General features: G+C 44.7%; 55 protein-coding genes and 1 pseudogene. 34 read left to right on the top strand and 22 right to left on the bottom strand.

Features of this window, described 5'->3' with window-relative positions:
- The first annotated feature begins 67 nt into the window (after positions 1-67).
- Genes KB235_RS15265 through KB235_RS15245 form a run of 5 tightly spaced genes read left to right on the top strand, consistent with a single transcriptional unit; the run spans position 68 to position 3,685 of the window.
- The gene (locus tag KB235_RS15265; protein ID WP_211781017.1) at positions 68-319 is read left to right on the top strand and encodes a hypothetical protein; all 252 of its coding nucleotides are present in this window, start codon (positions 68-70) and stop codon (positions 317-319) included.
- Between the two features lie 21 nt (positions 320-340).
- Entirely contained in the window at positions 341-1,465 is a 1,125-nt protein-coding gene (gene mobP2 / locus KB235_RS15260; RefSeq protein ID WP_211781040.1) for a MobP2 family relaxase, read from the top strand.
- A 9-nt stretch (positions 1,466-1,474) separates the two neighbouring features.
- Positions 1,475-1,924 (top strand): hypothetical protein, encoded by a 450-nt coding sequence (locus KB235_RS15255; protein WP_211781016.1) that lies wholly within the window; start codon positions 1,475-1,477, stop codon positions 1,922-1,924.
- A gap of 5 nt (positions 1,925-1,929) precedes the next feature.
- Complete coding sequence (locus tag KB235_RS15250) at positions 1,930-2,217, top strand: hypothetical protein (RefSeq protein ID WP_211781015.1); 288 nt, start codon at positions 1,930-1,932, stop codon at positions 2,215-2,217.
- Between the two features lie 4 nt (positions 2,218-2,221).
- Positions 2,222-3,685 carry an ImmA/IrrE family metallo-endopeptidase gene (locus KB235_RS15245; protein WP_211781014.1) on the top strand — a complete coding sequence of 488 codons (1,464 nt, stop codon included), beginning with the start codon at positions 2,222-2,224 and terminating at the stop codon, positions 3,683-3,685.
- A 59-nt stretch (positions 3,686-3,744) separates the two neighbouring features.
- Here the strand turns inward: KB235_RS15245 and KB235_RS15240 are convergent, their stop codons facing one another.
- On the bottom strand, positions 3,745-4,140 hold the full coding sequence (locus tag KB235_RS15240; protein WP_211781039.1) for an OsmC family protein: 396 nt from the start codon (positions 4,138-4,140) through the stop codon (positions 3,745-3,747).
- A 405-nt stretch (positions 4,141-4,545) separates the two neighbouring features.
- Here KB235_RS15240 and KB235_RS15235 point away from each other — a divergent pair, with 405 nt between their 5' ends.
- From KB235_RS15235 to KB235_RS15225, 3 genes are all read left to right on the top strand, one after another.
- On the top strand, positions 4,546-5,052 hold the full coding sequence (locus tag KB235_RS15235; protein WP_211781013.1) for a peroxiredoxin family protein: 507 nt from the start codon (positions 4,546-4,548) through the stop codon (positions 5,050-5,052).
- A 108-nt stretch (positions 5,053-5,160) separates the two neighbouring features.
- Positions 5,161-5,583 (top strand): hypothetical protein, encoded by a 423-nt coding sequence (locus KB235_RS15230; protein WP_211781012.1) that lies wholly within the window; start codon positions 5,161-5,163, stop codon positions 5,581-5,583.
- Entirely contained in the window at positions 5,546-5,917 is a 372-nt protein-coding gene (locus KB235_RS15225; RefSeq protein WP_211781038.1) for a thioredoxin family protein, read from the top strand. Before KB235_RS15230 ends, KB235_RS15225 begins: the two co-directional genes overlap by 38 nt.
- Positions 5,918-5,952: 35 nt before the next feature.
- On the opposite strand, the gene KB235_RS15220 is transcribed toward KB235_RS15225, so the two are convergent.
- The gene (locus tag KB235_RS15220) at positions 5,953-6,177 is read right to left on the bottom strand and encodes a glutaredoxin family protein (RefSeq protein ID WP_211781011.1); all 225 of its coding nucleotides are present in this window, start codon (positions 6,175-6,177) and stop codon (positions 5,953-5,955) included.
- 82 nt (positions 6,178-6,259) lie between these two features.
- Here KB235_RS15220 and KB235_RS15215 point away from each other — a divergent pair, with 82 nt between their 5' ends.
- Positions 6,260-6,940 carry a Crp/Fnr family transcriptional regulator gene (locus tag KB235_RS15215; protein WP_211781010.1) on the top strand — a complete coding sequence of 227 codons (681 nt, stop codon included), beginning with the start codon at positions 6,260-6,262 and terminating at the stop codon, positions 6,938-6,940.
- A gap of 10 nt (positions 6,941-6,950) precedes the next feature.
- A complete protein-coding gene (locus KB235_RS15210) occupies positions 6,951-7,616 on the top strand; it encodes a haloacid dehalogenase type II (protein WP_211781009.1) in 666 nt (221 codons plus the stop codon).
- 57 nt (positions 7,617-7,673) lie between these two features.
- Here the strand turns inward: KB235_RS15210 and KB235_RS15205 are convergent, their stop codons facing one another.
- From KB235_RS15205 to egtB, 3 genes are read right to left on the bottom strand one after another with little or no spacing between them, the layout of a single operon-like run.
- Positions 7,674-9,017: a dihydrolipoyl dehydrogenase family protein gene (locus KB235_RS15205; protein ID WP_211781008.1), complete on the bottom strand. Its 1,344-nt coding sequence runs from the start codon at positions 9,015-9,017 to the stop codon at positions 7,674-7,676.
- A 21-nt stretch (positions 9,018-9,038) separates the two neighbouring features.
- Positions 9,039-9,998 (bottom strand): L-histidine N(alpha)-methyltransferase, encoded by a 960-nt coding sequence (egtD, locus tag KB235_RS15200; protein ID WP_211781007.1) that lies wholly within the window; start codon positions 9,996-9,998, stop codon positions 9,039-9,041.
- Entirely contained in the window at positions 9,995-11,245 is a 1,251-nt protein-coding gene (gene egtB, locus KB235_RS15195; protein ID WP_211781006.1) for an ergothioneine biosynthesis protein EgtB, read from the bottom strand. The genes egtD and egtB overlap by 4 nt, the downstream gene beginning before the upstream one ends.
- A 351-nt stretch (positions 11,246-11,596) precedes the next feature.
- Here egtB and KB235_RS15190 point away from each other — a divergent pair, with 351 nt between their 5' ends.
- A complete protein-coding gene (locus KB235_RS15190) occupies positions 11,597-12,211 on the top strand; it encodes a flavodoxin family protein (RefSeq protein ID WP_211781005.1) in 615 nt (204 codons plus the stop codon).
- Between the two features lie 139 nt (positions 12,212-12,350).
- Here KB235_RS15190 and KB235_RS15185 read toward each other — a convergent pair whose 3' ends face one another.
- From KB235_RS15185 to KB235_RS15170, 4 genes are all read right to left on the bottom strand, one after another.
- Entirely contained in the window at positions 12,351-12,959 is a 609-nt protein-coding gene (locus KB235_RS15185; RefSeq protein ID WP_211781004.1) for a helix-turn-helix domain-containing protein, read from the bottom strand.
- A gap of 343 nt (positions 12,960-13,302) precedes the next feature.
- Positions 13,303-13,686 carry a hypothetical protein gene (locus KB235_RS15180; protein ID WP_211781003.1) on the bottom strand — a complete coding sequence of 128 codons (384 nt, stop codon included), beginning with the start codon at positions 13,684-13,686 and terminating at the stop codon, positions 13,303-13,305.
- Positions 13,687-13,822: 136 nt separating this feature from the next.
- The gene (locus tag KB235_RS15175) at positions 13,823-14,029 is read right to left on the bottom strand and encodes a hypothetical protein (RefSeq protein ID WP_029596469.1); all 207 of its coding nucleotides are present in this window, start codon (positions 14,027-14,029) and stop codon (positions 13,823-13,825) included.
- Between the two features lie 390 nt (positions 14,030-14,419).
- On the bottom strand, positions 14,420-14,875 hold the full coding sequence (locus KB235_RS15170) for a JAB domain-containing protein (RefSeq protein ID WP_034799670.1): 456 nt from the start codon (positions 14,873-14,875) through the stop codon (positions 14,420-14,422).
- A gap of 371 nt (positions 14,876-15,246) precedes the next feature.
- Between KB235_RS15170 and KB235_RS15165 the strand changes: the two genes are divergently transcribed.
- The 4 genes from KB235_RS15165 (at position 15,247) to KB235_RS15150 (ending at position 21,204) form a co-directional block, all read left to right on the top strand.
- Positions 15,247-15,588, top strand: a complete 342-nt coding sequence (locus tag KB235_RS15165) for a YolD-like family protein (RefSeq protein WP_246514453.1) — start codon at positions 15,247-15,249, stop codon at positions 15,586-15,588.
- Between the two features lie 218 nt (positions 15,589-15,806).
- Positions 15,807-17,783 carry a DNA methyltransferase gene (locus KB235_RS15160; RefSeq protein ID WP_211781002.1) on the top strand — a complete coding sequence of 659 codons (1,977 nt, stop codon included), beginning with the start codon at positions 15,807-15,809 and terminating at the stop codon, positions 17,781-17,783.
- Positions 17,770-20,475: a DEAD/DEAH box helicase family protein gene (locus KB235_RS15155; protein ID WP_211781001.1), complete on the top strand. Its 2,706-nt coding sequence runs from the start codon at positions 17,770-17,772 to the stop codon at positions 20,473-20,475. The genes KB235_RS15160 and KB235_RS15155 overlap by 14 nt, the downstream gene beginning before the upstream one ends.
- Before the next feature lie 180 nt (positions 20,476-20,655).
- Positions 20,656-21,204 carry a recombinase family protein gene (locus tag KB235_RS15150; RefSeq protein ID WP_211781000.1) on the top strand — a complete coding sequence of 183 codons (549 nt, stop codon included), beginning with the start codon at positions 20,656-20,658 and terminating at the stop codon, positions 21,202-21,204.
- Between the two features lie 104 nt (positions 21,205-21,308).
- Here the strand turns inward: KB235_RS15150 and lacD are convergent, their stop codons facing one another.
- The 5 genes from lacD to KB235_RS15125 all read right to left on the bottom strand — a co-directional run bounded on the left by lacD (position 21,309) and on the right by KB235_RS15125 (position 25,204).
- On the bottom strand, positions 21,309-22,298 hold the full coding sequence (gene lacD / locus KB235_RS15145) for a tagatose-bisphosphate aldolase (RefSeq protein WP_114166634.1): 990 nt from the start codon (positions 22,296-22,298) through the stop codon (positions 21,309-21,311).
- 17 nt (positions 22,299-22,315) lie between these two features.
- Entirely contained in the window at positions 22,316-23,251 is a 936-nt protein-coding gene (locus tag KB235_RS15140) for a hexose kinase (protein WP_211780999.1), read from the bottom strand.
- Between the two features lie 182 nt (positions 23,252-23,433).
- Entirely contained in the window at positions 23,434-23,952 is a 519-nt protein-coding gene (lacB, locus tag KB235_RS15135; protein WP_211780998.1) for a galactose-6-phosphate isomerase subunit LacB, read from the bottom strand.
- Between the two features lie 53 nt (positions 23,953-24,005).
- Positions 24,006-24,434: a galactose-6-phosphate isomerase subunit LacA gene (gene lacA, locus KB235_RS15130; protein WP_211780997.1), complete on the bottom strand. Its 429-nt coding sequence runs from the start codon at positions 24,432-24,434 to the stop codon at positions 24,006-24,008.
- Positions 24,435-24,451: 17 nt separating this feature from the next.
- Positions 24,452-25,204 (bottom strand): DeoR/GlpR family DNA-binding transcription regulator, encoded by a 753-nt coding sequence (locus tag KB235_RS15125; protein ID WP_211780996.1) that lies wholly within the window; start codon positions 25,202-25,204, stop codon positions 24,452-24,454.
- 257 nt (positions 25,205-25,461) lie between these two features.
- Here KB235_RS15125 and KB235_RS15120 point away from each other — a divergent pair, with 257 nt between their 5' ends.
- The 3 genes from KB235_RS15120 to KB235_RS15110 are packed head-to-tail and all read left to right on the top strand — an operon-like array spanning position 25,462 to position 28,950.
- Positions 25,462-25,773: a PTS sugar transporter subunit IIA gene (locus KB235_RS15120; RefSeq protein ID WP_211780995.1), complete on the top strand. Its 312-nt coding sequence runs from the start codon at positions 25,462-25,464 to the stop codon at positions 25,771-25,773.
- An 18-nt stretch (positions 25,774-25,791) separates the two neighbouring features.
- The gene (locus tag KB235_RS15115; RefSeq protein WP_211781036.1) at positions 25,792-27,456 is read left to right on the top strand and encodes a lactose-specific PTS transporter subunit EIIC; all 1,665 of its coding nucleotides are present in this window, start codon (positions 25,792-25,794) and stop codon (positions 27,454-27,456) included.
- A 15-nt stretch (positions 27,457-27,471) separates the two neighbouring features.
- Positions 27,472-28,950 carry a glycoside hydrolase family 1 protein gene (locus tag KB235_RS15110; RefSeq protein ID WP_114167513.1) on the top strand — a complete coding sequence of 493 codons (1,479 nt, stop codon included), beginning with the start codon at positions 27,472-27,474 and terminating at the stop codon, positions 28,948-28,950.
- 82 nt (positions 28,951-29,032) lie between these two features.
- Here the strand turns inward: KB235_RS15110 and KB235_RS15105 are convergent.
- From KB235_RS15105 to KB235_RS15080, 6 genes and pseudogenes are all read right to left on the bottom strand, one after another.
- Positions 29,033-30,522 (bottom strand): annotated as a pseudogene (locus KB235_RS15105) (IS3 family transposase).
- 47 nt (positions 30,523-30,569) lie between these two features.
- Positions 30,570-31,055: an AAA family ATPase gene (locus tag KB235_RS15100; RefSeq protein ID WP_211781035.1), complete on the bottom strand. Its 486-nt coding sequence runs from the start codon at positions 31,053-31,055 to the stop codon at positions 30,570-30,572.
- Between the two features lie 18 nt (positions 31,056-31,073).
- A complete protein-coding gene (locus KB235_RS15095) occupies positions 31,074-31,622 on the bottom strand; it encodes an AAA family ATPase (protein ID WP_211781034.1) in 549 nt (182 codons plus the stop codon).
- Positions 31,623-32,951 (bottom strand): primase C-terminal domain-containing protein, encoded by a 1,329-nt coding sequence (locus tag KB235_RS15090; protein WP_211781033.1) that lies wholly within the window; start codon positions 32,949-32,951, stop codon positions 31,623-31,625.
- 868 nt (positions 32,952-33,819) lie between these two features.
- Positions 33,820-34,185, bottom strand: coding sequence for a DUF5388 domain-containing protein (locus KB235_RS15085; RefSeq protein ID WP_211781032.1), 366 nt, complete (start codon positions 34,183-34,185; stop codon positions 33,820-33,822).
- Positions 34,186-34,190: 5 nt separating this feature from the next.
- Positions 34,191-35,039 (bottom strand): ParA family protein, encoded by an 849-nt coding sequence (locus KB235_RS15080; RefSeq protein ID WP_211781031.1) that lies wholly within the window; start codon positions 35,037-35,039, stop codon positions 34,191-34,193.
- A gap of 272 nt (positions 35,040-35,311) precedes the next feature.
- Between KB235_RS15080 and KB235_RS15075 the strand changes: the two genes are divergently transcribed.
- Together KB235_RS15075 and KB235_RS15070 are read left to right on the top strand one after the other, a co-directional pair.
- Positions 35,312-35,653, top strand: a complete 342-nt coding sequence (locus KB235_RS15075) for an AbrB/MazE/SpoVT family DNA-binding domain-containing protein (protein ID WP_211781030.1) — start codon at positions 35,312-35,314, stop codon at positions 35,651-35,653.
- Between the two features lie 10 nt (positions 35,654-35,663).
- The gene (locus KB235_RS15070; RefSeq protein ID WP_338032664.1) at positions 35,664-35,948 is read left to right on the top strand and encodes a type II toxin-antitoxin system RelE/ParE family toxin; all 285 of its coding nucleotides are present in this window, start codon (positions 35,664-35,666) and stop codon (positions 35,946-35,948) included.
- A 370-nt stretch (positions 35,949-36,318) separates the two neighbouring features.
- On the opposite strand, the gene KB235_RS15065 is transcribed toward KB235_RS15070, so the two are convergent.
- Positions 36,319-38,526 carry a hypothetical protein gene (locus KB235_RS15065; protein ID WP_211781029.1) on the bottom strand — a complete coding sequence of 736 codons (2,208 nt, stop codon included), beginning with the start codon at positions 38,524-38,526 and terminating at the stop codon, positions 36,319-36,321.
- Positions 38,527-38,576: 50 nt separating this feature from the next.
- Positions 38,577-38,768, bottom strand: a complete 192-nt coding sequence (locus KB235_RS15875; RefSeq protein ID WP_420842165.1) for a helix-turn-helix domain-containing protein — start codon at positions 38,766-38,768, stop codon at positions 38,577-38,579.
- 366 nt (positions 38,769-39,134) lie between these two features.
- On the opposite strand from KB235_RS15875, the gene KB235_RS15055 reads away from it, so the two are divergent.
- From KB235_RS15055 to KB235_RS14990, 14 genes are all read left to right on the top strand, one after another.
- Positions 39,135-39,629 (top strand): helix-turn-helix domain-containing protein, encoded by a 495-nt coding sequence (locus tag KB235_RS15055; RefSeq protein ID WP_211781027.1) that lies wholly within the window; start codon positions 39,135-39,137, stop codon positions 39,627-39,629.
- A 298-nt stretch (positions 39,630-39,927) separates the two neighbouring features.
- A complete protein-coding gene (locus tag KB235_RS15050; protein WP_021065836.1) occupies positions 39,928-40,110 on the top strand; it encodes a hypothetical protein in 183 nt (60 codons plus the stop codon).
- 12 nt (positions 40,111-40,122) lie between these two features.
- Complete coding sequence (locus KB235_RS15045) at positions 40,123-40,347, top strand: hypothetical protein (RefSeq protein ID WP_012390467.1); 225 nt, start codon at positions 40,123-40,125, stop codon at positions 40,345-40,347.
- Positions 40,348-40,413: 66 nt separating this feature from the next.
- Positions 40,414-41,514 carry a hypothetical protein gene (locus tag KB235_RS15040; protein ID WP_211781026.1) on the top strand — a complete coding sequence of 367 codons (1,101 nt, stop codon included), beginning with the start codon at positions 40,414-40,416 and terminating at the stop codon, positions 41,512-41,514.
- 143 nt (positions 41,515-41,657) lie between these two features.
- On the top strand, positions 41,658-43,892 hold the full coding sequence (locus tag KB235_RS15035) for a VirD4-like conjugal transfer protein, CD1115 family (RefSeq protein ID WP_211781025.1): 2,235 nt from the start codon (positions 41,658-41,660) through the stop codon (positions 43,890-43,892).
- A gap of 16 nt (positions 43,893-43,908) precedes the next feature.
- Positions 43,909-44,151 (top strand): hypothetical protein, encoded by a 243-nt coding sequence (locus KB235_RS15030; protein ID WP_024127790.1) that lies wholly within the window; start codon positions 43,909-43,911, stop codon positions 44,149-44,151.
- A 16-nt stretch (positions 44,152-44,167) separates the two neighbouring features.
- The gene (locus tag KB235_RS15025; RefSeq protein ID WP_211781024.1) at positions 44,168-44,575 is read left to right on the top strand and encodes a hypothetical protein; all 408 of its coding nucleotides are present in this window, start codon (positions 44,168-44,170) and stop codon (positions 44,573-44,575) included.
- A 20-nt stretch (positions 44,576-44,595) separates the two neighbouring features.
- Positions 44,596-46,557, top strand: coding sequence for a pLS20_p028 family conjugation system transmembrane protein (locus KB235_RS15020; RefSeq protein WP_211781023.1), 1,962 nt, complete (start codon positions 44,596-44,598; stop codon positions 46,555-46,557).
- Positions 46,558-46,563: 6 nt separating this feature from the next.
- Positions 46,564-46,863 (top strand): DUF5592 family protein, encoded by a 300-nt coding sequence (locus tag KB235_RS15015; protein ID WP_128124166.1) that lies wholly within the window; start codon positions 46,564-46,566, stop codon positions 46,861-46,863.
- Between the two features lies 1 nt (position 46,864).
- Entirely contained in the window at positions 46,865-47,380 is a 516-nt protein-coding gene (locus KB235_RS15010; protein WP_211781022.1) for a hypothetical protein, read from the top strand.
- Positions 47,381-47,503: 123 nt separating this feature from the next.
- Entirely contained in the window at positions 47,504-49,456 is a 1,953-nt protein-coding gene (locus KB235_RS15005) for a VirB4 family type IV secretion system protein (protein ID WP_211781021.1), read from the top strand.
- Positions 49,456-50,562 (top strand): lysozyme family protein, encoded by a 1,107-nt coding sequence (locus tag KB235_RS15000; RefSeq protein ID WP_211781020.1) that lies wholly within the window; start codon positions 49,456-49,458, stop codon positions 50,560-50,562. Before KB235_RS15005 ends, KB235_RS15000 begins: the two co-directional genes overlap by 1 nt.
- 30 nt (positions 50,563-50,592) lie before the next feature.
- The gene (locus KB235_RS14995; protein ID WP_211781019.1) at positions 50,593-51,171 is read left to right on the top strand and encodes a hypothetical protein; all 579 of its coding nucleotides are present in this window, start codon (positions 50,593-50,595) and stop codon (positions 51,169-51,171) included.
- Positions 51,172-52,011: a hypothetical protein gene (locus tag KB235_RS14990; protein ID WP_211781018.1), complete on the top strand. Its 840-nt coding sequence runs from the start codon at positions 51,172-51,174 to the stop codon at positions 52,009-52,011.
- Positions 52,012-52,136: the final 125 nt, after the last annotated feature.

Genomic DNA, 52,136 nt, shown 5'->3' with positions numbered 1-52,136 from the left:
CTTATGCTCTTTGAATGAACTTTTCGAACGTTGGCAATATGTATCCTCTAGAAAGGTGGTCAGGCAAATGGATCTGTTACTCCGCGACATCGACCCCGTCATTGTGAAGCAGATTGACGAATGGGCAAAGAAACATAACCGCTCCCGACAGCAATATCTGAAAGAACTACTCGCCGCTTGGTGCGCGAACGGCATCCAATCGACACAGGTCGAGCGGCTCGAACGACAGCTCGAAGCGAACACACTCCACCTGAAACGGAGCGCGGACGAGCTCGCCGAGGTGACCCGTTTGTTGAACGAGGTGATGCAGGATGCGTGAGACGCCGGGTGTCGTCATCAAATCGAAGTTCAAGGTGCCAAGTACAAAAAGAAGTCGCGTCGGTACACGACATACCTCGACTACATCAATCGTCCAGACGCGAAAGACAGCCGCGAACAGTTCGAGACGTATCACGACTATATGGAAGACGAGACGAAATCGAGTGGTCTGTTCACTCGCGAGGAGGACCGATTGGACGACGAAAAGCGCCGCGCCGTCCGCGACATCTTCAAGCAAGCGCAAGAGAACGGGAGTATCCTCTGGCAAGACGTCATCTCGTTCGACAACACCTGGCTACGCGAGACCGGTGTGCTCCACGACGACCTCGTCGACGCGAAACGGTTGATCCAGGCGACACGGAACGCGGTCGATTCGATGCTCCAAAAAGAACAGATGGTCCATGCCTACTGGACCGGTGCCGTGCATTATAACACCGACAATATCCACGTGCATGTCGCCATCGTCGAGACGAGCCACATGCGTGAGCGCGGTAAACGAAAACCGAAATCGATTGAGCTGATGAAGTCGAAGGTCATCCATTCCCTCGCCGACCGGACGAATGAACAGGAGAAACTGAACGCGTTCATAAGAGACGAACTGGTCGCCCATAAACGGAACCGGAAAATTCCAACGCTCCCGAACCGTGTCCTGCACCCCGACCTCGTCCGTCAATTCAAGGAGATCTATGAACGTTTGCCGGAAGACAAACGTCAATGGCGTTACAACATGAACGGGATGCAGCCGCTCCGTGAATCACTCGACCGTCTGACCGACCGCTACATCGCCATTCACTTCAAAGCAGAGTTTCTGGCCTTCAACGAACGGCTCGAACAGGAAGTGTCGTTCCATCGTCGCAGCTACGGCGACACGGAGAAGGCCGAGCGGTACCGGATGACAAAGCGACAGGACCTCTACACCCGGATGGGGAACGCCATCCTCTCAGAGATGCGCGACTTGTCAAAAGAACAGGTGATATTGGAGAAAAAAGGAGCCCCAAAACATCCGGTCCGACGCGCATTCAAACAACAAAAGCTATTCAACGAATCACTGTACCGGATCGGACGGCACATGAACGACGAGTTCGAACATTTGAAGAATCAACGTGCTTTCGAACAACTGGAACGGGACATCGAATATGGAAAGTGAGGGAGGACGATGGAAGAGTTGAGACAGATCCGCCTTCGGTTGAAGCCGGAGACGGTCGTGTATTTGGAGGAGTTCGCCGACGACAAACGCTTCGGTCATCTCGGCCAGGTCATCGACCATATCGCAGAAGAACATAAACAACTAGCCAATGAGAAGTGGGATATGCAGTTCCTCACCCGCTCGATCAGTACGCAGGTTTTGCATCGTATCGAGGAGATGATGAACGAGCAAGTATCGATAGAAATCGAGCGGATCCGGCTCGCCGCGAACCGCTCCGATCGCCAAGGGCAGATCCTGACAGAGCTCCTGCAGGCGCTCATGCAGACCGAGGGCATCGAGGACATCATGACGACGGATCAGTTCAAGCCGACGTTCCTCGCGACGGCGGAACGTGTCGTCCAGGAACGCATCGAGCATCAAAAACAGAAGAAGGACACTTTAACTTTTGGGAGAGGATGAACCTTATGCGACCACTTGACCGTCCCTTCACGATGGGACAACTGTTGACGCTTCAACCGAAAACCGTCACGGTCCTCATCTATGGAAAACAGTACGACATCCCGATATCAATATCTGAGCAGCAGCTTTTAACTGCCATTGCAAAAGACGAGATCGTCTTGCTTCCCGTCAATTTCGAACGGACACGGCTGTTACTCGATATCCCGGAAACGTCACCACAACTTGAACATGAACTGAACGAATTTGTGGATAGTGATGAATCTGTCACCGACTTGTTGAAGGAAGGAGTCTGACACGATGGCCAAGATGAAGACGAACGAAGAACGGAAAGCCGATCTCGAGGCCTTGACAGAACAGATGGGAAAACAGATTGACAGCTACTTCGAGAGTCCGGAGAAAATTCGGGAACATCTCCAGTTTCTCGGCAAGTTTCATCAGTACTCGATGCGAAACGCGATCTTGATCGAGTCCCAATTCCCCGGAGCAGTCGCGGTCGGCTCTTATCTGTTCTGGGAGAAGCAAGGCGCACAGGTTCAAAAAGGTGAACGTGGCATCAAAGTATTCGTCCCAAGTCCAGTGACGTACGCCCTGCATAAAGATGAGTGGGTGCCGCTCAGCAAGGCATCGAAGCCAATCAAGGACGGCGTGAAGCAAGGACGCATCCCGTCACGCAAGATGATGTACTTCAAAATCGGTCACGTGTTCGAGTACACGCAGACCGACGCGCGCGAAAAAGGAATCGAGGTCTCGGACATTTTCAAACGGTATCACCGGGACGGCGGGATTGAGAACGAACAAGACATCCGTGACGCCTTAACGACGCTCGCGGATGCCCGGAATGTGACGCTATTGGAGGAACCGCTCGATGAGATCGGGACTGCGAAGGGTTGTTACTATCCGGAGCTACATGCGATCGCCTTGAACCCGCGGAACACATCGATTGAGGACGTCAACGTCCTGATTCACGAACTCGCCCACGCAGAGCTACACAACCAAGAGCGGAACTTTGAGCGGAACAAACCACTCACGGCACCCGAGAAGGAGTTCCAAGCCGAGATGGTCGCCTATGTCGTCTCACATCAGCTCGGGTTCCCGACGGACGACTTCTCGCTCTCCTATCTGGCCGGTTGGACGAAAGACAAGGAACTCCTCGACAAGGAACAACTGTTGCAGGAAGTCCACCAGACATCCGCAGCTTTCCTCGATCACATCGAGTCTCATCTCGAGAAAGCTCACACCTTGGAGCAGGAGAAAGAACAGACGCCACTCGAATATCTTAAACAACTGGACCGACGCATGGGATGGAAAGACGTCGACCTCAGTCTCTATGAACGATTGCATGCATTACAAAACGTGTTTCCAGAAGAAGTAGAACCTTACTTGAACGCAAAAGCGGCCCTCGAGACGAACCTGAAGGTGGATCGTGTCGATGAGCCGCTCATGTATATTCATGATAAAGGGTTCGGGTTCCAGTCATTCGGTGTCGCCAACAATCATGACTTCAGTGAAGATGCACTCGTCGCCTATACTGTCGCACTACCCAACCAGCTGTTGATCAGCGGTCACTTCGATCCCGAGAGGACCGTTCACCCATTACATGACCTTGAAAAAAACAATCGATTAGAGAACCCAATTTTAAGGTCTCTTGAGGAGCGTTGGCATGATGTCCTGCTCGTTGAAGAAAAAAAAGTCGCTTTCAAAAACAATAAAATTCGTCACCGAACGACAATTGTAGACTATTCCAGACAATGTTCTCTATAAATAAAGATTGTTTTAAAAAAAGGGAGAGACTTCGTTCGAAGTCTCTCCCTGCTTGTTATTTAAGCCTTTGACCAGTTGGCGACCATTTCCACATCCGCTGCCACCATAGTGGTATAGATCGGACAACGAGCGTCTACTATCTTTTGAAGTTCTTGTACACGTGCTTCTGTTTCACTAGTGCTTACCTTGGCATCCACAGTGATTTTTTGGAAATACGGACGGATTCCTTCTTCCCCCATCATTCCTCTTGGATCAATGTCGCCTTTCACTTCGAACTCAATCCCTTGTAAGTCAAAATCGATTTCCTTCGCCACAAAGTTTGCAATCGCATTCTCACAACCTGTCAACGAAATCAAAAGTGTTGCCAACGGATTTGCACCTTGATCAGTACCTCCCATATTCTTTGGCTCATCAATAATTACTTCATGATTGTGAGAAATCCCTTCTGTGTACATCCCTTTAGATACTGCTCTGATTTGTTCGACCACGTTAAACCACTCCTAAACTTAAATTAAAATCAATACCACCATTTGATATTGACCGTACCTTATCATGTTGATAATTAGTACTTCAATTAGAAAGTTTATAAGTGTAATCTATCTTACATTATGAATTTGATTAGAAAGAGATTTAGCATATGAAAAAGGAAAAGTAGACCCTATGTAGTTACGAAAATAAACACTTAGGCACCACAAACAAACGATATAAAATTAGATTTACTATTTTTGTGCAACGCCTCGAGCCTCGAAAGATCCTTTCGAAGAGGTAAGAAGCATGTGTGATTCAGCTTACTTTTTTTATGTCAGTACATATGTTATATTTTTAAATGGATAATCTATTCAGTAAAGGGGTGCTTTATAATGGCAAGTTCACTTGAATTGTTAAACAAAACTCCAGAGATAACTCTCTCTCGAGTCACAGGGGGAGACTTCTCCTTGAAAGACTCGATGTCCCAAAGCACTGATTGGCATTTAATCATTTTCTTCCGTGGTTCTTGGTGTTCGGTCTGTGTCCAAGACTTAAAAGAGCTAGAAAGTCAACACGGGTACTTTCAGAAGAAAGGAATTCGACTCGTAACAATTTCGACTGATCGCATAGAAGATTTGAAAAAAATGGTGGAAGATAATGCGCTCAGTTTCCCTGTTCTCCATGATGATTCACTTCAATCGTTAAGCGATTACGGAGTGAAGTATCATGGCCCCGATGCTCCATATAACGACCACGGCGAGCATGGGGAACCGGCCTACTTCCTCATCGACGAGAACGGCCGCCTGTTGTATCAACAGATCCAGACGAGCCCATTCGGCCGTCCGACCGCGACCGAGCTCCGGAAAATCGTCCAGTACATCAAAAAGAATCTCAAATGACGAGATGGCGCCGATCCGGCGTCTTTTTTTACGATTGTAAGACCGGTTACAGAAATATGAAACAATTCGCTATACACTTATTATATTAAACCTAAAGGAGTGAGGAAAATGAAACGATATGTAATAAACGGCGTGATCGGTGGAGTGATCGGCGGAATTTTGTTCGGGCTATTCATGCAGATGATGGGCATGATTGGCATGATTGCGGGCATGGTCGGCAGTGAGAGCCTCGTCGTCGGTTGGATCGTCCATATGATGATCAGCGTCATCTTCGGGGTCACGTTCGGACTCGGGCATTTGGTCATCTCGAACCTTTGGACGCTCGCCGTCTTGTTCGGCATCGGTATCTGGATCGTTGGACCGCTCGTCGTCATGCCGCTCATGATGGGCATGGGGACGAACCTTGCGAACGCGTTCGCCCCGGATCAATTGATGAGCCTCGTCACGCATCTATTCTTCTCATTCGTCTTAGCCATCGTCTTCAAACTACGCACTGAAAAACAAGTCGCACCGAAAGCGGCAATACGCTAATGGGGGAACACAGATGAACATCACAACAGAACAACAATTCGAACAACTCGTCTCATCGAAGGACCATACGATCGTCAAATTCTACACGGACTGGTGCCCGGACTGCAGACGGCTCGACGCCTTCATGCCGGATGTCACCTCGACACTCGGTGATGTGCCGCTCCATACGCTCAATAAGGACGAGCTGCCCGCCCTCTCCGAACGTGAGCAAGTGATGGGTATCCCGAGCCTGCTCGTGTATAAGAACGGTGAAAAGATTGGACATCTTCATAGTGCGAATGCGAAGACGCCAGGGGAAGTCACCGAGTTCTTGGCCGCATTCGTCACATCATGACAAAAGGGAGCCCTGTCGCTCCCTTTTTGACCTGTTCATTTAATCAACTCCAGCTCGTCCCATAACGCTTGTCCGGTGAAGACGCGCGCCCCGTCGACGAGCGCCGGCGTCACGAACTCACCGTTTAGACGCAGCAGCTCCTCGACATAACGGGGCTCCTCGAATAGGTTCTTCTCAATGAACGGGATGGCCAATTCGTTCAGGCGTTGCTTGGCCCGATGGCAACGTGAACAGCCGTCGATCGTGTACAGTTGAAGCATGGGACTCCCCCCTTTTCTTCATTATATAGTTTACAATCTAAGGAGACGGTAAGACAGATTACTAAAAAGTGAGGTGACACCGATGGACAAATTAACATTGCTCTCGCACATCAGTTTGTTCGACGAGCTACCGATGCAAGAGTTGAAAGTGATTGACGCGATGAGCCAGATGCGCCCGGTCAAAAAAGGGAAGATCATCGTCTCACCAGATGCCCCGATCCCGGCGCTGTTCTTGTTGAAAGAAGGCCAGGTCCGACTCTACCGGATGAACCAACACGGCAAGCAGTTCACCGTCGATATTTTGACGAGCGGCAACATCTTCGGCGAGACGGCGACGCTCTCGTTGACCGATGACGACTTGTACGCCGAGGCGATGACCGACACGTACTTGTGTACGATCGGAGTCGATGAGTTCGAGCAGTTGATCGAGAAGAGTCCGAAAATCGCCTTGAAGCTGATCAATATCCTCTCTGAGCGGCTGAAAGACTTATACGCGCTCAGTGAAAAGATTGCCTTGACCGACGTGAAGTACCGAATCCTCTACCTTTTGCTCAAACTGAGCGAGAAGAGCGGGGTGCGAAAGAAAGACTGGCAGACAATCAACATCAAACTGACCCATGCCGATATCGCGGCCATGGTCGGGACGACACGCGAGACGACCAGCGTCATCATGTCTAACTTGAAGAAAGAAGGGTATATCAAAAAGGGACTGCGCCTATCGATTCACGCCGACAAAGTGAAGCAGGCGCTAGACGACCTTTAGGAGGGATTCGATGAAACCGACGATTCAAGCGTTCGTGTTCGATGTATACGGGACGCTGTTCGACGTCCATTCGGTCAAGGCGGCGTGTGACGAACAGTTCCCTGGAAAAGGTGACCAAATCAGTCAAATATGGCGGACGAAACAACTCGAATATTTCTTTATTCGTCAGATTTCGGGCCGTTATGAAGACTTCTCCGACGTCACGCGCGACGCGCTCCGGTACGCCTTGTCGGCGGCCGAAGTGACATGGACGACCGAGACCGAAGACGCGTTGATTGCCACCTATGCGGAGCTGTCTCCGTACGAAGAGGTCGAAGACGTGTTGAAACAACTGCAAGACAAACAGACGGTCGTGTTGTCGAACGGGACCGCTGATATGCTTGAGCAATTGATCGCGAACGCGTCGTTCACCGAGTTGTTCGACGAACTCGTCAGTATCGACGGGGTCAAACAATACAAGCCATCTCCGGCCGCCTACATGCATTGGTTCAAAACGACCGACTTGAAACGAGACGAGGTGCTGTTCATGTCCTCGAACGGGTGGGACATCATCGGTGCCAAAAACTTTGGCTTCCGGACAGCCTGGATCAATCGGGATGGCAAGCCGATTGAAGCGATGGATGTGCGACCAGATGCGATCTATGACGACTTGACCGGGATTTTGGAATCGATTTGACAGTCAAGATGACAGATAAAAAGAGAAAACGACCAACAAATTGGTTGTTTTCTCTTTTTATAGCATATAGGCGATGTCGGAAGATGAAGTAGGATACGCAAAAACCATTCGTTTGACTTCTTTAACCGATAGTTTGAATCGAATCGCCATCGCCAATACGTTGATTAGTTCATCCGCTCCACTACCGATGACATGCGCCCCAAGAATCACATCTTCTTCTTCGTCAATGATCACTTTGAACGCCGCCACTTTCTCATTCATTCGTTTATACGTATACCAGTCGGTCGTTTCTTTATAATTGATTGTCACATTTCTTCCCGAAGCTTTCGCTTCGAGTTCACTCATTCCTACTCTAGCGAGTTTGGGAATTGTAAAAACAATCGTCGGCGTAACGATTTCCTCTAATTTCTTGTGATTACCTTTTAATAAATTCGATGCTACAAGATGAGACTCCCTGCTCGCCATTGGAGTCAAAGGAAGAGACATTGTTGCTGCTACATCTCCTGCCGCATACACCCGTGGATTGGTGACGCTTTGAAGGTATTCGTTGACAATCACGCCCTCGCTTCCCCATCCTACGCTCCCTCTCTCAAGCTCCATATCAAGCGCTGGTTCTCGACCGGCACCGTGCACGATGAGATCAGTTGTCCATCTCTCTTCTTGGTCCGCACGAATCGTTCTAATATTGAATTCATTGTCACTTCGTTCAATTTCTGCCACTTTTGTATCCAAATGCACGTTCACGCCGATTTCTTCCGACGCCTTTACTAGCAAGTCGACCAAGTCTGAGTCGAACTGCCCGAGTGGAGATTCTCCTTTGTGAAAAATATGGACTTCTGAACCTGCTCTCGCAGCAATATGAGCGAACTCAAACGAGATATATCCACCTCCTACGAACGCAATCCGTTTTGGCAAGTCTTCAATTTCTAAGAAATGATCGCTATGAAGAAGTAACTCTTCTCCCTTAATGCCTAACTGCATCGGTTTAGCTCCTGTAGCCAGTAGGATGTGTTTCCCCTCAAGAATTACATCTCCGACCTGGATCATTGATTCGCTCACAAATGTAGCTTTTCCAAAGAACGTATCAATCCCTCGTCTCTTTAACCCTTGTTCCCGCTTTTCAGGCACAGGAATAGTAAAAGAACGCTTAAATTCCAATAAGGTAGCCCAGTCTATCGAGAAATCCCCACTGAAGCCATGTCCGTCCATACGTCGACTCCAATCAATCAACTCAGCCACCCCGACCAGTACTTTTTTTGGGTCGCATCCACGTAAGGCACACGTTCCTCCGTAAGGTAACTCATCGATAATCGCGACTTTCCAGCCTGCTTGTCTACATTTTGTAGCAGCGACAGAACCACCAGATCCGGTTCCAACCACAATCAAATCATACTGCTTCATAGCGCTCGCACCCCGCTTCTTCTATTGATGGACCACTTCCATTATACAAACACTGAAGTAGTTCAACTCGTCCGAGATAACACGTTTCAATTGAAGTCCACTTTTCACACTCATTGTTTCAATATCGTTCATATCGAATTTATATGAATTCTCTGTGTGAATCGTCTCCCCCTCTTCAAACGTGATTATTTCTCCAGCAAGTTCTACTGTCTGGTCAATCATACTTTGAAGATGCATCTCAATCCTTCCAGCCTTATCATTGTAAAATGACACGTGCTCGAAAGTCGTCTCATCAATTCTGCATCCATACTCACGATTGATACGCGTTAATAAATTTTTATTGAACGCTGACGTCACACCAGACGAATCATTATATGCGGCCTCGATGATTAATCGCTCTTTTTTTCGATCTACTCCGATGATCAATAAGTCACCATTCGAAAGGTGCGTCCGAATGTGACGAAGAAAATCAACGGCAGCTGCAGGCTCAAAATTACCAATCGTTGAACCAGGGAAGAAGACGACTGTCCGTTCTGTATCGAGCTTCGGAATCTCAAACGATTTTGTGTAGTCTGCGCTAACCCCTGCCATATCGATGTGCGGGTAATCTTGACTCAACTTTCGTACCGTCTCCATTAAAAAATCTGTTGAGATATCAATTGGCACATAGGCTTTAATCGCATTCATTTCATCGAGTAAAATTTTCGTTTTGGTGCTACTTCCACTTCCCAGCTCGACTAACGTCGTCGGTCGATCAAAAAATAGGCGAAGTGTATCAACCGAAGACCTTAGAATTTCCGTCTCTGTTCTCGTTTGATAGTATTCGGGAAGACGTGTGATGTCTTCGAACAATCGTGACCCTGTTTCGTCGTATAGGAATTTAGATGAGATTGTTTTAGGGTGACGTATCAACCCTGCCACCAACTCCGTCACTGGCGCTTGCCATTGTACGGTAATTTCATTGCCTAGGCGTCGATTCATACGTTGTCCGCCAATCTGATACCACTGAATTGCCAACGCATATGAGGATAAAAGAAGTTACGGTAAGTCGCTCGGATATGTGTACGAGGCGTGACACAAGCCCCACCTTTTAAGACGATCTGATTCGACATGAATTTCGCATTGTACTCTCCAAGAGCACCTTCAAGTGGTTTGCTTCGCGGATACGACATATATGGACTCTGTGTCCACTCCCACACGTCTCCGAATGCTTTCATGAACTTGTTGCTTTCATACTGAGAATCCGGATGGAAATAGCCGTCCTCCATGAACTGCCCTTCTGTCGGAAGGTCCCCAAGCGCCACTTCCCATTCTTGCTCCGTGGGAAGTCGATAGCCGGCCCACCTCGCATAAGCGTCCGCTTCATAAAAGCTCACATGACATACCGGAGCGGATGGGTCGAGCGGTTGAAGTCCGTTCAATGTAAAAGTACTCCATTCCGCATCGTCTTGCTGCCAATAGGCGGGTGCCTCTATTTTGTTTTCTTTCACGAAATTCCAACCGTCCGACAACCAGAATTCTGCTTTCTTATAACCACCGGCTTCAATAAATAACTGGTATTCCGCATTGGTCACTGGACGATTGGCCAATTTGAATGGATGTAGATAGATTTTATGTCGTGGCCGTTCATTATCGAAAGAGAAGCCCGCATCATCATGCCCGATCTCAGCCATCCCCCCGTCAAACGTATGGAACTCGAGCACCGGTGCTTGCCCACGTTCCCGAACAGTTACTCGATTGAAGACGGGACGGATAGGGTTAAATGAAAAATTATAAAGAATATCCATGAGAATGAGTTCCTGATGCTGTTGCTCATGTTGAAGTCCAATCTCGACCAATTCAAAAACTTCTCCTTGCAACTTATCATTCTTAAAAAGCAACTCCATCTGAGCATCAACATGTCGACGATATGACAATGTCTCGGAAACGGTTGGTCTTGATATGTTTCCCCGCTTCGCCTGTGGATGCGGCTTACCGACCGACTCATAGTAAGAGTTGAACAGATGAAAAAAGGTTGAATCAAAAGGAATGTAATCTTCAATGTATTCTTTCAAAACAAATTGTTCGAAGAACCATGTAGTATGCGCCAAATGCCATTTTGTAGGACTGACGAACGAAGAGCCTTGAATGACAAAATCTTCGGTTTCCATGTTTGACACTAGATTCATCGTAGCGGTACGTACCGAGTTAAATTTTTCAATCAAATGTTGTTGGGTTGAGATCGACATGACGCTTCACTTCCTTTTCAGAGGATATAGAACTTTTTCTTTCTTTTTAGATTACCCGTTCTATCTGTAAATGAATGTAAGAGAGCTAACACTTTTTTTCTTTGCTCACATGATAAAATTTGCTTGTTCAAAACAGAAGAGTGTGACTACCATCTAATCGTCCTCGATAGGTGAGGACACATGTTATATTCACCTAAATTTCGGGTAGCATAATCATGTAGTCTTGAAACGCAGGATGAACAGATGATTTGGCATGATCATCATCTTCCAAAATAAATTAGAATTCGTGTCAAAACTGGAAAACAGTGAAGGGATTTGTGAAGTCTAAACATCATGGAAGGGGAATGTTACATGAAAGCACTATTTTTGAACTGTTCGCTAAAAGGCGGGGACACGATTTCGCATACGGAAGGCTTGATGAAAGACATCATCCCCCACTTTGACAAACTAGGTGTCGATTCCGAAATCGTTCGCGTCGTCGACTATAACGTTGCGTTCGGTGTGACGGAAGATGAGGGTGACGGTGACGAATGGCCAAGCATTTTCGAAAAGGTGAAGGCTGCTGATATCCTCGTTATCGGGACACCGCTTTGGCTCGGGGAGAAGAGTAGCATCGCCACTCAAGTCATCGAACGGTTATACGGTGGGAGCGGCTTGAAAAATGAACACGGTCAAGCCATCTACTATAATAAAGTCGGCGGAGTCGTCGTGACGGGGAACGAAGACGGGGCAAAGCACGCCTGCGCCTCGGTTCTTTATGGTCTTTCCCATATTGGTTTCACCGTCCCACCGAATGTCGATGCATACTGGGTCGGAGAAGCTGGTCCAGGCGAATCGTATCTCGACGCCGGTCGCGAAAACGCCTTCACCAAAAAGAATGGACGCTTTTTGGCCTACAACCTCTACCATTTTGCGAAAATGTTAAAGGAGCATCCGGTTCCAGTCGAAGGAAACATCATGCCTTAATCAATATAATCGGGTGAATGTAGCCTTCAATTGACTAAATACTTAGATATGTGATGTTAAACCTCTATCTGTATTTTATATTGTGTATCGACCATGTCGAAAGAGCAGTCTCGAAACAGGAGAGACTGCTCTTTCGTTTTTATTTATTCCGTCCTTTCACTTTATCGATCCGAATTTTCTCGATCAACGCGTGGATGATCTGTTCATCTCTTCCACCGAAATCTTTGTTGAAAGGGACTCGCTCTCCTTCGAACATGAAATAACCAAGTAGGTAAGGGACTCGCGGTGTTGCATGACCCCACGTGTGCTTCGAGCAACGTTCCCACACCTCGACTTCGAACTCTTTTGAATAGCGCATATGCTCGACAGCAGCTTTGACCGCTGATTTCTTCAGGACAAAGTAGTCCTCGAAGACGAATTTACCGAGCAACTCGTACCACATCTCCTCGCGGGCTCGCTCTTTGATCGCTTCTACATCGACTTCCACGTGATACGGGGCCTCTTCTTCATTCTTGACGACATCTCGTGAATCTCCTGTCATCGACTCTGGATACAGCTCCCATCCTTCAGGCATCCGTTCTTTGATGAACTGTTCGAGCGCCTCCTCACTAATCCGATAGCCTTTTTTACGCGACTCGAGCGGTTCTGCCTGGATCACGCCTTTTCGTACCCAGTTGCGGACCGTCTCCTTGTGGGTCGTGAGCTTGTTCTTTGATAAGATTTCAAATGCTTCGTCAATCGTATACATAATAGACCTCCCTTTAACACAATGATGGTTTTATTAAATAATACTATATTCATTGTATTAAAGTAAGCTAATTTCTGAACGGAATCCGAGTTGATCAGAAAAAAACGAATAGCTTACAAACAAAAACACCATTCGACCGAATGGTGTTCCTCGCGTGACGTGAGACACGCCCACGTTTTTGGTTTTGACCTTGCTCTTACGCTCCGTGCCTCCCGTCAGAAAGGGCCAGGAACATAGAGATGCGGCGTTGAGCCAGCAGATCTTGTTATCGGACCGTCAGGGAGGCAGCGGTGCGATGAGCGACTTCGCCTCCTGGCGTTAGACGCTCACGCATGAGCCCGGATCACCATTCCTTCTCCCATGCCCCGTCCTCAGACACGCCCCAATCCTCGAAGCGATACTTGATGAACCAATGGACATGCATCACCTCATACTCGAATACACCCTTGGATAGCTCTGAGACGACGAAGCTCACGTCTCCATCCGCCACCACCCATGTCCCGTATAGATACACTTTCTTGATCGGACGCTCTTCTGCATCCAGATAGATCAGCACCCGGAAGTAAGGCGAGTTCCGTCCTTCATCGAACCGGACGACCTTCTCGACGCAATGTTCCCTATCGACGACACGCATCCACTCGGGACGCACCATCAGTTCCGAGAACACGGTCTGGACGAACGGATCCAATTCTTCGAACGCATAGTCATCAAGCAGCCCCTCGTCCATCACGTCTCACCCTTTCCGGTCCTCTATAGAACGATTCCCCGTAAAAAGCCAGTTCAGTCCTTGTTCATGAACCTACAGAAATGAAGACTTTTAAAAATTGTATACACATCTACATGTATACAATGATTCCTTTTTCTTATGTACGACGATTCCGTCGAATCATATTGGTATTGAAGAAGACGGTGAGGTGGGTCAAGCGTTCTCCTTCCTTCACATCACAAAGAAGATCCATGCTCACAAGTTTTAAGTCGTCAAAATCTTCTTGAAGCCGGTCAGGAAGGCGTCGAAGCAATACCTCCGTCATCTCGTCCATCGTCTGTTGATCTAGTTGGTAGCTGTCCATCTGAATCATCCTCTCCTGTTGATAACCTCATGATACCTCGCATCTAAGCAGGCAACATCTCGCCTAATTTCACGTAAGCCCTGGTGTTGTTTCAAACAAGCCCTAGGGCTTGTTTCGAAAACATGGTCATTTTCAATAAACAAACCGTGTTTTCACTTCTGCTATTTCATCAAACAATCTTCTTACGAGACAGACCAAAACAACGTCCAATCTTCATACACGAACCATCTCGTTTTCGTTATGCGAAAACGGACCTTTTCCGGATCCCGCTCTATGGATCCAGGCGAGAGCAACGCGAGTCGCCCATCCTGTCAAAGAAAAACGCACGTTTTTCGTCCTTGCCATTACCGGACGGACCGGGACCGGTCCCCCGGCCCCACTCCATTCCATTCAACCCATATAACCTCGCTGTTTCATGCTGACATACGACTCGTCCGCACCGAGGATAAGATGGTCGAGCACCGGGATGCCGATGAGGTCCCCCGCTTCATGTAACCGTTCGGAGACGAGGATGTCCTCCCGGCTCGGGGTCGGGTCCCCGCTCGGGTGCTGGTGACAGACAATGAGACACGAGGCGTTGTTCAAGATGGCGCATTTGAAGACCTCCCGTGGATGGACGACGCTCGAGTTGACGCTCCCGACGTGCGCCCGATGGACGCCGATGACCCGGTTTTTGGTATTCAACATGATGACAAGGAATACTTCACGGTCGTCGTCCCCGATGAATGATGACCCGATTTGTCGGGCGCTGTCCGGCGAATGGATGATGGCGTGCTCGAGCGCGACCATTTCCTCGCGAACCTCTTGTTTGATACGGATGACCTCGATGATGGCGGATAGTTCCATGATGGTTTGTCCCCTTTCGGATAAGCTGACCTCAGAACGAACACCGTTGTGCGTCCTGTTGACGGGAACGCAGCGAGCGTCGGGAGACGGTGCAAGGGCGACCGCAGGGAGAGCCTCAAAAAAATGCGTAGAGCAAACGGAGGTCCAGGCTTCCGGAGCCAACGAGCGAAAAGCCTTGCTTTGAGCCTAAAGCGAAGGAAGACGGGCCGGAGGGCGCGTCATTTTTTTGACGTCCCTTGCACCGACGACCAGCGAGCTAGAGTACGGAAACAGGACGCACGGATCACCAATTACGAAAAAGGCTATTCAAACGGAGTAAATCGGGTATAAAATAGGAACAAACGTTCGTTTTATTGAGAGGGGTAATTATTATGACGATGTATCGCGACCGGGGTGAGCTGAAATGGATTCCATTCCTCATGCCTGAGCACAAGGCGTTATTGACGAAGTACTATAAGGAGATCCAGAAGATTGAGATGCCTGATGTCGATGAACAGGTCCTATCGGTCTATGAGAATGTGCTGAATGACGCGATCTTCAGCGGAGATATGGTGGAGGTGAAGTATGTGGAGGAGCGGGAGATAAAACGATTCAAGGGATTTGTGCACCGGACGAACTACATGGAGCGGACCGTCGAACTGGCCAATCAGCGGGACGGAATCATCCATGTGCCATTCGAGGCGATCATTCACGTGGAACAATCGATGGACTAACGCCCTGGCGGTTGTTCGAAGTCTGCGTCACGAAACGAAGTGTCGCTCCTCGACTTTTAAACACTCTATGAAAAATAAGCCTAAATCCTCTTCCCTTTCTGTAAATTTTTATAGAGAGGATTTTTTTACATAAGGTATTTTCTATTTATGTACTTTCAACACTTATGACTTTCAGTCAAATGTTATACTAAAAGAAAATATTAAAAGGAATGAATATAATGGGAAAAATCGAACCTAAAATTTTTGATGAATTGAAAGTAGCATTATCTAGTTTTAAGGGAAAATACTTTGTCGGAGAAGAATTAAATCGTTCTAAACTAACTGATGATCTAAGAAATTATAATGAAGAGCTTATCAAAAAACTTTTCGAAATAGAATTCATCAAGAAACATTTTATAAAAGAAGTCGCAGGGCAAAGCTTGTTTCAAATTGAACAACTTGAAGAAGCAATTCTTTACAATGATTATTGGGATACGAGCTACACTAAATATGAAAATCGCGTCGGATTGGCTTCTAAAAGAAAATTCTTACAAGATAGTCAAGATATAGTTTTAGACTTTCCTTTCAAAGATGGAGTTCTTACGGCCTCTATGACAAAAGAAGATCGTGAAGAAGGCTACGATGAAGCTTTTTTAAATGAAGTCATTGAAAAAGATGAAATAGATCGTCTTTTTGACAAAAAAATCTTTGTGAATGTTAAGCGTTTTGGGACTACTTTTTCAAACGAAGAAAGTGTTTCCTTTGATAAAGAAACAGACAATTTGATGATTAAAGGAAATAATTTGTTGGCTTTACATACACTTAAAGAAATTTATACAAACAAAGTAAAACTCATTTACATAGATCCACCCTACAATACAGGTAAAGATAGTTTTGTTTATAACGATAAATTTAATCACTCTACTTGGCTAACTTTTATTAAAAATCGATTGGAAATTGCTCGAGAACTGTTAAGTGATGAGGGTGTTATTTTTGTTCATCTAGATAAGAACGAAGTGCATTACCTAGCAGTATTAATGGACGAAATATTTGGAAGAAAAAACTATGTTGAGACAATAACGGTCGTTAATAATCCTCGTGGACGAGATTACGGTGGAATAGCTAACGTAAATGAATTTATATTAGTCTATAAAAAGCATCAAGAAACAGAATTAAATTTGATTGAAGATTCAAGTAAAGTTTTCAAGTTTAAAGATTCTTTAGGAGGCTTTGACGTTCTCGAATTACGAAACAGAAATAGCGCATTTCATAAAGGTAATCGACCAAACTTACACTATCCAGTTTTTATTAATCCTAACGCTCCAGATGAAAATGGATTCTATCCTATATCAACTGAAAAAGACGAAAATCACTTTATCGAACTTTTACCGAAAAAATCAAATAGTGGGATAGAATTAGTTTGGCGTTGGGGAAAGCCTTTGTTGAGAGAGAATGCTAATATCAATGCTGTTGCCAAAAAAAATAATGATGGAACATATAGTTTGATGCAAAAATATAGAAAAAATCAAACTATGGCTCGTTCTTTATGGCAAGGAGCTGCATATAATTCCTTTGAGAAAGGTACAAACCATCTTAAAGAACTATTTGACGGAAAAAAAGTATTCTCCTTTCCAAAACCAGAAAGTATGTTGAAAACAGTTCTAGAAATCGGTTCGAAAGAGGGCGATATCGTCCTAGATTTCTTCTCTGGTTCTGGTAGTACATTGGCTACTTCGATAAAAATGAATAGACGATTTATTGGTGTGGAACAAATGGATTATGTGGAGGACGTCACGATTCCAAGATTAGAAAAAGTAATTGCAGGTGAGCAGGGCGGTATTTCAAAAGAGCTTGATTGGCATGGAGGCGGTTCATTCGTTTATGCTGAACTATTCCCAAAAAATATGGGATATCTTCAAGATATTATTCATTCAGACTCTATAGAGGCACTTAAAAGCGTATATGATCGTATGCTTCAAGTATCTGAGGCTGATGAACCAGCCGATATTGCCTTCCACGCTGACCTATCTAAAATTGATTGGTCTGAAGGGTTTGTAGAAAACAAACGTTTGTTAATTAAACTACTAGATAAAAATGGACTTTACTACAATTATTCAGAAATTGATGATAAAAATGTTCGAGATTTAATTACAGATAAAGACTATTCATTCAATAAAACGTTTTATGAGGCAGGTGAGATTCATGACAAAATCTAAAAAAATGCCAAATAACATTCGGAAATTTCCTTTAATTGAGCAAGCCGATGCAGCAGAAAAAAACCTTTTTAGTCAACATCAAGGATATGTAATTCCAGATTATATCAATCGAAACTTACGCCATACTCTTCGTTATTATCAAGATGAAGCATTTCGGAACTATCATTATACCCAATCTCATATTACTCCCAATCTGCAACACGCCCTTTTTAATATGGCGACTGGATCAGGAAAAACAGATCTTATGGCGGGGTTGATTCTGTACCTATTTCAAGAACATAAATACCAAAATTTTTTATTTACGGTAAATACGAATTCAGTACTAATGAAGACAAAAGATAACTTAGTAAATCAAACTAGTGGAAAGTATCTTTTTCAAGAAAACATTGAAATTGAAGGCAAACGGATTCATATTCGACAAGTTGAACGCTTTCCACGTGTCCCTCAAAATAATATTATCTATATTAAACTTTCTTCCGTACAGAAGGTATCGGATGATCTGTTTGTGTTAAAAGAAAACACTATGGGATTAACCGACTATGAGAATAACCCTGTTGTCATTTTGGCCGACGAAGCTCATCATTATTCAGCCAGTACAAAAGCTGAAAAAGAAGCTGAAAACACTTGGGAATCTGCCATCAATAAAATTTTAACAGCTAGAGACAACCAAGAGAAAAAGAATATATTGTTAGAGTTTACTGCAACAGTTGATTTTGATAAAGATACAATATACAACAAATATCGGGATAAAGTCGTTTACCGTTATCCATTAAACAAGTTAATGGATGATAAGTATTCTAAACAGGTTAAGCGGATTGAGACCTCCACTAGTGAAGAAGAAAAAATGTTGAATGTCGTACTGCTTTCGCAATTCCGAAAGTATCTCGCTTACGCCGAGGGTGTTACAGGAACATTTAAGCCAGTAATTATGTTCAAATCCCCAAAAGTTTCGATATCACTAGAAGCCACTAAAGTATTTAATGATCTCATTGCGAATTTAAATGCCAGTGAACTGCTAACGTTCATCAAACGTCAACAAACATTACCTGGTAACGAAAGCTCTGCACTAGAACTAGCCTATAATTTCTATTTACAAAACGAAGATGGTTTAGCAAAAATCATTCGCGAAATAAAACATGATTTCGATCCAAGGAACGTTTTAAATGCTAATGACACTAGTGGGAACATGCTTGAAAAAGGGCAATACGAGGCTTTGAACACACTTGAAAGCCCTAACAATCTTTATCGTGTAGTGTTTGCTGTTGCAAAACTTACAGAGGGGTGGGATGTACTTAATCTATATGATATTGTTCGTATCGAAAAAGAAGCTGCCACTAACAAGAATGCTACAATGGTTGAAGCTCAGTTGATTGGACGTGGAGCCAGGTATTACCCTTTTGAAATTGAAGGAAGAAAGAGTTATCAACGAAGGTATGATAATGACTTGTCCAATAAACAGCTGTTGCTAGAAACACTACACTACCATACAATGAGCGAACCCCAATATTTAAAACAATTAATAGGCTCTTTAAAACAAATGGACTTACCAACCGGTCAAGATAAGAAAAATTCCCCAATTGAGGTTAAAGTCAAACATTCATTCAAAAGAACAGATACTTACAAGACGGGCCGGATTTATTATAACCTGACTGAGAAAGTGTCGGATGAATGGTTTGACTCTATTGGGAAATATGGTATCGATCATAGGCTAGAAATTTCTCGACGCTTAAATTATGGAAGTCGAGAAGTGGCTTATAAAGCTACCATTGAAAATGTTGAAACTAAGACTGTCCATATAGAAAAATTCGATCATCGATACATTAAAAAGGCTATACAGTCTCTCGAGTTTTATCGATTTGATAATTTAAAGTTATATGTTCCTCTTTTAAAATCCATGAAAGAATTTATTTATGGAGAAAAATGGCTAAATGCATTGAACCTTAAACTATTTTTAACCGTTCCTAAAGAGTACAAAGTTACAAATATTTCGCCAAATGAATTATTGAAAGTAACTATCGAATTATTAAAAGAATATGAATCTAAATTTAAATCCGGTTACATTAAAGAGCGAGGAACTAATAATTTTGTTGGATACCCAATCAACGAGTACCTTACAAATTATAATAAGAGAATTCCAGATTATGATACCGCTAACCTTTTGCAAGAAACTACTCAAAAGATAGCAGCCTATGAAATTGATGATGAATTTTATGTATATGAAAAAGCAATCGTTAATAAGTTGGAATATGAATTGATTGAACGCATAAAATCTTATGTGACTAAACTAAAACAAAAATATAATAAAGCTGTTTATCTGTTTCGCATGGACGAAAATATGCACCGTGAATCAGTAAAAAGCGAGAAACTCAAATTACATCAGTACGGATCCCGTATTAATCGTTCTGGGGAAACAGTAGATGTACACTTACAAGGATTTCAACCTGATTTTATTTTATTCTTAGAAAATAGTGATGTTCAATTTCAAATATTTATTGAGCCAAAAGGAATGAGCGGAGATAGATTTGTTAGTGAACTATGGAAACAAGACTTGCTTCTCTATATTACAGATCATCACGCAGAAATAGAATTTGAAGATAACATAAGCAATGTACAAATTAAGGGTCTTAAATTTTATACTAAAGACGATGGCCAAAAAACTATGGTTCAACTAGAAGAAATTCTTGAACTATAAATCACCGTCTTTAAAACGAACGTTAAAAAGACATTTTTGATAGTTAGTACACATTAAAATGAAAAGGGCTATAAACAGCCCTTTTCATTTTGCCCCCATTGTCTTTTAACTTATCTTTTTATCAATGTTTGTTTTCTGTTATGATTGATGAGTAAACAAACAAATGAACGGAGGTTATTCATGACGAAAATTGGATATGCACGAGTATCAACCTTTGATCAGAACTTGGACTCGCAGCTAGATGAACTTAAGAAAGCCGGTTGTACTAAAATCTTTCAAGAGAAGGCCTCCAGTGTAAAAAAGAGACCAGAATTTGAGAAGTGCTTAGATTATTTACGAGAAGGTGATACCCTGGTCGTCTGGAAGCTAGATCGGTTGGGGAGAACCACAAAGAAGCTTCTTGAATTGATTGATGATTTGAAAGATCGCGGAATCAATCTTCAAATCATTACGTTAGGGGTCGATACTTCTACGGCTGCCGGCCGACTATTCTTCACCATGATGGCTGGATTGGCAGAAATGGAACGTGAGCTGATTCGCGAACGTACAAACGCTGGACTTCAGGCTGCCCGAGCCAGAGGAAGAATGGGTGGAAGAAAACCGATTGATGAACAGGTCATGGCCAGAGCCATAATGATGTATGAAGCAAGAATGACAGTCGAGGATATTACCAAAACTCTAGATATCTCAAGATCAACTTTTTACAAGTACTTAAAAACCCTCAAGTGATTGTTTTTAAGTACTTGTATGTCTAGATACTTCTTTTAGCCATATTGAAAAATGGTAAAAGCAGAGTAATATCATATACTCTGCTTTACTCAATGAGTTTTTAATTAAATATTTTCTACTTTATCAAACCATGGACTTGCTGTTTCTTTTAAAACGGCATTAAGTTCTTCGATGTTTTGTCTGCCTTCTGATCTTAGCCATTCTCGGCCATCTTGTTCACCTTTTTCACCGAAAACATTAACACCATTCTTCCAGGTTGCTCGTCCGCATAATACACCATTAAAGGTAGATCCCGCCTCTTTTGCAAATGTTAATGTATCTTGGAATAACTGCGCTGAAACACCCGCACTTAAAAAGATGAATGGTAACGTCGTAGCATCACTTTGTTCTTTAAATAATTGAAGCGCTTCTTCCCTAGAATGGATAACTTCATCTCCATATCCTTCTACGAATTTCATATTAACAGGAACCTCGACTTTCAGGACGTCCACTTTGTATTGTGGTTTTGAGAATTCCTTCATTGCATCAATCACTTTATGAGGTTTCACCTTGGCATATTCTTTTCCTTTTACATCATCGTTATTGACATCATAAGTCACAATTTCTAAAAAGAAGGGGATTTCTTCAGCCTCACATTCTGAACCAATTCGCTCCATATATACATGTTTATACTCATTAATTTTTTCTTCTTCATCTACATCATAGTAGAGTAAAAATTTAATAGCATCGGCACCAATGTCTTTTAGCCGTTTAACAGACCATTCCTCCAATAAATCAGGCAGGCGTCCTGGCTCTGATGCATCATAGCCTGTTTTTTCATAAGCCATGATGAGTCCGGCATCTTGATGTCTTATTTTCGAAGCGGGTAAGCCATATTCAGGATCAAGTAAGATCGATGAAGCAAAAGGTGTCAGTTCCTCCGATACCATTTTTTTATACGTAATGATTCCTTCATCTCCAATCTCCTGATCACTTGCATTAGCAATCATTTTCTTAAGAGATCCACGTTGGTCAATCGCAAGTGCCCCGATTACTCCGTTTTCATTTGATAATCGTTTCAATGCTTCTAATTTATTCTTTTTTAATGATAGCATAGTAGTAGTCTCCCTTTTTAGTAGATTTCGTTTATCTCAACTAAATTAAAATAGTGCATAAAGTGGTTCAGATTAACGCTTCCGGTCCCAGCTTCTATTGTGTTCAGCATCCCTGCCGTCATCGAGGTTTTGATGGCGGTTTCAATGGGTTCCCCTCTATTTAAAGAAACAGCTAACCCCGCAACTGTCGCATCACCTGATCCTACTGGATTTACCACATTAATTTTTGGTATACTTGCGTTATAGAATCGATCCTTATATTTAACAAAAGCACCTTTACTTCCCATTGAAACCATCACGCATTCAATATCGTTAAATAATTCATGCGATAATACTTCTTTTAAGAGATTTCTATCATTATTGACCTCTTTCCCAATAAGCTGAGACAATTCAGTATGGTTTGGTTTAATGGCAAAGGGCTTTTCCTTATGAAGAAGTACTTGTTTTAAGGATTCTCCCGAGGAGTCAAGTATCACAGGAACGTCTTTTTTATGACTGATGACTAGCATTTGATGGTAGAAATCATCGGGTAACCCTTTTGGCAGACTTCCTGAAATCGTAACAAATGAGGTCTTTGATAATAGACCTTCAAATTTATCTAAAAATGCTTTGCCTTCTTTTAGGGATAGGGTTGGACCCGATTCGAGGATCTCTGTTTGCATTCCTTCGTGAAGAATGGCAATACAATTTCGTGATTCTTTTTCAGTCTTTAAAAAGTCATTTTTAATACCAGCTTTTTTTAATTCTTGGTTGATAAAATCACCAAGGGTGCCGCCAATAACACCAGTAGCCAGAACATCTTCTTCTAATTGTGAAATAACCCGTGTAACATTTAATCCCTTTCCGCCTGCGGTTTTACTCACATGTTCTATTCTATTAATCTCATTTAATTTAAATTGTTTAAGAGGGTAAGAAATATCAACTGAGGGATTCATTGTGACTGATAAAATCATTTCACTGCCTCTTTCTCGTGTTTTTTCTTTTTTTAGCTCTGTTTATGATGAATGTTGATAAATTGCCTTTGGTCCATGTGATCAGCATTTTTCTGCCTAAAAAATGGCTGAACGTATGCCCCGAAGGCAATTGCAGCATCAACAAGGATGTTTAACAAAGCCTTTCATTTCATTGCTTATCATCAATCGTGATATTCGCCCCCATCCCATTTTTCTAGGAACTCGTCAAAAAAGTGAATGTCTCCTGTTTGATGATCATTTTCTGGTTCAAGGGACATAATTTTTTCCACTAATTGGTTGTTTTCCTCTGTTTCATCATATTTTGCTTCGATAAAGTGATCGACAATCTCTAGGATTAAATGTTCTCCAGTAATTTTGCCTCCAACGCCAATGACATTTGCATTTAGTTTTTCTTTAGCATATTTGGCCGTGGCAACGTCTCTTACCAATGCTGCTCTTGCTCCTAGTACTTTAGCGGCTGAATTTGTAATTCCTACACCTGTACCGCAAATCACTACACCTAAATCAGCTTCTCCGGTCGTAACCGCTTCTGCCACCTTTTTCCCATAGATAGGATAATGTGTTCTTGTAAAATCATACGTCCCCATATCAACAACCGTATGTCCTTTAGATTTTAAATGGTCAGAAACTGCCATTTTTACATCTGTTACAATATGGTCACAACCTAATGAAATAATCATCTTATACTCTCCCTCATTCTTTTAATTTAATCCCTCTAAATGGTTTATACGATTTACATCATTTTGTTTAACATATCTACTCGGATTTGATGGCGTCCCCCTGAGTACTTTGAGTTAATAAAGGCCATCACAATACTTTCAGCCAAGCCTTTACCTACAACTTCGGCCCCCATCGTAATAATAGAAGTGTTATTATGGTCCCTTGTCATTCTTGCTGTTCGTTCATCAGAGACTTCCGCACAAACGATGCCTTTTATTTTGGTTGCTGCCATAAAAGAACCCGCTCCATAGGAATCGATCAGAATAGCAATTGAATCGCTGCCTTTTTTTACTTCATTTGCGACTAAAACAGTTGAATCTACAAAGTCAACGGCTCCATTTGGTGTTTTATCTATTACATCGATGTTTTTTTCTTCTAAGAAAGTTTTTATATGATTTTTCAACTCTAACCCAGCTTTATCTGATCCTAATAATATGTTCATGTCCATTCACCTCATATTTAATAAATTACTTTTACAAACTCTTCTAGCTTAAGCTTCTTTTCTTCGGGAATTTGATCATCGGTTATTAAAGCAGTTACCCCATCCAAATGATAGAAGCTAAAAAAGTCCTGTCCCCAGATTTTGCTATGATCAGCAACAATGTATTTTTCGTGGGCATTATCTAAAATAATGCTCTGTGTAATTCCTTCCTCTTCATTAGATGTGTAAACTTCATTCCCATGGACGCCATTTGAGCCTATAAAGGCTTTTTTTACATTAATCTTTTTTAATGTATTATTCGCGAAGCTTCCGACAAAGGCTCCAGTTCGAGCTCGATAGCTTCCACCAATTAAAATAAGATCATAACCTTCGTTTTTATTAAAACGGTTGAAAACATGAATGGAATTGGTCACGATTCTTGCAGGAAATACCGTCAAGAAGTCATACACATACTCAATCGTTGTACCTGGACCGAGAAAAATTGTGTCATTTTCTTCGACTAAGGAGGCAATCGTTCTAGCAATTTGTTGTTTTTCTTCTATATTGATGCCTTGCTTCTCAATATGAGTCAGCTCTTTATCCGAAAATCCATTGACAGCCTTTGCTCCGCCATGAATTCTCTCAACTTGACCTTGATCCTCAAGCAGCTGTAAATCTCGTCGAACAGTCATTTCTGTTACATTTAATAATTCAGTGATTTCTGAAACGCGTACCATTCCATGAGTATTAATTAAATTTAATATGGCTTCTAGGCGTTGCTCTTTAAGCACACTGTCACTCCCTTCTCAATTTGTTCTAAAATGTTTGATTTTGTTCCTTTTCCTAGAATTTATCACCTGAAACGATAAATGTCAAACAAAATAATAGGGTGATACAATGTGTGAATAATGTATTAACAGTCAATGAAAGCGCTTGACAAAAAAATAATCCCTGATATATAGTTTGAATGTAAACAAAAATAAACAAAAAAGAACATAATAGAACAGAAACAAAACATTTCTATTATTTTCACTAAGGAGGATTAGATATGAATAAAGAAGAAGTGAGCATGGTAGGTTTCGAAATTGTTGCATTCGCCGGTGAAGCACGTTCCAAATTATTACAAGCTGTTAATGAAGCAAAAAAAGGCAACCTAGATGCTGCAGAAGGACTAGTGAAAGAGGCGAGGGAAAGCTTAACAGAAGCACATAATTCCCAAACCCAAATACTAGCAGCAGAGGCTGGCGGGGAATCCATTGAGTTAGGCTTTATTATGGTACATGCCCAGGATCATTTAATGACTACCTTACTATTAAGTGATATTGTTGAACATTTAATTGACATTTATACGAAGGGATGATTATTTATGAACTCCATGATGAATTCCTTAATTACACAAATAGAAAAAATGAAACCTTTTTTCGAAAAGGTTTCTCGGAATATCTATTTAAGAGCGGTTAGAGATGGCTTCATTTCTGGAATGCCGATTGTCTTATTCTCAAGTATCTTTTTACTGGTAGCATACGTGCCGAATATTTTTGGTTTTTATTGGAGCAAAGAAATTGAAACAATATTAATGAAACCGTATGCATATTCAATGGGAATATTGGGCTTAGTTGTAGCGGCTACTACAGCAAAACATTTAACTGACTCATTTAATCGGGAATTGCCAAAGAATAATCAGATAAGTAATATATCTACGATGCTAGCGGCTATTGTTGGATTTTTGCTGTTAGCTGCTAATCCAATTGACGGTGGTTTTGCAAGTGGATATATGGGATCAACCGGATTACTTACAGCATTTATTACTGCTTTTACTGTAGCTAATATTTATAAAGTATGTATCAAAAATAACGTGACAATCAAATTACCTGAAGAAGTTCCGCCAAATATTGCCCAAACGTTCAAGGATTTAATTCCATTTGCAGTTTCAACGATCTTCTTCTGGCTTTTTGACCTGGCATTTAGAAGCTTTTTCGAAATAAACTTTGCGCAGGCAGTTATAGAACTCTTCAAACCTCTCTTTTCAGCGGCTGATGGCTATTTAGGTCTCGCGATTATTTTTGGTGCGATGGCATTATTCTGGTTTATCGGCATACATGGCCCTTCAATTGTAGAACCAGCTGTTGCGGCAATTTATTACATTAATATTGAAGCAAACCTACAAATGTATCAAAACGGGGAACAAGCAGTAAATATTTTAACACCTGGTGTTCAACAATTCGTTGCTACTTTAGGCGGAACTGGCGCAACTTTAGTTGTTACTTTAATGTTCGCTTTCTTAGCAAAGTCAAAACAACTAAGAGCTGTTGGTAAAGCTTCTTCCATCCCGGTTCTTTTTGGTGTCAATGAACCAGTATTATTTGGTGCACCGCTCGTTCTAAATCCCGTTTTCTTTGTACCATTTATACTTACACCGATTGTAAACGTTTGGCTTTTTAAATTCTTTGTTGATGTTTTAGGTATGAATTCATTCATGTATGTCTTGCCTTGGACAACTCCTGGTCCACTTGGAATCATCATGGGTACTGGATTTGCCGGTTTTGCCTTTCTCTTGGCCATTCTATTATTAGTTGTAGACTTTCTTATTTATTATCCATTCTTCAAAGTTTACGACAAGCAAAAGGTGCAACAAGAACTTGAAGAAAAGAATCATCCTGTCAAAGAAGTAATTGCTCCGAAAAGCGAAACAGTTGTACCTGAAGTTAAACAAGACATAATAACAGATGAGAAAAATGTTTTAGTCCTTTGTGCAGGCGGTGGTACAAGCGGATTATTAGCTAATGCCTTAACAAAAGCTGCAAAAGAAGGTAATGTTTCTATTTCAGCTACGGCAGGAGCCTATGGATCACATAATGATATTTTGAAAGATTATGATTTAGTTATTTTAGCTCCACAGGTTGCATCAAACTATGAAGTGCTAAAAAAGGATACAGATCGTTTAGGGATCAAATTGGTATCTACAAGTGGTAAAGAATATATAGATTTGACTAGGAGTCCTGAAAAGGCATTAGCTTTCGTATTAAGCCATTTATCATCATAAGAGGAGGAGATTAAATTGGAACATATCAAAAAACAAGCATTTCCTAAAGACTTTTTATGGGGAGCGGCTTCTGCAGCTTATGAAATAGAAGGTGCATGGAATGAGGATGGGAAAGGTCCTTCAGTTTGGGATGTCTTTTCTCATATTCCCGGCAAGACACTAAAAGGAACAAACGGTGATGTTGCAGTTGACCATTATCACAGATATAAAGAAGATATTCGTTTAATGGCTGAAATGGGTCTGAAAGCGTATCGATTCTCTGTAGCATGGAGCCGGATTTATCCTAAAGGGTACGGTGAAGTGAATGAGAAAGGACTTCAATTTTACGATGATATTATTAATGAATTAATCGCCAATAAAATTGAACCTGTATTAACCATCTATCACTGGGATATCCCTCAAGCTCTAATGGAGGAATATGGAGCATGGGAATCAAGAAGGGTCATTGAGGATTTTAAGAACTTCTCCATTACCTTATTTAAACGGTATGGAGACCGGGTTAAATATTGGGTTACATTAAACGAACAAAATGTCTTTATTGGTCACGGATATGAGGCCGGCATCCATCCGCCGGGTGTACAGGACAGAAAACGAATGTATCAGGCTAACCATATCGCGAATCTTGCTAGCGCAGCTGCTATTAGTGTATTTCATGATTATGTACCAGATGGAAAGATTGGTCCAAGTTTTGCTTACTCGCCATACTATCCATTAGATTCTAAGCCAGAAAATGTATTAGCAGCAGATGAAGCGAATGATTATAACAATTATTTTTGGATGGATGTCTATGCGTTTGGCAGATATCCTAAGAGAATGTGGCGATACTTGGAGGAAAATGATTTACTGCCTGAATTTGAAGAAAGTGATTGGCAGTTACTTGAGAAAGCGAAACCAGACTTTATGGGAGTAAACTACTACCGGACAGAAACAGTTGTTGCCAATCCACTTGATGGAGTTCAAATGAACCATGCATTTAATAACACGGGTGAAAAGGGAACAACTCCTGAGAAAGGGGTTCCTGGCCTGTACAAAATAGTAAAAAATCCGTTTACAGATGCAACAAATTGGGACTGGACCATTGATCCAACTGGTTTACAAGTAGCAATTACCAGAATTACAAGTCGATACAATCTTCCGGTTCTTATTACAGAGAATGGATTAGGGGAATTCGATACGGTTGAAGATGGCAGAATTCATGATGACTATCGAATTAAATATTTGCGTGATCATGCGAAGGCGATTCAAAACGCTATTGCGGATGGTTCCGAGGTGATTGGCTATACACCTTGGTCTTTAACAGATTTACTCAGCTGGTTAAATGGTTATCAAAAACGATATGGATTTATATATATTGACAGAGATTTTGATGATAACGCATCAATGGAGCGTATAAAAAAGGATAGCTTCTATTGGTATAAAGAAATCATCAAGTCAAACGGGGAAAAATTAACTTCTGATGTTCAAGCATTAATTTCAGAAGGGTTAGCGAAGTAATTTCATTAGAAAATTTTTATAAACAGAAAACAAAAGTGAACTGCTCCCCGTCAAGTAGACAGGGCAAATAATGAAAACCAAACTAGGCGGCTTGAGACCTGTATTCGACAGGGCTCAAGCCGTTTAGCCGTTTCTGGAAACGGTCATGGTTGTAGAACGATATGTAGGTCTCGATGGCCGATGTGAGTTCGCTATAGGCCTGGAACTCACGCAGGTAGTACATCTCGACTTTCAGGGTGCCCCAAAAGCTCTCGATCGGGGCGTTGTCGATGCAACGTCCGACCCGGGACATGCTGTGGGTCAGCCCCGCGTCTTCTACCATGCGTTTGAACCCTCTCGATGTGTATTGATATCCTCGGTCGCTATGGATCATCGGACTCGCTCCTGTACGGAGCCCCGCGATCGCTGGCATCATCGTCTGGAAGACGAGCGCGTTGTTGTTGGATTTCCCGATGCGATAGGCGACGATTGAGCCGTCATACAGGTCGATGATCGCGCTCAGATACGCCTTCCTCCCGGCGCCATATTTGAACTCGGTGACGTCGGTGCACCATTTCTCGTCCGGTCGTGACGCGCTGAATTCCCGGTTCATCAGGTTCTCGGCCACATGCTGCGGTGACGACTTTTTGTACCGCTTTCGTTTCTGGCGGATGACCGAACGGATCTCATGGATGCGCATGAGACGATAGATGCGCTTCTCGTTGTATGCCGGCAGGCCATGCTGGCGTCGTCTGCGATTGACCGTCATGGTGATCCGTCGATACCCGTAGGTCCCATTCACCTGGTCGTAGAGGAGACGGATGTCCTCCAGTAGACTCGAGTTTTCTTCCTCGCGTACCGAGACGGTACGTTTTAACCATTTATAATAGGCGGCCCGTGAGACCTGCGCGATCTCGCATAGGAGCACGACCGGGAACGTGTCGCTTGTCGACATTTCCTTGATGGCCATGTACCGCAATTGTAGCCGGATCTGGCTGATCAACCTCTCCTCTCGATCTCCTCTAACTTTTTTAGGAACAGATTCTCGGCCCGAAGGCGCTCATTCTCCCGTTCAATCTGTTGGATGCGACGTTCGAGCTTCTCCTCGTTGGTCAGTTCCTCTTCTTGCTTCGTCCGTCCGCGCGGTACGACACGGCGAATACCTCGGCCGTCCTTTGATAGTTCCGTCCGTTGTCCAGGCAATACCTGACGATCTCCATGCGTTCCTCGAATGTTGTCTTTCTCCCTTTTGTCATAGCTCGATCCATCCCTTTTCTCGAATCTGTTAACTCGCTATGACTAGTATACTTCTTAATCCATTTACGAAGAACAGACCCATCACTGATCTGATACTTGGAGAGTACCTCCATTCTAGTGAACCCATCGAGATAGTCACGGACGGCCGCGATTTTCTGTTCCTTGGTGTACAGTTTCCATGTCTTCGATTCCTTCAACGCATCGATCCCACCGGTATCGAATTTCACTTTCCACACCCGGAGGGTATTCTCAGAGACGTGATGAGCCTCCATGATTTCCTTCCATCATGCGCAGCGCACTCAGTTTTTGTTCGATCGAATGCCGACTTCTCGCCATAAAAAAACACTCCCCAATAGAATAAACAGATTTGTTATTTCATCTGTCTACCTATTGGGTAGCATATCAGACTTGATTTGTTTATAGATATTTCGTTGAGAATTGGGATGTAAGTGTGCCTCCGGCTCCTCTAACAAAATAATTGGATGGTAACATTTATCCTCAGAACCTCTCAACTTTATCTGCCAGTCTACATAAGATAGTAAAGTTAAAAATGTAACCCAACTTCGTGTACCCATACCATGACTATTCATAGGAAATACGTCTGAAGATTCATCTTGAAAATTGATTACCAAATTTCTTCCTAAGTCATTCATTTTTTGAGTTACGGGATGGATAAGAATTTTTGAAGCATCGGCATCCAAAGTCTGAGAGACCATCCCAAGCTTTTCAGATAAGTGCTGCAATACATCACTTTCATTAACGATTTGAGAATTAATTGATTGTAGCTCTTCCTCAAATCTAAGTAATGAATCTGGATCGATTTTAATGTCTTTAACCAACTTAGCAAAGTAAGAGAATTTATCTCTCATATCCGCGACAATATCTCTTCAAGCATCCAAATAAAAAACTGGTAATGCTTCAAAAAAGTTTTCTCTAGGAACATCTCTATAATAATCACTATATTCCTCAATATTTTCATTCTCAGGCCAACCCAAAAGGATTCTTCTCTCCACTTCGAACTCACCTTTAGAACGATTAAACGTAATCGTGGCTCTAATAGAAACCGACTGATTAGAATCATCATCCAAAGAAATAAACCTACCAAAGTGCGTTTGCCATTCAACACTAAATTCAACTGGCATCTGAGAAATTCTATCGCTATCCACGAAAGAATCAACAGAAGGGAGAATCAAAACGTCAATAATTGCTTTCCTAGACTCTACATCAGAAAGACGATCACCTGAAGCACGGTAAATATCTTCTGATGATACAGGAAATCTTGAATCAAAAACCGCTCTAATAGCAGATAAAAAAGCCGTCTTACCAGCATTATTGGCACCAATCAATACACTTCCAGAAGAGGAAGTACAAGAAAAATCAGCAGATACTAAGGATCGAAAATTACGAATACGAATAGCAGATAACATCAAAGACATCTAATCACTCCTAAAGGTAAATATTTCACGTACTGCAAAAAGAAGGAGGGACCCACCCACCACCGTATCTATAAATGTATTGGAGTTGAGCCCATTAAATTCGGGTCCCTTGGGGAATGGAATTACATTATCTTTCTTAACCAGCAATATCGTTGTCTTGGCATACCTTCCCCTTCCTTCTACTTCTTTTGTTATTAGTCCTTCTTCCACCATAACGGCAACAAGGCGTTTAAACGTTGCGTATGACAAACACTTGGAAGGGTCTACTGATGATGTGATTAAAGAAACAAGAGCTCGTTGCGCACCACAAATACACCCTCCGTTTTTGCGTAAAACTGCAAGGATGTCTTCTTTCCATTCGTCTAGATGACTATATGTACGTTCTTCGCGCGGTTTTGCGCCTTCCCAGACTTGATATTTGAACCCGATCCCAGACAACGTCTCAATCCAATACGATGAAGGGCCGAGCGGAGAACCAGGCTTGAAGGCGCTTTTCACTTTACGTTTAATCTCAATTTGGCGAAGTGAGGGGCTATTCTTTTCATTCCATTGATAAAGTAACGATAAGGCTTGATTTTCTTCATATCCCGCAGCCTTGTAAGCGAGAGCAAGGGTATAACAAGTATTGTCACGTTGGCCCTCTTCCACTCCTTCTAATAGCTTTAGGATTGTTGGGTGAGATAATAAATCCGTCGAGCCTAAAGCCACATTACCTTTCTTCGACTGATTCTCTTGCTGCTCGGTCAACCATTCGCAAAGGTCGTCAAAAGACACGCGTTCTCCCGAACGAAAAACGGTGTTCTCTTCTGTCGGTAATCGGAACCAACGTTCAGCACCTATCGCTTGAAGATCCGCGTTCATCTCCTCAGCTATCATTCGTTGGACGCGTTTATAATGGTCTACGACTTTTGGAAAGGCGCGTCTTGGCTCTCTCAAGTACCAATACACATGAAAACCACCTGACGGCGTCTTGACGACGAGTGATGGTGTCGGCAGGCCTGCGCTCGTCACCCGGTCCATAACGTCCGGAAAAATCATCCCTGCATTCTGCGACGTCTTGACATCGATGTCAATCACCATGGCGTTCAGCCAACGCAAAGAGCCCGCATGACGTTGGTCATTGCGATAAAAAGTGTTCGGTGTGAAATATGTATACTTTTCTTTTGCCCCAAAGAGTGAGCGGTATGTACGGATGGCACGTGGTTGTGTGAACTCCTGACAGACAAAAATCCATCCTAGGTCTTTGCTATATCCGGTTCTCTCGACCTGAGAGGCCCGTTTCGGAGCTTCCGTCAATTGGTCTCGATAAAGATTTCTCAATACTTCCATGCCACATCCTCCTCTCTTCTTTTCTATGGCTCATCGTAAATTGTTGCGTATCCATTTCTCTGAAATACGATGAACATTGTCGAGAAGAAAGAACAATGCTAAAATGATTGCATAAGAAAGACGCCTTTGTTCGTCACGTTTTTCTTTTGAACAACGCATGAAAAAGGATCAGTTCATCGTATTATGTTTTTAGGAATCTAGGTTTCTACAAATCTATTCATGATGGCTGGTTTAGGGTGAAGCGTTGTTAAATACACAGTCTGACTACTAAGTCAGATGATTTGGATCTGATAACGGGCAGGTTATCAGATTTTTTTATGCCGTTTTTTCCTACTGGAAAGAACTTCATAATCCTATGTTTTCATAAAAGAAACCGCTTAACAACAGCTTTTTTTCGCGTTTATGCTCATTAAAAGCAATGTATACATGTAGATTTGTATACGCGTATACATGTAGATTTGTATACATGTAGATTTGTATACATGTAGATTTGTATACATGTAGATTTGTATACATGTATACAAATTAAGAATTGATGATTCACTACAAACGTTGGTTTAAAGCCGTTTTTCAGATGATTCCATTTCCGATGTATACATGTATACATGTAGATTTGTATACATGTAGATTTGTATACATGTAGATTTGTATACATGTATATTTGTATACATGTAGATTTGTATACGTGTATACATGTATACCGTTTTTAAAATTTATTTATGTGAGATCAATGCGGCTGAACATCCAGCAAAGGAGTATATCTTAAAGATATTTAGATGAATTGTCGTCACATAAAAAAAGAGCATGCTCTACTGGAGCATGCTCGTTCATCAATATCTAAGGCTCAGTTCATTATGGACTGCCTTTTTTATTTACTATGCTTCATCATCAAAACGTCTCGAATCAGCTCATATTCTTTTCTCTCATTGGAAGAGAATAGCTCCAGATACTCGTCAATCATCGTAGAAATAATCGCATCTGCCGAATCCGCTTTGCCCATCGTCACTAACGCTGACAATTTGTTTTTTGTGAGGTTCGATACACGAACAGTGCTTGAACCCATATTGACGGAGTTCTTAGCTGATCGTTTGTTTGAAGTTTCTTTCTGAGACGTGGTTTTCGATTCCACTGTTTTGTCTTCAGATACTTCAGCTTTATATGTTTGTTGCGGCGCCGCTGCACCCTTACGGTCCAGCAACCGCTTTTTCGCTGGTTTTTGAATCAAATCTGACATATTATTCACCCCTGTTCCACGTAATTCATTTCTGCTTCGAGACGCTGTAAGAACTCCTCTGCAACTTTTGCATATGTCTCCATGACACGTTTGTCGTGCATATCTTCCTCGACGATTCCAGTAATGTCATAGCGCTTCAAACGCTCCATGTTCTTGATCACGCCTTCAAAAAGATTATGCGATCCGAATACGTTCTTGGCATTTTCAAGCGTTGCCATGTCTACTGCTGCACCATTTTTAAGAAGAACCGGTAGGATTCCAAGAATGTCAAAATCAGCATGATAGTCATCCAGCAATGTCTGCAGGTACTGTGTGAATACCTCGGCGCCCTGTAAGCTTCGTTCCTGTGTCTGAAGTACGACGACTACGAAATCAGAGGCATAAAGTGCTGAGTCCGTATAGATGGAGATAGTGGGAGGGACGTCCACAAAAATGAAATCGAACTCGCTCTTTAAAGGTTCGAGAAGAGTAGAAAGGTACGTTACACGGTCCACTTCTTTCTCAAACTTTTTCTCAAGAAACTTCGGGTACTGCGCGAAATCACTGAATGAAGGTAGTAGGAACAGATTGTCCGTAACTTCTGTGACGATGCTACTTAAATCGCCTTCTTGCATTGCTGCCATCAATGTCTTTTCGAAGGTTATGTAATCATCTTCTCGTGCAGCCTTTGTCTTCAAGAACAAGGTAGTAGCGTTCGCCTGCGGATCTTGGTCACAGAGCAACACACGATAGCCTTTCTTGGCCAATGCATAAGCGAGCATCGTACTATTCGTCGTCTTTCCCGTGCCGCCTTTAAAGTTTCCGAACGTCACAACAATCGCTTCTTGCTGTGAGAGATCAAGCTGATTGGTCATTTTAGTGCCTCCTTTTTTATTTGTAAGTTCAACGTATCAAACTTTTCTCCATTTGTATACATGTATACAAATGGTTTAATATTGTTTTACGTTAAAGATTGAATTAATTCAGATAGTGATATATAGTTAGGTTAAGTAAAAAGTAAGAATTCTTACCGTATGTAAATTAAAAAATAAACAAATCAGCCAACAAAACACAAACAAATGAAAAATCCGAGCGAAAATAAATTACACAAATTAAAATGGTAAAGTGAAAAAAGGAGAGATAAACCATGGTAGCAACGAAAACAAAAAAGGTTGCCGTCTCCAGCAAAAGACAAATCGCCATTCCAAAAGAATTCTTTGATGCGATCGGTATTGAAAAAGAGATTATTATGGAACTGAATGACGGAGTTATTCATATCAAACCAGTAAGAACACATACGGATGATTTCTCAGAAGAAATATTAGCAGATGTTCTTGAAGAGGGCTTCACCGGGAACAACATTTTGAAAGAGTTTCAACGCCGTAAAAATATGATTCGTCCGGCTATTTCACAAATGGTTAAGGAAGCTTTAGCAAGCACGAAGCCGACTTCATTAGATGATTTATTCGGAGATGACGACGAGGACTGATTTGAATTGAATGATAACTGTACGTATTAAATATTCTCCAGCAGCAAAAAGATATTTTATAAGTCTCAAAAAGAATGACAAACAACTTAGAGAGTTGTACAAATCAACTTCAGAAAAATTGTCAAGCAACCCTGAAATTGGAGAATTTAAAACGGGTGATTTGGCCGGCATTCGTGGCTATGACTTTAGATATAAGGGCACCGTCTATGAGATTGCCTACACCATCGAAATGGACAGAGAACGGGGAATTGATTATCGTTATCTTAGCCGGAACCCGAGAAAACTTTTATCATGACTTGAAGAGATATCTGAAGTCTAAATAAGTCATTAATGAACAGCGCTTGAGCCTGACTTTTATGTCGACTCAAGCGCTGTTCATTTGAAAAATTAATAATACATAAAATTTAAATTCATGCTTTATTACACATTGACAAAAGATGTTAACATTTAAAATTTAATGGTGAATTATGCACTTGCCTGTACTTTTTATTATGCTCTACCATCAGCGACAATTTATTGATTACTTGTTTATGGTTCAGCATCACTTCTGTCCCCTAGCCAAAGAGATTAGGAACCACGTCTACTTCTAGTTTTCGGGCTAAGAAACCGTCTTACAATACACTTCGAATACATTGTCGCTCAGGCGACCTATAAAATAGAGCTGTTTAAAACTCTCTAATATTTCTTGCTTTACTAATTTTTATTCGAATAGTTTTCAATCTTTCGTATGTTTCCAAAGGTAACGCCTTGAATTGCTCCGGCCCTATATTGTAGACCACAGCTTTATTTAAAATCGCTTTGTCATTAATTCCAACTACAAGACAAATCGTCTGTTCATCCTCGTCGAATACCCTTTCCATTAAAAATCTTTTCCTTTCAGTTTCATTCTTAAAAACTCTATTTGATGAATGAAGAAGAAAGATTGAAATGACAGGTAATTCTTCGATTTTATTTTCTTTTTTATAATTCATAGGCATGTAAGGTGTAAGAATCTCTCCACGCCGCTTAGATTCTAATAATTTTCGACTTCTAGAGGTTAAGAAAGTTTCAATCTTTTCTCGAGTACCCGAGTCTAACATGAGCAAATATCTAGCTACACGTATCAATTCTTCGTTCATTTTCGAATCCAGCAAATTGATTAGTTGCTGAAATGTCTTTGGCATTTTTTGATTTGGTTTTTTCTGAAATTCCCCATCAATTAAAGAACATGATGAATTATCTGGATCAGTATTCTCTAAAATAGAATTAAGTTTCATAGCCATGTATATATCTATTTCTTCTCTATGGTTATCTATGAAAACTTCTGAAATCTCTTGATGTTCTTCAACAACTTCATTAACTCTTTTAGAGTAGTCATTATATTCAAAGTACAATCCAATATGATCTAGTTCGTCATTTAGTTTAATATAAGGATTTTTAGAAGCTTTACTCCGTTGGTATAAATAATTTAAAAAGATACTTGGGGAATCAAACAACTCAGGATATACTCTTAAATCATTAATAGAAATACACCAGATGGGGAGATCACTTTTCTGAATGATATCTGTTTTTTCAATACGAGATGCAATCTCATTAAAATCGTCTAATGTCACGCTACAAGCTTGAACAAATTTAATATCACTTACGATTGCGATTTTTTGATACTTTCTTTTGCTTTCTTTTGAAAAAAGTTCAATAAAATCTTGTTTTTTATATGCGTTATAAAACCTCAGGGACTGATTGTAAGGATTTTTAGCTAAGTCATCTAATGATTTTAAATAAGCAACTTCATCTGAAAATGGAGAGACTGGAGATAGTGCTCCTCCTTTTACTTCCACAATAATCATTACATTATCAAATATAAAAATGCCATCACATTCACACCATTCATCTTTACCGTTTCCACCAACAGGAGCTTTATAGAAAACATTTTTATAGAGTTTTGATTTCGGCAGCATTTTTTTTAATAATTTAAGCGATATTTCTTCTGATAAATCGTTTTGAATCAGATTTATCTGGTTTGATGAGCCAAGATTATTTGCTCTAATCACTCTTAAAGTCGATCTATATATGTTATCTATGAAATTATCTATCGAGAAACAATAGAAACGGCCATCTAATTCGAGGAATGGTTTATATTTAATCGGACTTTCTTTGGTCACTATACTCAAATTATCTTTATAAAAATCTTTATATTCGCCTCTTGATAGCGATAACTCTTTAATAAATGTTCTCGGCCATTTAGTAATTTTTTCTACATCAAAGTAATCAGCTATTGCATGTAAATCTATAAAAGACTCATCATCAGATAAATCTATAAAAGACTCATAATCAGAAATACCATATGTGTCCTCTAAGAATTTTATATATAAAGTGCTACGCAAGTGCTTGCTGATGGCAAGAATCCCACTCACCAAGTTTGAACTAGTTAATCCAAATGTACTTTGTAGTAACTGATCGTAAGGAGACAACATATCAGTAAAGTGATCTTGTTCAAACAAAGGATATAGAGTACCTGTTACATTAAATTGCATCCCTTGTGAATATCTAATAATCTCTTCCTTTGGAGAGAAACTTATAAGAATACTCGCAGCAGAATAAAAGCTCATAATTTCTTCTAAATACTCTTCGACTAAAAAATTGTCTTCTAAATCGTAACCAATCATTATTTGATTACTAACTAAAATACTCTGAGTAATATCAAGAAGCTTGTTCTCAAAAGGAGTTGTATTCCCTTGAATAGTCTCTTTTATGTTCATCAAACCTTTGAAGAACTTATAGTTATACAGTTGAATCATTGTTAGAAGTGGGTCTGATTCTGATAGCATTTCTTTTATTCTTGTTATGCTATTGTCTACTTCGAATTCAAAATCTGCTACATTGAACTGTTCCAAGATACACGCTCCTTATACAGAATATAGATTAAAGCCAAAGTGAATGATTATTATAGAAAGCGTGAATTATTAAAAAAGTCATTAAGGGAAATGTTCAACCCATTGCAAAACTTTTGGATTGTACTGACTTTAGGATGTTTTGTGCGTCCGCTCATCAACTCTGAAATCGTTGCTTGATTTAATCCACCTCTCTGAATGACTTGATGGATGGTCATGTTATGTTCTGCCGCGAGCTCTTTCATCCGCTCGATGATTGCCTCGTTCAACTCCACTTGCTCACCCCACGATCCAAGTACTCTCTTCATCACTTATTCTTTATGAAGTCTTCTATTCCTCTACCCTACCATAATCTCTTGAAATCAAAATAATTGTCATTATTTTCTATACTCAAAGCGTTATTTTTTACAATTGTGCTACAAAACAAAAAATATTGAGTTACTGTTGCTCTTCATCCCTTGAACAGAGCGGATTCGACAAGAACCGTCAATTGTAAAATTTCTGACATATCAGAAAACTGATGATTTTTGGACCTAATCCTGTTATATTGGAACCAACAAAAGGAAACATCTGTTTGGTCGCCGCTCTGGTTTACAGAAAGGGGAAGGCTTATGTATCGATTCGGGGAGTGGTTGAAGGAGAACCGCCGGCTCTCAGGCTGGTCACAGGTTGAATTATCAGAGAAGACATATGGAGAGATTTCACAGCCCGCTATAAGTCAATACGAACAGAACCGCTCGACGCCATCGATTACCGACATCGATCATCTTGCTCGCGCATTCGGACACACGCTTGCGACGGTTCCATGGGACGCCATCGAATTTGGATACGGCTACGGTGCAAAACATTCTGTCTCCAAGATCGAGCGCCGTCGGTTCGACCTGAAGGAACTGCCGCAGGCCGACTCGGTTCGCACGTTCGACGGAAAGACGTATGAACTGCACGGTTTCATCGGCATCGAGAAGGCGAGCGGTGAAGCGGTTCAGTTGACGCAACTCTACTATCGAATCCGTACGGTCGTCTGTGACGCCCACGTGCTCGCCAAGCGCAAGAACCCGGATGACGAGCTCATCCATGTCAAGAAGCGAAAAAGAGTCCACCAGTAATCGACATCGACGCAGCAGCACATCCTTAAGGATGGTCTAATCCAATCACATATCGGCGTGTCCCTCACCAGTGACCGGGTGGGCGGGATCTACGCATAGATGGTTCGGCGAGAGTCGCCTAAAACTCGCCATAAGGTCACAGAATCGTTCCGGGTCATCGAAAAACCCTGTACAGCTCCTTTGATTCACGAGGAGCAGAGTTCGTGGGGGAACGGCTAGAAACCCACCGCACCGAATCCGACTGTCCTTAATGATGTGCTGCTGCACATCACGAGATCAAGGGAAGGAAGTGTGTACTGTGGCATCAAAAGAACAGAAACAGAACCGTAGCTTCGCCGAGAAACTCTTACGCATCCGTGGGAAGGACTACGAGGAATGGCTCGACGAACAACATCAACAGGTCATCCAGGACAATCAGGAACTCATTTTGGAGGCGCTAGAGGCGAAGCTCAGCTTCAAGTCGCCGGCGCATCAGGACTAAGGAGGGAACGACATGGGACTCAATGAGACAGGGCTCAGCTTACTTCAGTTCTTCCAGGGGCTCGCCGTCATCGCCGCGGCCATCGCCTTCGCGATCGGAGGCTTTTACTTCATCTTCGGTGGGGATCGTGGCCGCTCGAAGGCGGTCGGTTGGCTCGTCGGGGGCGCCGTCGGTCTGATCATCGTCATGGGCGCGTTCACGCTCGCCGAGATGGTCGACCAGAATATCAAATTCTAATGCACACGCGCACAGCGTTCCGATCGGAAGGCTTTTTTTGTTGCTTGAAACGAGAGGAGGAACGAGATGCTGTTTGTACGATTCACCGACGTCCCGGACACACGGATCCAGAACTATGAACGGCTCACCTTCGCCGATGCGGTCGTCGCGACACATGACCTGCATCATGCGCTCAGTAGCGAAGGGACGAGCTGTTCCGGTGACTTCCGGATCTTCGATCAGAAAGACGAGCTACTCTATCGTGGGACGTTCACGTTCGGGAGCGGAGGCACCTACCCGAACCTGTATCACCAGATTAGTGACCGGGTACAACGGATCCGGACAAAGAAGGAGGACAATGCGAAGAAGATGTGGCTCCTCGACGAGATCGAGTCCGAGACACCGGAAGACTATAAGCGCCCGTCCGCCAAATCGAACCCAATCGTGTCGTCGACCTATCAGTCGCGCCTGACCCGGCTACAGCGCCGCCTCATCTACGGGGCAGCCACGGCCGGGATTCTCTTTACCTCACTCTTCACTGTCGCGCAATGGTTCATCGATAAAGAGGCGCACGCCGAACAGGTGACCGGCGTCGAACAGACATGGCTGGACGCTTACGAACAGGCGCTCCAAGGTGAAGAATCATCACTTATCCAACTGCTAGAGCGGAAAGACCGGTCCGAGGAAGAGAATGCCCTATTGATTGACCTCTATCTCGCGGAAGGAGAAGACCAGAAAGCGCTCGAGCTCACGGATGACCCCATCCTGATCGAGACGAAGCTGGCGGGACTCGATCTATCCAATCAGGAGAAATTGGAACGGCTCCACGAGTTCCAAGCGTCACATCCGACCGATGAGGGTGCGTTCGATATCGCAACACTGGAACGAGACCATGAGACCGTGGCCAATACGAAAGACGTGGAGTGGACCGCTCCCCGCGTCTCCGCGAAAGTGACTACCTATCTTTCCCTTGGCGACATCGCGTCCGCGAATGAATGGGCGTCCAAGACGAACGACCCTGTCGTACAAGAAAAAGTCGACAACTATCAAGACATTACGGCCATGATTGACGGACTGAACAAGAAACTGAAGGAAACCTCTAGCAAGGACACTTCGAGCCGTGAGAAGATTCAAGCCGCTATCGCTGCAGAGGAAGTTAACCTAGATACAATTCTTTATTCAGATTAAGGTAGGTGAAATAATTGAGAACTCGGTCTCTATCACCACGATTCCCGATACGTTTGATCTTCCCCGCCCTGGTCTGCCTGTTGGTAGTGCCGGCCGGGATTTTTTATCTGCTGAATGGGGTCTTCAATATCATTCGACAAATCATGACCCCAATTCTAAAAGAAGGGCTATTGGCCGGGGCAACGATTCCGACACTCTCACCCTCCTTGTTCTTGGAGGTGAGTCTTCCCTCTTCGACCGTCTTGCTCGGACTGATCGCGTTCAGTCTGTTCATCGGACTGGTCGTGTTCGGCAAGATATGGCTGAACTTCCGGGACCTGCGGAAGAATCAGAAAGGGAGTGCCCGCTTCACCTCGTTCGATGAATTGAAAGAACAGTACCGCCGCGTCCCCGACCGGAAGAAACGGTATGACGGATTAGGTGGTGTCCCCGTCGGACGGGTCAAGAACGAGCTGTTCATCGATGACTCCCCAGTCAACAACCTCGTCATCGGCACGACCCGATCCGGGAAGGGCGAGACATTCGTCTTCTCGACAATCGACCTGTACAGTCGAGCCAGTGACCAGGCGAGCCTGATCATCAACGACCCGAAAGGCGAGCTCTTCGCGGCCTCGAAAGAGACGCTCGAGCAACGTGGGTATCAAGTAGAGGTGTTGAACCTGATGAACCCGCTTCAATCGATGTCGTACAACCTGTTGCAACTGACAATCGATGCGTTCCTTGAGGAAAACTACTCGCTCGCCCAACAGTATGCGCGCTCGGTCGCGTTCATGTTGTACCATGACCCGAAGGCACGGGACCCGTTCTGGGCCAACTCGTCGATCGACCTGTGTACGGCGCTTATCCTCGGGCTCTGTGAGGAGGCGAAGGACACGCCGGAGAAAATCAACATGTACAACGTCGCCCTCATGCTCTCGGACTTAGGGTCGCGGACGGTGGTCACGCGACAAGGTCAGGAAATTTCCGCACTTGACGAGTTCTTTCAGCGGTTCCCAGAGAACCACCCGGCCCGGCTCCAGTTCGCGACACTCCACTTCTCGGGTGGCCAGACACGGGCAAGTATTCTGGCCAACACGAACGCGAAACTCGGCATCTTCACGTTGAACGGGACCGGGAAACTGACGTCGATGAACTCGCTCGACATGCGACGCATCGGATTCAACCGCTGGATCAGTGGACGGACTGAACCTTTGACACGGCTCACGTTCACGTTCCCCGATGGGACGACCCATGCGCTCACGACGGACGACGATGGCAGCTTCATCGTGTACCACACGTCGTCACTTAGAACCGGAGACGCCGTTCACATTTCGACTGACTCAAGCACTGCGACGATCCAGCTGGAAGCGTATGACGAGGAAAGTGGACGTTTCCGTTACGCAATCGATGGGATGATACAGATCCGTGAGGTGATGCACCAGATGCGTCCCGTGGCGGTGTTCCTCATCGTCCCGGACTATGACCCAACGTTCAACGTCATCGCGTCGCTCTATATCAAGCAGGTGTATACGTCACTCGCCCGGGTCGCTTCGCAGACGAAACAAGGTAAATGCGAGCGTCAGGTCGTCTTCCTCCTCGATGAGTTCGGCAACATGCCTCCGATCGAAGGCATGGCCAACATCATCACGGTCTGCCTCGGTAGGAACATGCGCTTCAACCTCGTCATCCAGGCCTACTCCCAACTCGAAAACCTATACGGAGAGGATTGGAAGACGATTGACGGCAACTGTGGGAACACGCACTATCTGTTGACCGCGGACGAGTCGACCGCCGAACTGATCTCGAAGAAGCTCGGTGAGGCGACCATCGTCACGAAATCGCGGTCCGGGCAGACGTTCTCGCTCAAGAAATCGAAGACGGAGAACGTGGACGGCCGTCGGCTCATGACAGCGACCGAGGTCATGGGACTCAAAGAGGGCGAGATGCTCATCATCCGTGTCATCAAGCGTCAGGACACGAAGAAACGACGTATCCAGTCGTATCCGATCTTCCTGAGCGGCAAGACGGCGATGAAATATCGTTACGAATACCTGGCGGACGACTTCGACACGGACCGCTCCCTTCATGACATCGACATCCCATGCCGTCACGCCGGGCTCGACTTCGAACAGATCCGTATCCGTTTTGCGAAGCAAAAAGACGAAACGGATATCAATATTCCATCGAATCAGGAAGATAAGTCCTTGACGGTACGAGATGTGCTGCAGGACAGCATCCTCCGCTCGATGTTCGAGGGACATGACATCGGTGGGATGTCCCTCCCTGAGTTCGAGACGAACCTGAACCTAGGAGTTTACGACATCACCGACAGCCAGAAGAGCTTTTTGAGCACGATGATCGCGAAGCGACTCGAGAAACTGAAGCAAGGTACACCGTAGAGAGGAGGCCGAACCCATGGCCGAGAGTGCGAGAGAGAAGCGAATCCAGAACGAATTGCGTGTCGTCGCGAGGATCATCGAAACGCAGCGCGTCCGCCTTGAACGGGGCGACGTGCTCAATATCCAGACGACCGATGGCTTTCTGACCGTCTATCAAGACGACACCTCAGACACCCCAAAAACTGTTACACTAATAGATAAGTTCGACTTTCGCGTCAACCTGAAAATCGCGGATCTACTGAAGGGGAAAATCGTCTGACGGAGGGGTAAACGTTATGAGGAAAATCTTGATTGGTGTCCTACTCGGAAGTTCGTTACTTTTAGCATCATGTGGTGCCGAAAGTTCGAATTATCTTTCTACGACTTCTGTTGAAGAAATTGCAGATATTAAAACTGAGCAAGAAAGTGCATACGTTCTTGTAGACAGCGATAGTCAAGGTAATGAAGGGGCTTACGTTGATACTGTGCGAGAAGTCGCCACGGAAAAAAAGAAAGACGTTCTCTTATTCAATCCGTTTCAGCCTAATGGGGAAGATTTTGAAGAACGTTCTACCCAAGAACATCCTGAACTTAAAGGTGGCAGATTGTACGAGATGACTGACGGTGAAATCAGTCGTGAATTAAATGTATCTGCCCTTACAGAAGATGAATTAAAGGATCAAGTCACTAATTTCATTAAATAGCCTCTGAATGGAGGGATTCTATGGGTGATAACGAAATAGTAAACAAGCTACAAGAGTTCACTGATATCCTTAGTCTCAGTACATTGGTACTGGATGCCCTCCGCTCAATGGGTTGGATTTTAATACGTGGCTTAGCAGTATTAATTGATGGACTTGAAAAAGTGACTGACAGCATATTACTAACGAAAGCATTTTTTAATAACTCTCAAGTGGTTGAATTCGTTTCTACGATTCAACCTTTTTTGTACGTTCTTTTAGCTGCTAGCTTCCTATTCACGGGTTACCTCATCATTTTTCAAAAGAAATTTGATCGAGAAGGATTTTTAATCAATCTGTTTATCACGTTGCTCATTCTCGGACTATTATCTCCAACGATGACGCAAGTAAGTGAATTCAGTGATACCGCTATTGATTTTACAACTCAAAACTCTGGCGAAAACTCTTCAAGTGAATCGATATCAAATCAGATTTTACGAGAAAACATTCATGATTTGATTGAATATGACCGAAACGATTTTTCCGGTTTGAACGGTGAGGCTTTGAACTCTCTGCCTCAAAGTCATTTACGAAATATCGATATCAACGAGGTATTCGATAGTAATGAATTTCGCTTGGGAAGTACTGGCGAACAAATCTCTCAGTCCAAACTAACCTGGAATGGTGAAACGATGGGAACCTCGAAACTCGACCAAAGTGGCGTCGAATGGAACAATCAGTATTACTACCGCTATCAGCCGAACTGGTTGACCATCTTCGTGACACTCGGAATCATGGGCTTCACGCTGTTCTCGATCGCCTACAAACTGGCACGTCTCTCGTTTGAGCTTGCCTTCAACTATGTCCTGGCGATCCTCGTCGCACCGGCCGATCTGCACAGTGGTCAAAAGACGAAGAAGGTCATCCAGAGCATTCTGAACACGTTCCTTGTGATTATCTTGATTTTCGTCTCCATCAAACTGTACACGATTGGGACTGCCTATCTCGCGGAGACATTGAACGGGTTCGCCTATCTGATCGCCCTCATCGCCTTCTCGGTCGCATTGATTGACGGGCCCAACATGGTCGAGCGGCTGTTCGGGATTGATGCCGGACTCAAGCGGGGCTGGGGTGTCGCTCTCAGCGCCTATGCCGCTGGGAAAGGCGTGACCTCGGCAAGTGCCCATGCGGTCTCGAAGGTCGCACGTGCCACACAAGGCGCACCGAAAATGCCATTGCTCCATGAAGCCGCGACGGCTCGGATGGATTCGAATGCCATGCCGCAAAATGATTCACCGCTTAATGCGGTGAGCCAACCTTCACAGCGGATGGACGCCGAGAGACACATTGATCCAGATAATGTCGCTCAGGAGAACCAAACCGCAAGTCGCACGCAGACCGACAAAGAGAAACCGACAAATCCGAAGGAGGTTGCGCAACCAATCAGTGCTCAAAAATCAGAACCGGAAGCGCCAGGCTCTCCAAACGTGAAGGAAGCGTCGGGTCGCATGTCTCCTGAATCGAATCATGCGACGAACCCTGAATCGATTACCGAACGTGCCGACCATCCAACAACGTCATCTGAGACACAAAGACCGGAGTCGATTCACGACCATTCAATTTCTGGTCATTCCCCAGTCCCTGCTTCGTCGACTCTCGAATCGGTCACCGGGTCTACCGATACCACATCCGGACCAGGCCATCGTCACAATGAATCAGTAGACAGAAATGACGTGACGACACCAACACCTCATGATGCACCACATTCAAGCGACTCATCCCCGTCTTCGTCCTCTACGACGGGTTCGAATGATTCGGCAACAGAGAAACGCCAAGGACGAGCCCAACGGACCATCCATCAGGACACCGTGCTCGACATAGAGACCGAGGTCATCGAACAGGTGCGTGAGAATCAGACGCACCGTCATAGCCAGAATCATGAAGAGTCGCGACGGATCTATCCGACCTCGCCACCGAAACCTGACAACATGAAGAAAAAGGAGTGATGACCCATGCGCAAATACCGGATTCCGAACGAGGTCACGACCGAACTGAAGATCAACAAGATGCTCTATCTGCATGACTTCCTGTTCCTCGTCGGGCTCATCGTGCTCCGCCTCGTGACGCTCCCGTTCATCCCGTCGGCACTGCACATCCCGTTCACGGTCTTCCTCGTCGTCTTCGGGCTGTTCATGGTGCTCCGTCCGGCGACGAATCCGCAGAAGCGGATGGTCCACGCGCTCTATTACGCGCTCATCAAACGAAAAGACACCTATCTCGCGCTCGACGCGCAGACGAAAGGACGTGATTGAGATGGCTTTCATTGAAGATACGCTACAGGGACCTAGACGCACGGGCACCTGGCTCGACGAACAGGACGTGGTCGAGAAACAGAAAGTCAAAGACAAGGTCGTCGTCAAACCGACGGTCGCCGAACTGATGCCGGTCGTCGACGTCACCGGGACCGAGGCGTTCGAGATGCGCGACGGGACTTATCTCGACATGGTCCAACTCACCTCGAAGGACATCTACTCCTTGAACGAGGAGGAAAAGGACCATGACGTATTCTCGCTCGCCTATCTCCTCCAGGCGTACGCACATCCGCTCAAGGTCGTGCCGCTGAACACGCCGCTCAATCTCGAACGGCAGAAGATCAGCATCGAACGACAGATTCGACAAAATCAGACACCGGCCTACCTGCCCTTCTTGTTGAAGAAGAAGCAGGAGCTCGAATACCTCGAGGAGCATCGCACCAATCGCGATTATCTCCTCTTTTTTTTATGCCGACGACGAGCGGACGCTACGGGAGCGAAAGACGCACCTCTATAAACTGCTCCGGCGCTCGAACCCGATGCGCGAGCTGACGCTCGACCAGAAGGTCCATGTGCTCTATCAGCTGAACAACCCGAACACGAAACCGCAACTCGACACCTGAAGAAAGGAGTGACGCGCATGTGGCAGCGCCTGCGTGAAAAGTTATCCAAACAACAGGACCCGGAGACCGTCAAAATCAAGAAAGGCTATAACCCCGACGTCATCGCCAAAATCCAGCCGCAGGGTGGTATTAAGTTCGACGCCAATTTCGTCCGGCTCGGGGACGGCTACCTGTCGTGTCTCCATGTTTATAAATATCAGTCGCTCGTCTATGACTACTGGCTCGAACCCATCTTGAACATGCCGGGCGTTTTGACGACGCTCGACATCGGGACGGCCGACAAGCGTGAGATCATCCAGACCATCAACAAATCGATGGCCGAACAGAACACACGCTTTGAGAACGCGAAGGACAACATCGACCGCATCGACGCCCAGGAGACGTATAAGGAGCTGAACGAGCTCTACGAACAGATCACCCAGGGCGAGACGATGAAATATCTGCACCTCCGCCTCTATGTAAAGGCGAAGACGCTCGACGCGCTCGAGGTGAAGGTGCAGGAAGTGATGGAAGAGCTCGAGGCCCGAAACTTCCGTTCGACGATCTTCCTGAACGAACAGGAATGTGAATGGCAGAGCCTGTTCACGAGCTATGATCAACAACAAAAGCTCCCAAACCGGCGCCGTGGGAAAGAGATTCCTTCCCTCTCTATCGCCGGCGGCTACCCGTTCCACTTCACGTCGCTACAGGACGCGACCGGCACGTATTACGGGACGACCGACACGAACGGTAGCGTCATCTTTGACCTGTTCCATAAGGACAAACAGCGCAAGTTCTATAACGCGCTCATGATCGGCAAGATGGGGTCCGGCAAGTCGACGCTCCTCAAAAAGACCGTGCTCGACCAGGCGATCAAGGGCAACAAGATACGCATCCTCGACGTCACGGGCGAGTTCTCCGACCTCGTGCGTCAGCTTGGCGGGAAAGAAATCGCGCTCGACGGGTCGGCCGGGCTCATCAATCCGCTCCATGTCTATAAGACGGTGACGAATAACGACGGCAGTGCCAACGAGGCACTCTCGTTCATGCAGCATCTCTCGAAGATGGCCGTATTCTATCACTACATCAACCCGGCGGCGACGCAGGAAGAGACGAACGAGTTCGAGATCCTGCTTCGGGACCTGTACGTCCGGCACGGACTCTGGGACGAACAGGGTGAACTGCCGATCACGACGCACCCGGCGAACCGGTACCCGACGTTCTCGGACTTCTTAACTCTCGTGCGGCGCGAGCTCTATACGGATGACACGCGTACCTCGATCAAGGATGCGATCAGTCCGAACCGGGTCCGGCGCCTCGAGAACATCGAACTCGCCGTCACGAACCTCGTCCATAACTACGGCAACATCTTCGACGGACACTCCTCGATCGACCGGTTCGACGAAGAGCTCATCGTGTCGTTCCCGCTCCGGAACCTGACAAGCCTACGGGACGAGGTGTTCCAGGCGCAGGTGTTCTCGCTCATGAACATGCTGTGGGACGGGATGATTTCTAACGGCTCGAGTCAACTGAAAGCCTATAACCAGGGCGTGCTCCGGACCGAAGAGGCGTGCAAGTATCTCATCGTCATCGATGAGGCGCACCACTTGATCAACACGCGTGACATCGCACAACCGGCCATCCTGTATCTGCAACGCTGCATGCGCGAGGCGCGCAAGTATTTCGGCGGCATCTTTTTCGTGTCGCATCTGATCACCGACTTCGTGCCGGCTGGATCGAAGTCCGAGAACGCGGAGAACGTCAAGTCGCTCTTTCAGCTTACGCAATACAAGATTATCGGCGAACAGGACGCGGAGAGCATCCCGACCATCCAGACGGTGTTTGATGGCCAACTCTCGAATTCCGAGATGCGCATCATCCCCTCGCTCGAGACGGGTCGCGTCGTCCTGAGCATCTCGGGCGTGCATAACCTCATCTTTGACGTCGATGTCGCACCCGAAGAACTCGCCTTGTTTGGTGGAGGTGCCTGATGTGGGCGGCCGCGAAACGGACGGCCCGCTTCGCCGTCACGGCTAAGTGGCAGCTCGCGACGCTCAAGTGGCGGCTCATCCTGCTCGGCATCGCGGCACTCGTCTTGTTCCTGGTCATCCTCATCGTCGGAATCCTCGACACGCTCACAGGTGTCCAGAACGAACAACCGACCGACGTCCCGTTCGATACGGCCGGCGGTCTCCAAGTGAGTGACCAGGTGCTCCAATATCGGGGTCTCGTCGAATCGGAACTGACGAAGCACGGATTGGCTGAACAGACGAATCTCGTGCTCGCGCTCATGATGCAGGAGAGCGGCGGGCGTGGGAACGACCCGATGCAGGCGAGCGAATCGAAGTGTGGACGGATCGGATGCATCACCTCCCCCGAGGAGAGCATCGTCTACGGCGTCGAACATTTCGCCGCCGTCTTCGAACGGGCGAACCGTGACGTGCAGCTCACGTTACAGAGTTACAACTTCGGAGGCGGCTTTATCGATTATGTCCAGGAGAACGGCGGACGTTACTCGAAAGAACTCGCCATCTCGTTCTCGCAGATGATGTACCAACGCGTGAAACACACCGGCATCTATCGTTGTCATCGCCCGAGCGCGGTCCAGCACGGTGCCTGTTATGGGGACATCGAATACGTCGACGCGGTGTTGAAATACCTCGCGCCGGTCGCCGTCGCCGACGGGGTCATCACGAAAGAACTGTTGTCGGAGTTACGTTCCCCGCTCGCCATCCCGCTCAACGTGACATCGCATTTCGGGTGGCGCGTCGTCTTCGGACAACGGGACAACCACACCGGGATCGACTTCAGTTGCACCCCGTCCGACACGATCCACGCGGTCAAGAGTGGCACCGTCATCTATAGCGGGAACCGCGGACCGTACGGCAATCTCGTCCAGGTCCGGCACGACAACTACATCACGGCGTATGCGCATCTGAGTCGTCTCGGCGTCCAGAGCGGGCAACAGATCGAGGCCGGACAGGCGCTAGGGTACTGCGGCACGACAGGCCGTTCGAGCGGGAACCACCTGCATTTCGAGATCAAGACGAGCGAATGGTCCGGACACATCGACCCCGCCCCGGTCTTCGGTTTTTGAGTCATGCATGTATGGAAAGGAGGAGAAAGGATGAACTTCACCGCACGTCACCTCGCCTATCTGTTCGGGATGCTACTCCTGATTTCGCTCACGGCGAACATCTTTTTCTATCAAGAATTGACGGCTGTCACGAGCATTTCAGACGCGAGTGAGACACAAAACGAGAGCATCACTCCCTCTAAGTCAGTCAATTTCGAAGATACGCCGTCGGACACCGAACAAGTCGTCGCTTCAAAGGAGACGGAACGAATGGAGGAGCTGACGACACGCGCGACGCGCTTCGTCGAGTACGCCTTCACCATCACGAAGGACAGTTATACGACCCAGAAGCGACAGGCGAAAGAGGTCATGTCGGATGATCTCGCGGCCACGCTCTTCGCCGCTGACGGCATTGATGTCGGCACGTTCGAGACGACCGTCCGCGACGTCGAGGTGTTCCCTTCTGTCTCCGGAGAAGATTGTCTCGTGCGATTCGAACAGGACCTGTTGATCACCGAGACGGGTTATGAAGAGACGACGCAAGAGCTGTTGGCCTTGACGTTCGAGTCCATCAATGGACATCTGGTTGTCACCGAGATGGAAGACCTGACATCGGAAGGAGGGATCTAGATGCGGCGACAAACGCGACGACGTCTCACCCAGAACGTCTCCCAGTTCTACCTCGGGCTCGGCGTGTTCTTTGTCATCGGTTTCCTCTTCTTCGGCACCTCATCGTTTTTCTTTGCTGAAGAATCGCCGGTCAATGAGACGCCAATCAACGAGACAATCCGACTCTCGAACGGGGAGACAGTGACGCTACACGCGTCTAGTTACGATACCGAAACGAAGACAATCCGCATCCGACTCTCGCTCGATGAGACACCAGGTAACACGAACGACCATCACTTCCGCTATGTCTATAAGGCACGTCCGGATTCTGAGAAGGAAGTTGTGCTGCTCTACGAACGGAACGACCAGTACGTGCTCGAATTGAAGGATGTGCCGAACGACTTCGACCAACTCGCCGTCCGAATCTATGGGTTGGATGAGTCACAATCAATCGATGCACTCACACCCGAGGAACGGGAAAACAGTCTTTTGACGTCCCTCTATGCCGACCATCGGACGATCGAACAGGCGAACCACAGTTCATCTGATGAGACAACTTTCACGAGACTATTCGTCGAGGATGAGCTCGCGGAGACCGAACAGCAGTTGGAAACAGCACAGCAGTCAGCCGAGGCGCAACGACAACAGATTAACCGGCTCGACCGTGACAAAGAGGAACTCGAAGGCGAACTTCCCTACCTCTCGCTCGACGAACAGGTCGAACAAGAGAACGAAATCTTCGATCTTGGTCGGAAGCGCGACGAGCTCAATCTGGAGATCGAGAAGCTCGAACAGTCGGTCGTAGCGCTCGAAGAAAAGCACGAAAAATTACGCGTCCGACTCCGGGAACTATCGATTTAAGTGGCACATTTCGTGCCAAATCGCTGGTTTCACTGGCACATTTCGTGCCACTTTCGGACTTTTGGTGATATCACGGAAACCCCAGGCTCTGCCTGGGCTATCACGATAAGTGATAGCAGTTTCCC

The sequence above is a fragment of the Exiguobacterium alkaliphilum genome (genome assembly GCF_018138125.1).
GTDB lineage: Bacteria > Bacillota > Bacilli > Exiguobacteriales > Exiguobacteriaceae > Exiguobacterium > Exiguobacterium alkaliphilum.
Note: the sequence above shows the minus strand (reverse complement) of the source record. Positions and strands in the feature narration are given on the sequence as shown.

Bases quoted from the DNA above. Each gene is read 5' to 3' on its own strand.
- KB235_RS15265 (WP_211781017.1), top strand. From the start codon at position 68: ATGGATCTGTTACTCCGCGACATCGACCCCGTCATTGTGAAGCAGATT.
- KB235_RS15255 (WP_211781016.1), top strand. From the start codon at position 1,475: ATGGAAGAGTTGAGACAGATCCGCCTTCGGTTGAAGCCGGAGACGGTC.
- KB235_RS15250 (WP_211781015.1), top strand. From the start codon at position 1,930: ATGCGACCACTTGACCGTCCCTTCACGATGGGACAACTGTTGACGCTT.
- KB235_RS15245 (WP_211781014.1), top strand. From the start codon at position 2,222: ATGGCCAAGATGAAGACGAACGAAGAACGGAAAGCCGATCTCGAGGCC.
- KB235_RS15240 (WP_211781039.1), bottom strand. From the start codon at position 4,140: ATGTACACAGAAGGGATTTCTCACAATCATGAAGTAATTATTGATGAG.
- KB235_RS15235 (WP_211781013.1), top strand. From the start codon at position 4,546: ATGGCAAGTTCACTTGAATTGTTAAACAAAACTCCAGAGATAACTCTC.
- KB235_RS15230 (WP_211781012.1), top strand. From the start codon at position 5,161: ATGAAACGATATGTAATAAACGGCGTGATCGGTGGAGTGATCGGCGGA.
- KB235_RS15220 (WP_211781011.1), bottom strand. From the start codon at position 6,177: ATGCTTCAACTGTACACGATCGACGGCTGTTCACGTTGCCATCGGGCC.
- KB235_RS15215 (WP_211781010.1), top strand. From the start codon at position 6,260: ATGGACAAATTAACATTGCTCTCGCACATCAGTTTGTTCGACGAGCTA.
- KB235_RS15210 (WP_211781009.1), top strand. From the start codon at position 6,951: ATGAAACCGACGATTCAAGCGTTCGTGTTCGATGTATACGGGACGCTG.
- KB235_RS15205 (WP_211781008.1), bottom strand. From the start codon at position 9,017: ATGAAGCAGTATGATTTGATTGTGGTTGGAACCGGATCTGGTGGTTCT.
- egtD (WP_211781007.1), bottom strand. From the start codon at position 9,998: ATGAATCGACGCCTAGGCAATGAAATTACCGTACAATGGCAAGCGCCA.
- egtB (WP_211781006.1), bottom strand. From the start codon at position 11,245: ATGTCGATCTCAACCCAACAACATTTGATTGAAAAATTTAACTCGGTA.
- KB235_RS15190 (WP_211781005.1), top strand. From the start codon at position 11,597: ATGAAAGCACTATTTTTGAACTGTTCGCTAAAAGGCGGGGACACGATT.
- KB235_RS15185 (WP_211781004.1), bottom strand. From the start codon at position 12,959: ATGTATACGATTGACGAAGCATTTGAAATCTTATCAAAGAACAAGCTC.
- KB235_RS15180 (WP_211781003.1), bottom strand. From the start codon at position 13,686: ATGGACGAGGGGCTGCTTGATGACTATGCGTTCGAAGAATTGGATCCG.
- KB235_RS15175 (WP_029596469.1), bottom strand. From the start codon at position 14,029: ATGGACAGCTACCAACTAGATCAACAGACGATGGACGAGATGACGGAG.
- KB235_RS15170 (WP_034799670.1), bottom strand. From the start codon at position 14,875: ATGGAACTATCCGCCATCATCGAGGTCATCCGTATCAAACAAGAGGTT.
- KB235_RS15165 (WP_246514453.1), top strand. From the start codon at position 15,247: ATGACGATGTATCGCGACCGGGGTGAGCTGAAATGGATTCCATTCCTC.
- KB235_RS15160 (WP_211781002.1), top strand. From the start codon at position 15,807: ATGGGAAAAATCGAACCTAAAATTTTTGATGAATTGAAAGTAGCATTA.
- KB235_RS15155 (WP_211781001.1), top strand. From the start codon at position 17,770: ATGACAAAATCTAAAAAAATGCCAAATAACATTCGGAAATTTCCTTTA.
- KB235_RS15150 (WP_211781000.1), top strand. From the start codon at position 20,656: ATGACGAAAATTGGATATGCACGAGTATCAACCTTTGATCAGAACTTG.
- lacD (WP_114166634.1), bottom strand. From the start codon at position 22,298: ATGCTATCATTAAAAAAGAATAAATTAGAAGCATTGAAACGATTATCA.
- KB235_RS15140 (WP_211780999.1), bottom strand. From the start codon at position 23,251: ATGATTTTATCAGTCACAATGAATCCCTCAGTTGATATTTCTTACCCT.
- lacB (WP_211780998.1), bottom strand. From the start codon at position 23,952: ATGATTATTTCATTAGGTTGTGACCATATTGTAACAGATGTAAAAATG.
- lacA (WP_211780997.1), bottom strand. From the start codon at position 24,434: ATGAACATATTATTAGGATCAGATAAAGCTGGGTTAGAGTTGAAAAAT.
- KB235_RS15120 (WP_211780995.1), top strand. From the start codon at position 25,462: ATGAATAAAGAAGAAGTGAGCATGGTAGGTTTCGAAATTGTTGCATTC.
- KB235_RS15115 (WP_211781036.1), top strand. From the start codon at position 25,792: ATGAATTCCTTAATTACACAAATAGAAAAAATGAAACCTTTTTTCGAA.
- KB235_RS15100 (WP_211781035.1), bottom strand. From the start codon at position 31,055: ATGAGAGATAAATTCTCTTACTTTGCTAAGTTGGTTAAAGACATTAAA.
- KB235_RS15095 (WP_211781034.1), bottom strand. From the start codon at position 31,622: ATGTCTTTGATGTTATCTGCTATTCGTATTCGTAATTTTCGATCCTTA.
- KB235_RS15090 (WP_211781033.1), bottom strand. From the start codon at position 32,951: ATGGAAGTATTGAGAAATCTTTATCGAGACCAATTGACGGAAGCTCCG.
- KB235_RS15085 (WP_211781032.1), bottom strand. From the start codon at position 34,185: ATGTCAGATTTGATTCAAAAACCAGCGAAAAAGCGGTTGCTGGACCGT.
- KB235_RS15080 (WP_211781031.1), bottom strand. From the start codon at position 35,039: ATGACCAATCAGCTTGATCTCTCACAGCAAGAAGCGATTGTTGTGACG.
- KB235_RS15075 (WP_211781030.1), top strand. From the start codon at position 35,312: ATGGTAGCAACGAAAACAAAAAAGGTTGCCGTCTCCAGCAAAAGACAA.
- KB235_RS15070 (WP_338032664.1), top strand. From the start codon at position 35,664: ATGATAACTGTACGTATTAAATATTCTCCAGCAGCAAAAAGATATTTT.
- KB235_RS15875 (WP_420842165.1), bottom strand. From the start codon at position 38,768: ATGAAAGAGCTCGCGGCAGAACATAACATGACCATCCATCAAGTCATT.
- KB235_RS15055 (WP_211781027.1), top strand. From the start codon at position 39,135: ATGTATCGATTCGGGGAGTGGTTGAAGGAGAACCGCCGGCTCTCAGGC.
- KB235_RS15045 (WP_012390467.1), top strand. From the start codon at position 40,123: ATGGGACTCAATGAGACAGGGCTCAGCTTACTTCAGTTCTTCCAGGGG.
- KB235_RS15040 (WP_211781026.1), top strand. From the start codon at position 40,414: ATGCTGTTTGTACGATTCACCGACGTCCCGGACACACGGATCCAGAAC.
- KB235_RS15035 (WP_211781025.1), top strand. From the start codon at position 41,658: ATGACCCCAATTCTAAAAGAAGGGCTATTGGCCGGGGCAACGATTCCG.
- KB235_RS15030 (WP_024127790.1), top strand. From the start codon at position 43,909: ATGGCCGAGAGTGCGAGAGAGAAGCGAATCCAGAACGAATTGCGTGTC.
- KB235_RS15025 (WP_211781024.1), top strand. From the start codon at position 44,168: ATGAGGAAAATCTTGATTGGTGTCCTACTCGGAAGTTCGTTACTTTTA.
- KB235_RS15020 (WP_211781023.1), top strand. From the start codon at position 44,596: ATGGGTGATAACGAAATAGTAAACAAGCTACAAGAGTTCACTGATATC.
- KB235_RS15015 (WP_128124166.1), top strand. From the start codon at position 46,564: ATGCGCAAATACCGGATTCCGAACGAGGTCACGACCGAACTGAAGATC.
- KB235_RS15010 (WP_211781022.1), top strand. From the start codon at position 46,865: ATGGCTTTCATTGAAGATACGCTACAGGGACCTAGACGCACGGGCACC.
- KB235_RS15005 (WP_211781021.1), top strand. From the start codon at position 47,504: ATGTGGCAGCGCCTGCGTGAAAAGTTATCCAAACAACAGGACCCGGAG.
- KB235_RS15000 (WP_211781020.1), top strand. From the start codon at position 49,456: ATGTGGGCGGCCGCGAAACGGACGGCCCGCTTCGCCGTCACGGCTAAG.
- KB235_RS14995 (WP_211781019.1), top strand. From the start codon at position 50,593: ATGAACTTCACCGCACGTCACCTCGCCTATCTGTTCGGGATGCTACTC.
- KB235_RS14990 (WP_211781018.1), top strand. From the start codon at position 51,172: ATGCGGCGACAAACGCGACGACGTCTCACCCAGAACGTCTCCCAGTTC.